At 49.8% G+C, this 57671-nt stretch carries 32 protein-coding genes and 2 pseudogenes (1 of these 34 running past the window's edge); 31 read left to right on the top strand and 3 right to left on the bottom strand.

Going from position 1 to position 57671, the window contains the following annotated elements; translation table 11 throughout:
• From ACVKSX_RS13470 to ACVKSX_RS13425, 10 genes are all read left to right on the top strand, one after another.
• Nucleotides 1-2303, top strand: partial view of a fimbria/pilus outer membrane usher protein gene (locus ACVKSX_RS13470; protein ID WP_163762699.1) — the 3' portion only. It extends 259 nt beyond the left edge of the window; the window shows 2303 of its 2562 coding nt (coding positions 260-2562); its start codon lies off the left edge, out of view; the stop codon is at nt 2301-2303.
• Nucleotides 2304-2536: 233 nt separating this feature from the next.
• Nucleotides 2537-3313, top strand: a complete 777-nt coding sequence (locus tag ACVKSX_RS13465) for a fimbria/pilus periplasmic chaperone (protein ID WP_277950701.1) — start codon at nt 2537-2539, stop codon at nt 3311-3313.
• 56 nt (nt 3314-3369) lie between these two features.
• Nucleotides 3370-3807, top strand: a complete 438-nt coding sequence (locus tag ACVKSX_RS13460) for a hypothetical protein (protein ID WP_163762700.1) — start codon at nt 3370-3372, stop codon at nt 3805-3807.
• Between the two features lie 211 nt (nt 3808-4018).
• A complete protein-coding gene (locus ACVKSX_RS13455) occupies nt 4019-4450 on the top strand; it encodes a fimbrial protein (protein ID WP_163762701.1) in 432 nt (143 codons plus the stop codon).
• Nucleotides 4451-4456: 6 nt separating this feature from the next.
• Entirely contained in the window at nt 4457-4978 is a 522-nt protein-coding gene (locus ACVKSX_RS13450; RefSeq protein WP_163762702.1) for a fimbrial protein, read from the top strand.
• A gap of 10 nt (nt 4979-4988) precedes the next feature.
• On the top strand, nt 4989-5543 hold the full coding sequence (locus ACVKSX_RS13445) for a fimbrial protein (protein ID WP_242459352.1): 555 nt from the start codon (nt 4989-4991) through the stop codon (nt 5541-5543).
• Between the two features lie 193 nt (nt 5544-5736).
• Nucleotides 5737-6525: a fimbrial protein gene (locus ACVKSX_RS13440; protein WP_161973561.1), complete on the top strand. Its 789-nt coding sequence runs from the start codon at nt 5737-5739 to the stop codon at nt 6523-6525.
• Between the two features lie 769 nt (nt 6526-7294).
• The gene (locus ACVKSX_RS13435) at nt 7295-7624 is read left to right on the top strand and encodes a hypothetical protein (protein ID WP_163762703.1); all 330 of its coding nucleotides are present in this window, start codon (nt 7295-7297) and stop codon (nt 7622-7624) included.
• Nucleotides 7625-7675: 51 nt separating this feature from the next.
• Nucleotides 7676-7993 (top strand): hypothetical protein, encoded by a 318-nt coding sequence (locus ACVKSX_RS13430; RefSeq protein WP_354439109.1) that lies wholly within the window; start codon nt 7676-7678, stop codon nt 7991-7993.
• A 385-nt stretch (nt 7994-8378) separates the two neighbouring features.
• Nucleotides 8379-8852: a DUF3757 domain-containing protein gene (locus ACVKSX_RS13425; protein ID WP_163762704.1), complete on the top strand. Its 474-nt coding sequence runs from the start codon at nt 8379-8381 to the stop codon at nt 8850-8852.
• A gap of 1526 nt (nt 8853-10378) precedes the next feature.
• Here the strand turns inward: ACVKSX_RS13425 and ACVKSX_RS13420 are convergent.
• The gene (locus tag ACVKSX_RS13420) at nt 10379-13213 is read right to left on the bottom strand and encodes an RHS repeat-associated core domain-containing protein (RefSeq protein WP_163762705.1); all 2835 of its coding nucleotides are present in this window, start codon (nt 13211-13213) and stop codon (nt 10379-10381) included.
• An 835-nt stretch (nt 13214-14048) separates the two neighbouring features.
• Here ACVKSX_RS13420 and ACVKSX_RS13415 point away from each other — a divergent pair.
• The 20 genes and pseudogenes from ACVKSX_RS13415 to ACVKSX_RS13320 all read left to right on the top strand — a co-directional run bounded on the left by ACVKSX_RS13415 (nt 14049) and on the right by ACVKSX_RS13320 (nt 54919).
• Nucleotides 14049-19160: a SpvB/TcaC N-terminal domain-containing protein gene (locus tag ACVKSX_RS13415; protein WP_354439106.1), complete on the top strand. Its 5112-nt coding sequence runs from the start codon at nt 14049-14051 to the stop codon at nt 19158-19160.
• A gap of 406 nt (nt 19161-19566) precedes the next feature.
• Nucleotides 19567-26883 carry a Tc toxin subunit A-related protein gene (locus ACVKSX_RS13410; protein WP_163762707.1) on the top strand — a complete coding sequence of 2439 codons (7317 nt, stop codon included), beginning with the start codon at nt 19567-19569 and terminating at the stop codon, nt 26881-26883.
• 143 nt (nt 26884-27026) lie between these two features.
• Nucleotides 27027-27520: pseudogene (locus tag ACVKSX_RS13405) on the top strand (IS1 family transposase); the annotation flags it as partial.
• 1108 nt (nt 27521-28628) lie between these two features.
• Complete coding sequence (locus tag ACVKSX_RS13400; protein ID WP_163762710.1) at nt 28629-29078, top strand: phage tail protein; 450 nt, start codon at nt 28629-28631, stop codon at nt 29076-29078.
• An 18-nt stretch (nt 29079-29096) separates the two neighbouring features.
• A complete protein-coding gene (locus tag ACVKSX_RS13395) occupies nt 29097-30152 on the top strand; it encodes a phage tail sheath family protein (RefSeq protein ID WP_163762711.1) in 1056 nt (351 codons plus the stop codon).
• 19 nt (nt 30153-30171) lie between these two features.
• On the top strand, nt 30172-31536 hold the full coding sequence (locus ACVKSX_RS13390) for a phage tail sheath family protein (RefSeq protein WP_163762712.1): 1365 nt from the start codon (nt 30172-30174) through the stop codon (nt 31534-31536).
• A 41-nt stretch (nt 31537-31577) separates the two neighbouring features.
• Nucleotides 31578-32813 carry a phage tail sheath family protein gene (locus ACVKSX_RS13385; protein ID WP_163762713.1) on the top strand — a complete coding sequence of 412 codons (1236 nt, stop codon included), beginning with the start codon at nt 31578-31580 and terminating at the stop codon, nt 32811-32813.
• A 2-nt stretch (nt 32814-32815) separates the two neighbouring features.
• Complete coding sequence (locus ACVKSX_RS13380; protein ID WP_242459353.1) at nt 32816-33268, top strand: phage tail protein; 453 nt, start codon at nt 32816-32818, stop codon at nt 33266-33268.
• Entirely contained in the window at nt 33265-33432 is a 168-nt protein-coding gene (locus ACVKSX_RS13375; protein ID WP_163762714.1) for a DUF5908 family protein, read from the top strand. The genes ACVKSX_RS13380 and ACVKSX_RS13375 overlap by 4 nt, the downstream gene beginning before the upstream one ends.
• Nucleotides 33429-34118, top strand: a complete 690-nt coding sequence (locus ACVKSX_RS13370; RefSeq protein ID WP_163762715.1) for a CIS tube protein — start codon at nt 33429-33431, stop codon at nt 34116-34118. The genes ACVKSX_RS13375 and ACVKSX_RS13370 overlap by 4 nt, the downstream gene beginning before the upstream one ends.
• Nucleotides 34115-35683, top strand: a complete 1569-nt coding sequence (locus ACVKSX_RS13365; protein WP_163762716.1) for a phage baseplate assembly protein V — start codon at nt 34115-34117, stop codon at nt 35681-35683. Before ACVKSX_RS13370 ends, ACVKSX_RS13365 begins: the two co-directional genes overlap by 4 nt.
• 20 nt (nt 35684-35703) lie before the next feature.
• Nucleotides 35704-36126, top strand: coding sequence for a GPW/gp25 family protein (locus tag ACVKSX_RS13360; protein WP_163762717.1), 423 nt, complete (start codon nt 35704-35706; stop codon nt 36124-36126).
• Nucleotides 36123-36542 (top strand): hypothetical protein, encoded by a 420-nt coding sequence (locus ACVKSX_RS13355; RefSeq protein WP_163762718.1) that lies wholly within the window; start codon nt 36123-36125, stop codon nt 36540-36542. The genes ACVKSX_RS13360 and ACVKSX_RS13355 overlap by 4 nt, the downstream gene beginning before the upstream one ends.
• Nucleotides 36543-36617: 75 nt before the next feature.
• The gene (locus ACVKSX_RS13350; RefSeq protein ID WP_163762719.1) at nt 36618-38441 is read left to right on the top strand and encodes a baseplate J/gp47 family protein; all 1824 of its coding nucleotides are present in this window, start codon (nt 36618-36620) and stop codon (nt 38439-38441) included.
• On the top strand, nt 38434-41397 hold the full coding sequence (locus ACVKSX_RS13345) for a hypothetical protein (RefSeq protein WP_163762720.1): 2964 nt from the start codon (nt 38434-38436) through the stop codon (nt 41395-41397). The genes ACVKSX_RS13350 and ACVKSX_RS13345 overlap by 8 nt, the downstream gene beginning before the upstream one ends.
• Nucleotides 41387-42460 carry a hypothetical protein gene (locus tag ACVKSX_RS13340; protein ID WP_163762721.1) on the top strand — a complete coding sequence of 358 codons (1074 nt, stop codon included), beginning with the start codon at nt 41387-41389 and terminating at the stop codon, nt 42458-42460. Before ACVKSX_RS13345 ends, ACVKSX_RS13340 begins: the two co-directional genes overlap by 11 nt.
• 393 nt (nt 42461-42853) lie before the next feature.
• On the top strand, nt 42854-44470 hold the full coding sequence (locus tag ACVKSX_RS13335; protein ID WP_354439100.1) for a contractile injection system tape measure protein: 1617 nt from the start codon (nt 42854-42856) through the stop codon (nt 44468-44470).
• Nucleotides 44471-44504: 34 nt separating this feature from the next.
• Nucleotides 44505-46595 (top strand): ATP-binding protein, encoded by a 2091-nt coding sequence (locus ACVKSX_RS13330; RefSeq protein ID WP_163762723.1) that lies wholly within the window; start codon nt 44505-44507, stop codon nt 46593-46595.
• Nucleotides 46596-46670: 75 nt separating this feature from the next.
• Nucleotides 46671-47552 carry a DUF4255 domain-containing protein gene (locus ACVKSX_RS13325; RefSeq protein WP_163762724.1) on the top strand — a complete coding sequence of 294 codons (882 nt, stop codon included), beginning with the start codon at nt 46671-46673 and terminating at the stop codon, nt 47550-47552.
• Between the two features lie 281 nt (nt 47553-47833).
• Nucleotides 47834-54919, top strand: a complete 7086-nt coding sequence (locus tag ACVKSX_RS13320) for a hypothetical protein (RefSeq protein ID WP_307378420.1) — start codon at nt 47834-47836, stop codon at nt 54917-54919.
• 56 nt (nt 54920-54975) lie between these two features.
• On the opposite strand, the gene ACVKSX_RS13315 is transcribed toward ACVKSX_RS13320, so the two are convergent.
• Nucleotides 54976-56180, bottom strand: a protein-coding gene (locus tag ACVKSX_RS13315) for an IS3 family transposase (RefSeq protein ID WP_163762730.1) whose coding sequence is annotated in 2 segments (ribosomal slippage) — nt 54976-55862 and nt 55862-56180 — 1206 coding nt in all. Because the reading frame shifts where the segments join, the coding sequence is not laid out codon by codon here.
• Nucleotides 56181-56337: 157 nt separating this feature from the next.
• Between ACVKSX_RS13315 and ACVKSX_RS13310 the strand changes: the two are divergent.
• Nucleotides 56338-56570: pseudogene (locus ACVKSX_RS13310) on the top strand (transposase); the annotation flags it as partial.
• Nucleotides 56571-56702: 132 nt separating this feature from the next.
• On the opposite strand, the gene ACVKSX_RS13305 reads toward ACVKSX_RS13310, so the two are convergent.
• Nucleotides 56703-57671: RHS repeat-associated core domain-containing protein (locus tag ACVKSX_RS13305; protein WP_457170932.1), on the bottom strand; the 969-nt coding region annotated here is incomplete at its 5' end.

Raw genomic sequence — 57671 nt, 5'->3', positions numbered from 1 at the left:
TCCGGTTTATAGTACCTGACGGTGCTCCTGATAAAAGCCTGCCCTGTTTATCACGCGAAACGGTTAAACAGTTTGGGCTTAAAAAGAATGCGCTCGGGCGACTCAGGTGGTGGAAAGACCGCAAGTGTCTTGATGTTCAATCGCTGCCGGGAACAGCGGTTCGGGGTGATCTTGGTAAAGGGGTACTCCATGTCAATTTGCCCCACAGGTACCTTGAATATACCTCCGAATACTGGGATCCACCTTCACGTTGGGAAGAAGGGCTTGCTGGTGGGCTTTTGGACTATAACCTCAATGCCCAGTCTGTGCGTACATCTGGAGGTCAATCAGCGCAATCGTGGAGTGGCAATGGTACTGCGGGTACCAACCTAGGCGCCTGGCGATTCAGGGCTGACTGGCAGGCACAGTATAATATTTCCCCGCTTTACTCATCGGGTAATGAAAATCACTGGAACTGGAGTCGTTACTATATGTACCGCGCTCTGGGGCATTTGCGCGCCAGATTAACACTGGGTGAAGATTATCTTGGTTCTGGTCTTTTTGACAGCTTCCGCTTCACTGGTGCAAGCCTTATAACCGACGATAATATGCTTCCTCCTGACTTACGCGCTTATGCCCCGGAAGTTTCAGGAGTTGCTAAAACTAATGCCAGGGTAACAGTGAGTCAGCAGGGCCGGGTGATTTATGAAACTACCGTAGCATCGGGGCCATTTCGTATTCAGGAACTGAACAGTGCCTTTAACGGTAAGTTAGATGTAAAAGTAACGGAACAGGACGGCAGTGTTCAGTCATTTCAGGTTGAAACATTCAGCTCGCCGTATCTAACCCGTCCGGGTTTATTGCGTTACAAACTGTATTCAGGAAAAGTCATGAATCTGATTCGTTCAGAGGGTGGGCCTGCTTTCATGTCAGGAGAGTTTTCAAAAGGTATAAATAATAACTGGTCATTGTTTGGAGGCAGTATTCTGGCAGGAAATTATAATGCCGGAGCGGTGGGCATAGGGCGCAATCTTTATGACTTTGGTGCATTGTCATTTGACGTAACGCATTCTCAGGCACGACTGCCTGATAAAGAAAATCGCAACGGAAGCTCTTACAGACTGGGATATTCGCGGCGATTCCAGGAACTGCACAGTCAGCTAACTTTTACCGGTTACCGTTTTTCCGAACGGGAATTTATGAATATGTCGCAGTATCTGAATGCCCGTTATGGCGATGATCATCCCGGGAGCAGTAAGGGGTTGTATGCGGTCACATTTAACAAATTTTTTCCCTCTCTGGGGGTGAGCAGCTATGTCAATTGCAGCTATCAAACATACTGGAATCAGGCTGACAGTAATTCGTTAACGTTGTCACTTGCACGTACTTTTAACTTATGGCGATTAAGAAATGTAAATCTGAATCTGTCTGCGTATCGTACACACTACGCCCGCGGGAGTGATGATGGTCTGTCGCTTAGTATAAGTGTGCCTGTAAATCACAATGACAGAATGCATTATGAGAATCAATCCCTGCGTGGTCGCGTTACACACACTGCTGGCTATTCCGGTCAGTTTGATGACCTCAGTTTTAGTCTGAAAAGTGGTTTCAGGAGTGATGGCAATGCTCTGGGCAGCACTTATCTTTCTTATTCCGGAAATGTGGCTGATATGACGCTCAATGCCAGTGCAGAAAGCAACGAATATCAGGCGGTAGGGCTTTCGCTGAGGGGAGGAGCGACCTTAACTCCTCAGGGAGCTGCTTTGCATCGTGTTAACATTAACGGAGGGAGCCGGATGCTGGTCGATGCTGATGGCGTGAGCAATATACCCGTTAAAGGAAATGGTGGTCTAACCTACACCAACAGATTTGGTAATGCCGTGATAAGTGACATCAACAGTTATTATCGCAGCACCGTTGAGGTAGACATTAACAAGCTGCCTGACAACGTTGAGACAACGCGATCTGTTGTGCAGGGAACTTTTACAGAGGGAGCGATCGGATATCGTGAGTTTAGTGTCGTTTCCGGTTATAAAGCAATGACGACTATCACCATGGCAGAGGGTGACACACCTCCCTTCGGGGCTATTGTAATGAACGAAAATAAGATGCAATCCGGAATTATCAGTGACAGTGGCAGCGCCTGGTTAACAGGTATCAGCCCCGGTTCAGAACTGAGTGTGCAGTGGGGCGGAAAGACGCAGTGTATAATAAAACTTCCGGCATCTTTTCCGGATGATCTAATAAACCATCGTCTGTCCCTGATATGTCATAAATCAGTGAAAAATGTACGCGCTGGCGGTGCCAATGCATCGCCAGTGTGAACGTATAAAACAAAATTTACTTATGAATATAGACCCAGGGATATGGTTTTATGCCTGTGCCTGTGCCTGTGCCTGTGCCATTGGGGAAAGTATTCTGACCGAATAAACCTGAGGGGTTATCATTTATGATATGCGGAAAGTATGAGTTAAATGCCGGATGACCGGATTGAGAATCTGTTTCAGGTTGACTTGATTGGTGCCTTTTATTCATGGTTAAGGAGATTTCACGTATGATGAATTACAAAACTTGCATGATGATAAGCCGTTATACTAAGTACGCTGGTAAAGCATTATTACTGGGAATAATAACTGCTCAACAGGTCAGCGCCGCCATAGCTCTTGACCGTACCAGAGTGATTTTTAATGATACCGATCCCTCTGTAGCTCTCAGTATCAGCAATCAGAACAAAGACCTTCCTTATCTTGCTCAGGCGTGGATTGAAGATGCTAACGGAAAAAAAATCGAGTCGCCTTTAATGGTATTACCCCCTCTGCAGCGTATTGATGCAGGGGAGAAAAGTCAGGTGAAAATACAGCCTACATCAGGTCTGAACATGCTGGCACAGGACAGGGAAACATTATTCTACTTTAACCTGCGAGAAATCCCGCCTAAACCAGGAAAACCCAACACGTTACAGATAGCACTGCAAACACGCATAAAGCTGTTTTACCGGCCTGCATTGATTTCAAACATGCACGAGAAACAAGATGACCTTCCGCACTTAAAGTTGACTCTTATGCGGCAGGGGGGCAGATATGTTGTTAGTAATCCTACGCCCTTTTACGTAACTATTGCAGGAGCAAGAGCCGATGAGCTGAGTAAAGATTCATTGAAAGGATTTACGCCTGTGATGATTCCCCCCAAAAGCAGCACTATGCTTGCCGTCAGCGCAGGCGATTTAGGAATGAATCCTGTTTTGACATACATAAACGATTATGGCGGGCGCCCGACACTTACGTTCGGATGTGATAAAAATTTGTGCACTGTGAAAAGCAGTAAAGCAGGTTAATTCTGATATCCGACCGTTCGTGGTTAAAGCAAGGATAAAAGGATGAGGATTTTATTGTGCGATATATAAAAAAACCTGAAATCATTCATGCAATGCTACGGAGCAACTTTCCGGGCAAGTGCCTGAAGAATTATTTTTTTTCAGCGATAACTGCATTTTTTTTGGTATTGATGCAAACAACAAGTGTAAATTCTGAGGTTTACATTGAAAATATATATTCAAATATGCAGTATTACTGTCATATGCAGTCAGGATTATTAATCAGGGCAGGCAATGTCAGTGACTGTAAAAATGAGAAGCGAGATGCTGATATGCGCATGGATTCTGGCGGAAAATTGCCCTGCCGCATGGGTTTAATTTCAGCTTTACGCTTGCATTCGCTCAGTAGTAAAACATTACGATGTATGTACAGAAAATGTCATTTGCAATGCATGATGAATGAAGCACCTGAAATAGTTCGTTCTGAAAATGGGAAAATGAGTCAGGCTTACTGAAGGAGGAAAAAGTGTGAAGATACTCCGGCGTGCGCGAATCCACAAAACAGTATGCCTGCCCGGTAAACTCCTGGCTGAGAATTCGTGGATGAAGAAATCCTGCTCATTTAACATTTTCTGGTACTTCAGGGCAGGTTTATCCATATTTCAAAAGTGGAGGTTGCTGACAGCAGTCGCTAGCCTACTGTTGTCCGGTCCTGCGTTCACGATAATGGATCCCACTACTATAGCCATTTCCGTTTCCGGTACTGTGGTAGCAGACGGGCGCTGCTCATTCAACAGCGATAAACTTGTTTCGGTTAATTTTGGAGATGTGTTTATCAGCGAAATTGCTGCTGGTATCTACCGACAGCCACTTAATTACAGCTTGTCCTGCAGTGGTGACGATGGTGGAAAAAGCATCCAGATTCAGCTGGCCGGTACTGGTGCAAACTTTGACAGCACTGTGCTGAGCACAGATGCCATCGGATTGGGTATTAAGCTGTTACGCAATAACACCCATATGGAACTTGGACGATGGTATGACGTTGATCCTGCGCTGCCGCCAAAAATTGAGAGTCTTTTGATAGTGGAAAAGGATGCCACATTTGCCAACGGTCAGGACTTTAGTGCAACTGCCACACTGAAAGTGGCCTTTAACTGAGGTTTTATGTCAGTGAAAAATATCCCCATTTACTCAAAAAGAACCACTGTAGTAATACTGGCATTATCGACTTTTGCGGTACAACCTGGTGTACATGCCGAACAAAAAGGAGATGAGCGGCTGGTAGAATTCCACGGTACGCTGCGCAAAAAACCTTGCCACGTAGCTGGTGGTCAGGACATAAATGTGCAGTTTGGCAACATCGGTATTAACAGGGTAGATGGTCAACGTTATGTCAAACCAGTTCCTTATACGCTGACCTGCGACGAAGTAAATAAAGCCTGGTCTTTAGGACTTTCGATAAAAGGTATACCGGCAGGATTCGAAAGCACAGCGCTGAAAACCAGTGTTGCGGGTCTGGGGATTCGCATTTTACAAAATGGTAAACCTCTGCAAATCAATGCAGTAATTCCTGTCAACTATCAGAACCCGCCTGTTTTACAGGCTGTGCCGGTCAGGGAAGAGGGGACTGTACTGTCTGAACAGGATTTCAGTCTCACGGCCACGCTGGTAGCAGCCTATCAGTAAGGAAAAGGCAATGGCATGGATTACTGAACTTAGTCATTTCCGTCTAAGGCTGACATTGTTGCTCCTGCTTACGATTGCCGGGCTCAGCAGCAATGCTTATACAAAAGAGAACAATCTGCATTTTAGTGGTGCGCTGGTAGCAGAGCCGTGTGTGCTGGATCCTGAAACAACAGACATCAGACTGGATCTTGGAATCAGCGCTGATAAATATCTTTACCAGAATGTCCGCACCTTCGGGGAGATTTTTACAATCAATCTCCTGAACTGTGATGTACGAATTGGCAATACAGTAACCATGATGTTCAAAGGCACTGAAAATCCCTCTCTTCCGGGGTTACTGGCCTTAAGCACCGGCCCTGCGTCGGGCATAGCCATTGGACTTGAGCTTGAAGGTGGCCAGCCATTACTTTTCAATCAACCATTGGCAGGAAGGGTTCTGAGCAGTGGGATGACGCAGTTGCAGTTAAGGGGATTTGTACAGGGTGAGCCTGATGCCCTGCGAATGCGTAACATCAGGCAAGGGAGTTTTATGGCAGTTACTACTTTTGAGCTGTCTTATCCCTGAACCAGACAGTGCAGATTCCGGGAGATGCTCATAGCCATCGGATTTAATTATGGAGAATGTAATGAGAAGAGTAATTAAGCCATTGTATCTTGTGATAATAGTAAGCACATATTGTTTACTTTCTTTCAGGGCGCTGGCAGGCCTGGAAGCCACATGCGATGGTCCGGGTGGATATTGTTCCCCGGGAAGCCGGGTGACGATACGTTCCACAGGCGGAGACAATACAGTTTTACCTGCCATGCCCTGGCCCGGTGCCAGCGAAAAAGGTTTCTGGCTTCAGTATTGCGCTATTGTAAGCGGCTATCCGCAGTGTGATGGTTTTCGGGGAATCAATCTTCGTCCCAAAGTAGAGCCCACTCCTGCAGCATACAGTGGTAATGCCAGATGGTCTGATTATATAGGTTTATATCATGGCACATGGGTTATACCCGAAAAGTCACTCAGACCCGGATATAATTACTGCATAGTTGCTTTTCTGACGGCAGGACCTTCAGATCCTCGGTCTGTCTTTTTAAATTATGGGGAAAATACCTATCGCCAGCGTTACAGCTGTGTTGGCTATGCTCCTCCTCCTCCTCCTCCTGAATTGTGCTCTGTAAATGGTGGAAATCAGATAAATATTGATTTCGGTTCTGTTGAGAGGAGTGAGATTAAGATGGTCCAAGGGGGAGGTAACGATGAAAATAAAATAATCACGGTGACCTGCCAGGGGAAAAATGAACACCAGATTAATTTGAGACTTAACATGACCCCCGTCAGTTGGTCTGACTCCCTGATTGGCACAGACAACAATGCACTGGGAATAAGCGTTTTCGCAGACGGTATTCAATTGAAAAACAACCATGACTTTTTATTGCCCGTAAATGGCAGTAGCAGTGTAATCCTGAAATTCTCACTTTTACGGGACCCCAATAAGTCAGTCAGAGACATTGCAACCGGGCCTTTTCATGCCTCTGCATCTTTAATTGTAAGCGAACCCTGACAACAGGTGGATGATAAATTAAGCTAATGGTGCGTGCATTTATTGATAACATATCGGGTCTATATAATGTTTAAATGATGAAAAAAATGAGCAGGTAGTGACAAAGCCTGTAGAGAGAATAGTCTGCACGATGATAGATGATATGGTGCTGAAAGCACAAGTACGTTGAACTTCCTGCAGTTGTCTGCAATAAACATAACAAGTGTCTGCATTTGACCAAAACGGCTGGTTAGTCAGGTTCGCTTTTGTTCCACATCTCTCAAGTTAAGAATGATAATTTTCTGGAGATGCTCAAGTAATTTGCAAATGGTGATTAAGTAAAATGAGAAAGAGCATTCAAGTCAGATGCCATTTCGCATTTATCCAAAAGAAGAATAATTTACTTAGGTGGCAGGATAGATTCACAGGGGAGATTTTATTCACGTCTGGCACATTTGGATGTCGTATGGATACCACCACGTGGCCGATGAGTATCTTGCTGCAGACTGGCTTCAATTGTTCGCTGGACTTCCGGAAAGACCTGATGTTATAGCTTGTACTGGTGCTTAAACTGACATTGTTGAAAGTGTCACCCTGACGATAGCAACCGGGCAGTTTGAGGGGCCAGATCCTTTTTGCGAACTGACTTACTTCAGTACACTGATGGCACGACTGGCTCTTGCCGGGGAGTTGCGCTTGCCGCCGGGCATGCTCAGGGCAGAGGACAGGATAATAATCGGACAGTTGTTGGATGAAACATTGTACATACCCGCGATTATTGCAGCAGTTCGTGAACGCTTACTGCAGGGCGAAAAGGAGGCAGCAGCTTGCGCTTACCGAAGTCATTATTCTTTGTGGTTTACACGGTGAACCGGTTGATGTGGATTGTTTCCAGTCCGACCACCATGAGCAAATCCACCGGGACCTTAATGTTGCTATCCCTGGCGGTTGGTTGATTGCACTCACTGCGTTTATTGGCTCGGGAAAGACTTTACTCATTCAACGGCTAAGCAAGCACCTGAAAAATGAGGGCAAGGTCATTGTTGCCCGCTCACTAAGTCTGGGCAAGATAAAATTAACGGCATTACTTTCTGAAGCGGCGTTGTTTTGCGATCCTTAAACATAAGAAATTATCAAAATCCCCGGCGACTCCGAGAAACGCGCCAGTGAATTGCAGACAATGTTTCGCAAGGCGAAAAAGCCGGTACTCCTGTTTATCGATGATGCTCACAATCTGCATGTGAAAACACTGAACTCGCTTAAACCCCTATCTGAGCTGGCCACAGATGGGGAAAGAAAGGTCCTAATTATTCTGATTGGCCATCCGAAACTCAAAAGTGATGTGCGCCGTCCCAGCATGGAAGAAGTCGGTGTTCGAAACAGTGTGCAAGTCTGGTGCATTACGAGATCGGTAGCGGGCTCATATCGACTGAATTCTGTGAGGAATCATCAGCTAAAAAATGAAATATATAATTTTATTACTGATTAGTCGGTAACAGTATCAGCTATCCGGTCAAAGACACTGCTTCAAATAGGTCTTTATCTGGTTCGTGTTTACGAAGTGACTTCGAACTGGAAGTAAAACACATTGATACAACCACTGTTAAGACGGTCCTGTCAGAACGTATTGATCACTTTGAGCCACAACTGACAAGGCATGGCTGCAATATCTGCGCACTTTGCACACAGTTTAATGCCAGTCCTCGGGAAATCCGTCAGTTGATGCGCGGCACATTGAATCCTCAACGTTCGACGGAACTGGTTAAGGAGATTCTTGACGCGGGGCTGCTATCATTAATTAACATACCCATACGGAACCAGGTTTTTCATTCGGCCACTGATGCGGATAATAAAATCATCACATAAGGAAGAAAATGAATAATACCCAAAAGGCTAGTCTGCTGGCAGCTTTATTAACCGCATCATCCTGTGTAATGGCTCTTAACGTTCAGACAATGAGTTGTCCAGCGCCGGAACGTATAGAATATATTGATGGCGTGTATGCAGCGCCGGAAAATCTTAAGGGATGGGAGGGACGCTGGATTTCTCAGCAGCATGAAAAATATGCAGTTACAGGGTTTTCTGCTGTGGAATATATTTCTTTTGATAAAAGCAAGACAGGAGGAACATTAACTAACTGTACATACATGCTAAGCGGAGCTAACGGTTTAATCGACCTTGAGTATCATAAAAAAGGTGATGAGCATAAACTAAAGACGCTCATTGTTTCCATTGAGGAACTGCTTAACTGGAGTAAAGAAAGTGGCGTAATTGGTATCCAGGGATATGAATGTAAAAAATCAGCGGTTGAATGCCAATTTATTCCCCTGAGGATTGACGACAACTGATATGAAAACTACCTGATTCATATTTACTGATGTATGTACAAAATTGTAGTATTTACTGTACATACACTCATCTGCTTTCAGTTAATTAACTCGTAGCATGCACAGCATGATTCTGGGTCAGCGTGCGAACCACACACCGCAGCTTAACCATTATTCATTTGCTCAGATAACCTGTGCGTGAGTGTAAATAAAGTGGCTTAGAACCAGCTAATGTTACCAGGTTTTGACGTAATGTCATTCTGGCGGTGTTACGTAAACTTCAGAGTTGCTACTCGTGAAATAACAGGTTTTCATATGAGATACTATAGCGCGCTCATACCGCATGAACATAACTGCGGGTTATCTTCCAACGAATCGGTAAGTCGACAATGAAAAACACCAAAACTGTGGCCATTTTTTTGGCCACTTCATACATTATGGCTGAGACATAATAAACACTATTACCTACCCTAAGCAAGCGAGTTATTCAAAAAGCCTAATCAATACTTATGACTATTGCAGCTGTATCAGGCCTCTCATTATATTAAGCGAGCGTCAGCTAAAGTAAGCCCGGTGATATTATTTCGAGGTCATAAAATAATAATGATAGTATGTTATTTTCATCATAAAACAATTTCATATTTCTTTTCAGGGATTAATGGACGACATACGAAAAAACTTATCAATTTCCTGGGTGGTTATGTTTGGCATCTGGCTTTTTAAAACTCTTCAAGGCATTCCACCCACTTTGGAAGAAACTTTCAATACGGTTTACCGAAGTGACACCTCCTGTGAATTTTTGGCCCCTAACAGGTTCCGAACTGTATGTTTTATTTAAAAAATAGTGTGTTCTGTGAACAAGTGCTATTTGCTCTTATACCCTTTATGTGGCTTATAAAGCGCCGGAACATCTTCAGAAACTCTGACAATCTTTAAGATTATTTTCTTCGCAGCATTAAAGCGTAGTGTGTTGACAAAATCACATCGCTACCCTGATTCGAAATCATGCACCATAAATTTAACTTTTTCGGTGATATTTCGTACAATGTTGTCACTGAGTCCAGTTTTACTCCCTATATTTACAAACCAGATCATCCTCAGCGCACTGTCAGGTGTTATCTGTAATTGGTTCACGTAATACATAGCCTGCAAAATCTGATGTAAAGAAAAGGTCGAAAACATCCATATCTCAATGCCTGCGGCTACTTTGATCGAAAACAGATTTTTCTCTGCGAAGAATTAAACGCCTACAAAGTTCTGCTCCTGCGTGTGAAAGTACACGGTCTTGAGAAGTGGCAGCAATGCAGGAGTTTATAATAAAATATAAATTTAGATCAGGTTATAAAATTGATTTTTAAAATGGCTTGCCATTCAGTGACCAGGAAAGAGGAGCCTTTCATTACTTAGAGCATGTTTTTACAATCCCATCCCTTAATAGGTGGAGGCCTGACAATATCATCAGGCACATCACAGGCAGTTAGTGAATAATTGATATACCTTTTTTAAGGTAGTCTATCAAAAGATTTTGTATACCTTTTGTTCATATCTCATACATGTCTTGCAAGCTTCAGACTCTGGCCATTCGATGTCCATAATCTGCCGGAAAAAATCAGTCGTTGTCGATGTTGTTCATCACTTGCCCTCATTACTTCACGTTCTAAAGGGGCAAGTGAAAAGGAGTGAGGCAGCCAGTCGTGATCTTTTTCATCATAAGATTCTAATGGCAATCCTTTTGGATATTTCTCCAGAAATTCATCGGCAAAATATATGTCTGATTCGTAATGATTTTGTGGCGTTGTTCTTTCAGAAATGAATGTTTCACTAAGGTCTACATTTTTTTCCTTGAGGAATTTTAATGTATGCAGTTTTCTGCTGATATCCGGCTGATAATGACCGCTTTTATTTTCAATATATGCTATCCTGCCATTAGCTATTGTTATCATTCCGGCATCCAATACTCCTTGTCCAGCAAATACACTGGAATGATGCACCACATCAAGCTCAGGAACAAAGCCTATAATTTTCTTTACTCCCTCAATGCGGCCAAGCACATATCCAATCGCATTACTTTTCCAGTTATCTATATGCGAAACTATCCCATTACTGGATGCTGAAATATAGCTACTAAAATTCTCTCCTTCGAGTTTGATTAATCCGTTTTGGATATCAAATGCGTTATCTGCTCTTTGCTCCTGAGTCCACTGTTGGACACCTTTCCAGTTGCGAGAAAACGGTGTTTGACGTTCTTCATCGGTAAAACGCTCAAACAAGTAACTCTTGTGTACCCGCGGAAATACTGAAGGATTGTCAGGAAATACAATCCCTTTAAGTCTTGACCAGTTCTGTTTTGCTTTCTGACTTGTTAAATCATTACTGTCGCTTTGGGCTCCATTTGTATGAGATTTTGCATTAATGCCTTCGCAACCACGGCCATCTGTATCAATAACATTGACAGGGTTATTCCAGCAAAACCTGTAAAGATTGATCCCGTCATTCAGCCCCCCTGGGTCAGCTGAAAGCCAGCGACACGTTTCCGGCTGATAGTAACGCCAGCCGTAGTAAATCAGTCCAGTGGCATCTCGTTCTTTTCCCGAATAGCGACGCGTGCGATCGCAGACCTCTATCAGCTCTTCATCAGCTCCGGCACTTCCCCCGTATGGATAGTATTCTTCCCGTGACGTGATCCTTCCCTCCCAGTCCGTCTGAATCCCACTGCTTCCCAGATAGTCTGGGAATATCCAGTGCAGATATACTTCACCGGTCTCTCTGTTTTCTGTCAGCCTTACTCTATCTGTCTCGGTTATCACTATATCTAGCGTAATTGCAGCCTTCAGTCTACGTTGACGGGTTTCAATTCCTCCTGCGTAGGTGGTTTTAAAAATCTGCGTTCCTCCGGATATTTTCGTTCTGCTGATTTTGCGCGTACGCGTTCCTTTATTGCTGTAACAGTAGGTTTCTGTGTCGCTGGGCTCGCACTCCCGGGTTACTGGGTTAACCTGTTTAAGCTGACCATCAGCATACCATTCAAGGCTGCGGCCGTCTGCGAGGTGCGTCTGTAAACCACCCGCCAGAAAGCCTGCATCTGGATTACTACCTTGCTCCTGTGAGTGCGCACGATTTGAAGAGGCAGATACCTCAATCTCTCGTGTCCAAGGCCTGTTGCCTGTATGAATAATTCGGGTCAGGTTATCGCCGTCATCGTAGATGTAATTTTCCTGGTATGGAGACCATACAGTGTTGCTGCAGGCACTGTTCACATTAAGCACAGTCTGCGGACCTCTGCCTGAATCTGGAAGACGTTCACGTCCCGAGGCCTGAACTAACCTGTAAAGCGTATCGTATGTGAAGGTGCGCTCACCATCAGTGTACAGGTTGCGATGCCACTGACTTGCAGTCTCTGCCTCATTAAGCGTGACGATATTGCCTGCTGGATCGTATTCATAATGCAGATCACTAAGGATGGCATCAGCACGTCTGATGACGTGCCGAATCACATGCCGGGTCCGCTGATTGTATTGGAAATCTTCAGTAACACCGTTGCCGGAAGTTTGTGAAAGTATCAGTCCGTCAGCACTGCGTAAAACATCGAACAAAGTGACTACATCGTTATCTGCACCCAGGGCCTTTTGGCACATACGCGTTTCACTGATATATCCATCTACATTATACGCTGTAATAAGAGCGTTACCGGCCGCATTTATCTGTGTCAGAAGTGCCCCTGTAGCATCGTACGTGCTGTGCAAAGCAAGAGGCTCCTCCATATCCGGCTGTTCGCCGGTATTCCAGTCAGGCAGTTCTGTTTCTGAGGCCAGTAAATATTGCTTTGTTATCAGCCTTTTTCCCGTAAGTGACAGACACAGGATATCGTTATAGCCTGCATTGTCGTAATGGCGGCCAAGGCCGCCTGCGATATTTTTGTTTTTATAGGAAATGTCCGCAGGCAACCATGCAAACATCTCCCGTATGCGAATTTTACCCCCTGCCGGCTGCTCGCTGATAGTCTGAATACGACCGGCTGCAGATGAATCCTCATGGCCGTATATATTCACCGTGCCCTGCGCATTTCTGATCCAAAGGGGCTGACCGCTTGCTGTCGTTAAACTCAGAGTGGTATCACCATCGGCAGTTTGCAGCTTAACGGTCTGACCATCCGTGCCAGAAACTATTGTGGCATTTGGTGTGTCGCCGTTCAGGGGACGGGCACCGTACAGAGTTACGGAACGGGTAAGCTGGGCACCCAGAGTGCGTGATAAAAGATGACGTGGAGGTTTATCTTCTTCACCCGGAGTTCGCAGAAGGCTTAGTGAGCAGACCGGTCCGGCAGTACCTGTCACAGTAATTTCTGGCGTACCCGCATGCAGGGCTACATGTTTGACAGGCATAAATCTGTTCCTCAATTGATTTCTATGTAAAGGGCTAGTTATGAAGTGCATGAATAACTCTTATCTGGGAAAATTTTTTCAACTATTCATTGCAAAATTATTAATCGTTTTATGCAGAGTTTAGTCATTAATCAATAAAAGACTAAAAATGCATACTCTCAGGCGCTGTTATGTAGTGAAAACCGTACGTCGTAAATCAAACGTGGGTATAACTTAAAACTTCGAAAGGAGTGTTAGTTAGTATATCTAAAATGCCTGTCTGACTAAGCCCTGACAAGAGTAAATGTTTCTTATATTGTCATTAGTTGGCGGCGATAGTGTCGGGAGTGAAGACATGATGCCAGGTAAAGCTTCCCGCGTTAATCGGCTAAAGAATGAGATTTTTGGGGCTGAACTACGCTGCTGCTTGAGTGAGTTCTGAGTAAATTTAAATAAAAACAGGCCGTATGCTAACTTTCAGTCGTTGGGTTGCCTTGCGGTTTGAGATGATGTTAATAACTATTATCGCTTGTGACTTTGTTTATTTTTACGTCTGATTATTGGAATTTTTCTTAGTGATGTTCTAAATGTTTATATCTAGCGTCTCGATTGCAGAAATTGATTTGTAAATCTCATAAATCCTGGAGCGAAGTGACTAGCGCTCAAACGCACATGAGGTTTCTTAAAAAGGTGCTGCACAAAGCAATGAGGCATACATGTCTTTCGTAATGATATTTCTTAATACAGAGCATGATTTTTTGATTCTGGATAACTCTGTATGCTTGCGGCACATAGCCCTTCATCTTTTAATCTCTGCCAAATCGCCCGTTGAGGTGCGATGTTCTGAGGGTCATTTATGTCTGAAATGTCTTTAACTGCGCCTGTAAACTCGTCGGGCAGCGTTTTTAACCCACCCTCACTACCCAAAGGTGGAGGCACGCTCACCGGCAGCAGCGGCGCTCTTTCTGCCGGCGGCCCGGACGGCGTGGCGGGCTGGAGTATTCCGCTGCCGGTTTCCGCGGGAAGGGGGTTTGCGCCGGGCCCGGCGCTCAGCTACAGCAGCGCAGCAGGAAACAGCGAATTCGGTCTCGGCTGGCAGTTGACGGTGCCGGCCATAGGACGCAATACCCGCTTTGGTGTGCCGGATTACCAAGACGTAGAATCAGTAAACGGACCGGATGGGGCCGAACTTATCCGTGCCGGCGTGCCCGAAATGCGTACTGCACTGCCTTTTTCTAAGCAGAGCGGCAGCTTCAGGGTGACCCGATACCTGTCGCGCTACAGCGGTACAGCAAGCCGCACTGAGTACTGGGAAGAGCTGAGCGACGGCCTGACGGTGCGATCATTCTGGATTGCATTTTCTCCCGACGGGGGCCTGGCGTTATACGGCTGGTCAGATAATGCCAGGCTCGCAGACCCCGGCGATGCCTGCCGCATTGCAGAATGGAAGCTTGAAGAGCAGGTTAACGCACGTGGTGAACATATTCTCTGGCGGTGGCGCTCTGAGAACGACGATAACTGCAGCGAGGCTGAAAAGTCACAGCATCTCCATGTAGCGGGATGCTACCTGAGCCACATACACTGGGCAAACACAACGCCCGGACTGTGTTTTTTCGTACCCGAAAATCCGGCAGCCCTTGCAGAGAATAACTGGCTGTGCAGCCTGATTATTGACTACGGCGAACGCAACATCCCTTCTGATCTCCCGCCCCCTTATGCTGTGGACACAACAGGCGGTGACGTCCGTACCGCGTGGCCGGTGCGTCCCGATCCCTTATCCCGATGGCATTACGGCTTTGAGGTGAGAACACGCCGCCTGGGCCGTGAGTTTTTACTTTTTCATCGTATCGGTCTTATGGACGGAAGCGGTGACGAGAAGCCGGTGCTTGTCAGTCGTCTGCAGCTGACGCACAAAACTTCCCCCGTTGTGAGCTGGTTGACGTCGGCACAGATTTTTGCTTATGAGCCCGATGAGGACGACGCGCCTGTGACCCTGCCGCCCGTGGAATTCGGGCTCTCACAGCCTTATCCCCTGCCGGACAGTCACGCGTGGGAGTACCGGGCAGATTTGGAGGGTTTTTCCTGGCAATACTGGCAGATGGCAGACCTGAAAGGGGAAGGGCTGCCGGGTCTCCTTTATCAGGATACCAGTGGATGGTGGTACCGCGCACCGCAGCGCGATATATCCGATGGAGCCGGGCCTGATGCTGTGACATGGGGGGCTGCGCAAAAGCTTGAGCGAATACCCTCCCTGTCGGGCTGGCAGTTGATGGATCTCGATAACGACGGTCGGGTTGAGCAGGTGGTACCCCTGCCTGGCGTCACGGGCAGTTTTACGCTGGACCCGGACGGCAGCTGGAATGGCTTTGTGCCTTTCAATGCACTGCCGGCGGAATTTATGCACCCACAGGCGCAGCTGGCCGATCTGACGGGGAACGGCCTGAGTGACCTTGTCATGGTGGGGCCGCGGGCTGTACGCGTGTGGCCCTCAGACGGTAAACGGGGCTGGAAGCAGGGCGTGAACCAGATGTACACCGGAACCTGGCCGCTCCCGGCCGGAGATGATGCGCACCGGCTCGTGCTTTTTGCCGACCTGCCCGGCAGCGGTCAGCAGCACCTTACGGAAATAACGGCAGGCAGCGTCCGTTACTGGCCTTCGCTGGGTTATGGCAGATTTGGCGAAGCCATAACCGTTGCGGGCTTCGACATTTCTGAAGAATCTTTTTCACCAGATCGCATTTTTTTGGCCGATACCGATGGTTCAGGTACGCCGGACATTTTGTATCTGGCGCACGAGGGGCTGCGGTTGTTCATCAACGAAAGCGGTAACTCTTTCAGAGAGGCGGGCACCATCCCTCTGCCGGATGGGATACGCGGCGACGGACTTTGCACTGTGCAGGTGGCCGACGTGCAGGGACTTGGCGTGGCCAGCGTCCTGCTGACCGTTCCCCACGCGCAGCCGGGTCTCTCTCCGCGCACCTGGCTGCTTGACCTGAACGTATCCAAGCCATGGCTGCTTGAGGAAATATGCGAAAACACCGGTTCCAGGACGCTGCTTTCTTACCGCAGCTCGGCGCAGGCCTGGCTTGACGAAAAAAAAGCACGTCAGGAAGCGGGCGAAACACCCGTCAGCTATCTGCCATTCGCTGTCCACACCGTAAGCCAGGTCACGCAGGTGAATGATATCACCGGCCTGATTTTGGGCAGCGAAACGCGCTATCTCGGCGGCGTCTGGGATGGTAAGGAAAAAGAGTTCGCAGGATTCAGGCAGGTTATACAGCGTGACACGCATGCATTCACCCGCGGCACGTCAGAACAGATGGCACCGCCTGCAGAGGTGCGAAGCTGGTTTATGACAGGCCTGCGGGAGCATGATGAACATCTCCGTGGCACCTTTAATGGAATAATGGAATACCCGCAGCGCCCTGAGCGTTTTATGCGTCAGGCTCAGGATGAAAACCGACAGGAAGCGTTTGTGCCCGACGCCGAAACGGAGGCCTGGCTCAGGAGAAGCCTGCGCGGTGCGCTGCAGCGCGCTGAAGTGTACGGCCTCGACGCTACGCTAAAAAGCACAACACCTTACACCGTAAGCACTTCGCGCTGGCAGGTCTGTGCTTGCACTACATACTTCAGCGAAAAGCCCGCTTCGCTGGTAACGCAGGTGGAAAGTATGACTTACAGCTGCGAGCGCTACCATCAGGACCCGGTTGTTTCCCAGACCATCGTTCTGCGGCAGGACAGGTACGGTGCCGTACTTGAAAGCGCGACAGTATCCTACCCGCGGCTGCTTTCCCCGCAGGCTCTGCTTGAAGAGGAAGATGACAGAAATATTTATCCGGCCTCACTGCCGGAGGGACTCATCAGGGAAAGTACGGATACGCAGCAGTATGACTGCTGGATAAAGCTGATGCGTGCCTGCGTTCATAACCTCGATTCAGAAACTAACTTTGCGACTGGCCTGCCTGACACAGCTCGCTCGGACGTTATCTGGTATGGCAGCACCCATCCTGAAGGAAATCCTAAAGGACTGCAAAACCACACTCTCCCGCGAGAGGGGTTCAGCATTGAATTTCTGCTGAACACCACAAGCGGTGAGAGAGAAATTGATCGCCTGCTGTCCTGTAAGGGCTCCGTAGTTCTGGACAGTTTTATGCGGACACACTGGCGAAGCGCTGAAGACGGCCAGTCGCTTGCGGACGTGCCTGACAGGCAGGCGCTGCTGGCTTTCACCGAGACAGCCATGCACGATGAGCAGTCGCTGAATGTCCTGCGGCCTATTTTTGAAGAAACCCTGCGAGACCTGGCCACTAACGCCCTCAGCGATACCTGCACACAGGACCATGACTCCGTGCTGTGTCGCATGCGCAGGCGTCTGCCGGAGTTGCCCCCGGTTATTCTGGCCGGGGAGGCTGTGAAATATCTTCAGCAGAAACCGGATGACAGCGACGCTATAACGGTCATCCGGGCTGCGCTGAAAAAAGCCGTGTCGGTTAACGGTCTGAGCCAGCGGCTTCTTGATATGAACGATGAATTGCTGCCAGAACCGCTTCGCCTGCAGCTTAAAAAGGAGAGCCGCATACCCGATGCCTGGCTGCCCCTGGTGGCTGGCTGGTTTATGCATGACGCGGTCACCGAGAATGCACCGCCTGCGCTGGCCGTGAGTGCTGTGGAAAAAGAGGCGTTCACCAGCGCGCTGGCCGCGTCGGTGCCGGACGCGCTCTTCTGGCGGATGGCGCTGGCAGATGCTGAAGGCACGACATTTACGGATGCGCACCAGCTGCTTTCGCAAAAGACGCAGGCAGAATCCCTTGAATCCCTCCTCAGGCGTGGCGGATATCATCCCGTCACCGTTCCACACGCTCCTGCTGTGAATGAAGCCTGGAGCGGTCGGCATAGTCATTTTACCTATCACGATGCCAACGGGTACTGGCTGCCTGAAACGTATCGCGAAAGCGAGCTCGTCAGGGCAACCGCAATACGCTACACCGAACACTATCTGGCTGTTCGTGAGGCGACAGATGATATCAGCCATTTTACCAGCGTCGAACGTTTTGACTGGCGCTTCATTACCCCGGTTAGGATAAAGGACATTAACGATAACATCACAGATGCCAGGCTGGACGCACTGGGGCGGGTCTCATGGGCCCGTTTTTACGGGACCGAAACGCCACCTGGTGCTGAAAAGGCGGAACAGGCAGGTTATTCGCCTTTCAGAGATATCCTTTTCACGCCACCTGTGACCGCATATGACGCGGTGGCACTGAATGAAACAAAAGGCGTGCCAGTTCACGAGGCGTTCACGCTAGTGACTGACAGCTGGATGCGGCAGCTCCCTGATGCGCAGGGAAAACCTTCGGGCATCCGCTGCGGCGAGCTGGTGTGGCGACGCCGGGCTGAGCAGCTCAGCCGAGACGGCATAACGCTGAATGAGTCTGATGACTTGCGAACGCCGCCTCACATCATACGTATTCAGACCGATCGCTATGACGATGATCCGGAGCAGCAGGTCAGGGTTCAGGTCATGCTGTACGGCGGTGGCCAGCTTCTGCAGACGGCCGTGCTCAGCCCGCCCGGAGACGCCCTGGTACGCACTGCGGCAGGAGGACTTAAGGCCAGTGATCGCGGTGCTGCCGTCAGCGAGCATGCGACGGTACGCTGGGCCGTGACCGGCAAAACAGAGTATGACAATAAGGGTCAGCCGGTACGCGTCTGGCTGCCATTTTACCTCAACGACTGGAGATGGGTCAGCGACGATAGCGCCCGTGACGGAATATATGCGGACACGCACGTTCGTGATGCGACGGGGCGCGAGTACAGAATCATCCGCGCTGCCGGCGAAGACGTGAACGGCGTCTGGGCAAATTATGAATGTCGCACGCACTGTTATCCCTGGTTCACGGTCTCCGAAGACGAAAACGACACATGGCTTGAGGTAACAGAAGCGGCGCGCCGTAAGACGCTGCACTGAAAGATGCAAGGCACTGTGAATTGTCCGGCCCGCAACCGTTTTGACGTATTACACGGAGTCAGAGGGTGTTACTCGCTGAACCGGTATTTACGTGCAGACGGAAGCTGGCTGGTGGCGTGCTCAGGCATTCGCTCGCCTTCTTTCCGACATGGTTTTAGGCCTGGTATATCCCAGGTTTATACCGTAATAGTCGGGGCCTTCATAAGTGAGGTGAGCGCAATCAGCGCCATAGCTCTACCCTTTACAAAAGGGGCTTCCGGTGTTTATCCGATATCGGATTGTGTCAGCGTTCGCAATCTATAAACGACATGTCTGGCGGTTTCAGGCATACGGATTTAGTTAAATTTCATCTACAACAACAAGCATGCTCGCTCGAGCTGCGCCCAGAACCCTAAGGAACCCCTCAATGAAATCTGAGTACACAACACTTTTCAGTACCGCTTCAGACACCCTCGGTGTTAAAAGCAGGGCGGCCCTGGCGCTATTCAGCCCGTCCGAAATCCAGCGCAGCATTAAGAATACCGGTCAGGAATGTGACTGGCCGAACGCGCAGGCGCTACATACGCAGGCAAAAAAAGAATATGATGACCTGCGCATTATGGAAAAAAAACTGCTCATCCGAGCCTCTCCGCTGCTTCCGGCGGCTGTGCGGTTTGGTCTGAAGCATCCAGACGTGTCGCTGCAGGATTATGAGGAGTGGTTTGGCAGGGAGGCAGCATATGTCGGACCCGGCGACGTCTCCTCGATGTTTTCACCGGCGGCGTACTTGACGGAACTGTACCGTAACGCCTGCAAGCTCTACCCTCCATCCTCTGACTGGCATATCGATACCCGCCGCCCCGACCTTTCAGGCCTTATTCTTAGCCAGGAAAATATGGACTGGGAGGTCACGTCACTTAGCCTGTCGAATGAAATTCTGATGGAAAGGATGCGCAACGAACTGGATGAAAAGGGCGAAGTCAGCGATGATGAAATTATGCAGGCGCTGGCAACGCACCTGACCAGCAGCACTACGCCTTTTCACCTTCATCACGCTCGCCTACGGCAGGTGTGTCTGCAGAAAGACCCCTCTTATGGTCAATTGCTGGCAGCACCGCGGGTTACCGGCCTCCTCAGTGGCCCGACTATGGCGGGGATTCATTACGATATACCTCCGGCGCTCTACCATCTTTTAACGGATGAAATTACGGAGGAAAACGCCGAAGGAAAATTTAAGAAATACTTTGGGGAGAGAGTTGACCCGCTGTCGATTCTGGACCCGGAGACCCTGCGCCGCTGGTATGGGCTGACAGATGATGAGCTAAAGCAGATCAATAGTGATGTTCTCAATTTTGATACATATTCACTGGATACCCTAAACACAGTTATTGAAGGGAATATCTACCGTATCAAGCTGACCGAATTTAATAATAACGACACGCTTAGAGTTTATCCACTTTCTGATAAAACCCTTAAGATTGAGGGTGTTACAAAATTCTCCGGAAAGCAAGGGTACGCGCTTTGTCCGGGGTATACCGGAACAAACCCAACGATACGGTGGAAAAATGATCAGAAACCGTACAGCCATAATGAACCATTCAGTATCACGATAGATATGAAGGATGCTCAACCTGCAGATAAAGCAACGTTTAAGCTCTCTGGTGAGGACTCGCTGCGGGTTGGTAAATGGTGGCCAGGTGTTGATCAAGGCGGATTAGATGGCGAATTCCACCGGGTAAAATGGAATATTACCCCGCTGGGCTCCGCGTATGTTTATGCCCTGAGGCTTAACAAAGCCGTTCGCCTGTATAAAGCTACCGGTCTCCCCCCCCGCGTGCTGGAAGACGTTGTTAATAGCATTAGTCCCACCCAGATAACTAATGAGACGCTCACCCTGCTGTTCCGTACCACCCTGCTTATGAAGCACTATAGTGTGTCCCATGAGGAGGCGCTGGTGATGTCCAAAGGGAAGATCTCTCAGGTCACACATGGCGTTGAAAGTAGCCAATGGGACCGCATTTTCAATACTCCGCCGCTGACGGAAGAAGGGTTTTATCCGGATGATAATAAGACAATAATCCTTTTACCTGACGACCCCGACCACGCAGATATCAAGGCGACTCTAAAGCGTGCCTTTTGCACGGATGATGACGGTATGTGGACCCTCTGGCAAATTTACGACTCCTCCGTTTCAGCATCTAAGCTCGAGCTTAACCTGGAAGATATTTCCGGCATGTACGCCATCAGCCTCTGGGCTCGTGCATTATCATTGTCCCCTCAGGAGCTGCTGCAGCTGTTAAAAATGCTCGACTTGCCTTCAGAGCTTGGTGGCAGGCCAGTTCAGCAGTGGAATGCGCTATTTGTTCGCGCCAGTGCCACAGTTGAATGGCTCCGTGCCCGCGGCTGGACGGTAGGGGACATGATGCTGATGACGCGCGATGTCGCTCACATCTTACCCGGTAGTGAGATTGCCAGCCTGCTGACCTCCCTGCGCACGGCAGCTTTTGCGGCGTCGCTGCCAGAAAACCCAGACTTCGGTAACTACGCCCTTGCTCTCATTCCGACGCTGGCCGCGTCTCTTAACCTGCCCGGAGAGGACCTCACCCGCGCCCTGCTGGCGTGGGCCGACGGTGCAAAGCCGGGGGGGAATACGCTTGCGGAATTCTGGACACTCCTGGTAAAAGAGGAACCTGACCAGGTTGATACCTCAGCCCTAACCGCATTTGCCTATGGCCTGGCACAGATGGCGCTAATTGTGCACGCCACCGGCGTGACGGCGGAGGTGCTGGCACTGTTTGTGGCGAACCCGGCCCGGCTGTTGGCAAAGGCGGGCGCAACGCTGGCGCGCAGCGCAGAGGTTGTCATGGCACTGGGCCAGTTCAGCGAGTGGCTCAGGACGCTTCCGGATCGGGGCGGTGCGGGCTCGGCAGTTGTCAAAAGTCTTGCGGCGGACGGGGTGACACTGGCCGTGCTGGCACAGGCGACGGGACTTTCTTCAACCATCGTGGAGCAGGCGGCCGCAGAAGCCAAACCCCGCAATGGAAGGCTGGACGACACGAAGCTTGCCAGCTGGCCCGAAATCAGCCTTGTACTGGAGTGGATAAAGCTGTCGCAGGCGTTTGGTGTGACGCCATCAGATATCGGACAACTGATGAAGCTTGACTACCTGTCCAGCTCGTCGACGACATGGGGCGACTGGAAAAGGGTGGCTGATACGCTCACCGCAGCGCTGCCTGCGGTACAGCGGCGGTCCGCCGAAGACATCGTGGCTGTTGGGCTCAGCGGGGCGCTCAGTGGCTGGCTGCTGGCGCAAAGCTCACTTACCCGCCTGGGCGTCAGCAGTCGTGAGGAGCTGTTTAACTTTCTCCTGTCAGATAACCTTAACGGCCCGGAGGTGAAAACCTCAAGGATCGCGGAGGCGATTACCTCGCTGCAGATATTTATCCACCGCGTGCTGAGCCTCTCGCCGTCGGACCCCGACAGCCAATGGGTTGTTCGGGATGCGTTAGATGGTCTGTTTTTCCGCGACTGGCTACAGTGGAACGCTCGTTTTAGCACTTGGGTGGGCGGTCAGAAACTGATGTATTACCCGGAAAACTACATTGACCCGACGATGCGCCTGGGGCAGACCAGCATGATGGACGACATGCTGCAGGTGCTGGGGCAAGCACAAATCAATACCGATACCGTGGGTGACGCCTTTATGGGATACCTGACCGGGTTTGAGGAGGTGGCAAACCTGGAGACCATCAGTGGTTATCATGACAGTTCAAATCCTGATGAGGGCAAAACCTGGCTCGTGGGACGTAACCAGATGACGCCGCCGGAATACTGGTGGCGCTCGCTGGATGAAGGGAAGCGCTCCGCTGAAGGAGACCTTCCGGCTAATGCCTGGACTGGCTGGAGTAAAATTACTGCAGCACCGCAGCCATCCGGCAATCTTATACGTCCGGTGGTATACAAGGAACGTCTCTATCTAGGGTGGGTGGAGCGAAAAAAAGATGCAACGGCCAGGAATGATGAAGGACAGGAGACCGCATGGCGGTACAGCTGGGAGCTGAAAATGTCCTGGCTGCGCTATGACGGGGGCTGGAGCCAGCCAGCAACGTATATCTACCCGAACACGACTGAGTTGGAAACCTTGCTCAATGATAACGCGATTAAAGATCTGTCGCTTTATCTGTCGGTCTGGCCCGAAAGACAGCAGATGGTGGCGGGAATTTATAAAAAAGGGGACACGTCTGGTGTTCCAGAGTCTTCCTTCAAGGGACACGTTGTTATTAACGAAGACATGACTTTTGAGCCGAATGATTTTTCTCGGGGCGGATGGGAAGATTTCAGGCTGGTACTGGATACTGATGGCTTAAGCAAAATATTACCTCCTTACATCCCCGTACCCGACGTCGCTGACCCTCTGCGACTGACTGTTGATGAAAAACTCACCGCACCTTCTGGCGTGCCTGAAGGTTTTGAACGCTTTGATTATAGCGACCTGAAGGTGTCTGTCATTGAACAAGACACTGATGATAATTCCTATAGATTAAAGATGGGTCTGACTCAAGTAGTAGCTCTTGATCCTTCTTCAGTAGCAGATCGAGCGTTGCTGATGCTGCGGGACCTTTACCCTGTACTGAAAGATACAAAAAATGTATGTAAGGCCATCCACTCAACATTGGCGTCAAGTGGTCTGAATGGCATCTGGGCCATGGACATGCATGAATACGTGCAATTTTATATAATTTTTCCTAAAAAAAGAACATCTGATCCGTGGACACATATCGGAAGTAGAGAATTCCCTTTGAGTGAGGGTACAGTGGACGGAGTGACATACCAGTATGGTTCATACAAAAGTTACGTTAAATTCAGTGAGATAAGTCATATTAATCTGACCTTCCTGATGTTTACTAAGCAAACGTCCATTAGTTTGAATATTCAACAACTTTTCGGTTCAACATCCTTTCAGACATCGAACATCATCCCTGCAGAGTATAATGGTGGCCCTACTACATTCCCCAAGGATGAAGTAAAAAGTAATATTACAAAAGGAGGGACAGATAATACTTATGATGGATACACAGCCAGCAGGGATTTGAATTTAGAGAATGGAACCGTTGAGTATCACTGGCGAGAAGCCTCTTACCCAAAAAGTGCTAAATTTGAAATTAACGGTGGAGAGGTAATTCACACGGTAGAATTGACCTGCGGTAACGGTAAAAAACGGACCTGGAAGCTCAGAGTGTATAAGGCTGCACAGACACAAGCTCTCACGGTCGACGTCATTGGCGAGAAGGTGACAGAAGGCCAGCGCGCGCAGTATCTGCAGCACGGCGAAACGCGCACACGCCTGAATACACTGTTTGCCCGCCAGCTGACTGAAAAAGCCGCCAGCGGCATTGACACCATTCTTAATTTTAGTACTCAGTCGTCGCTGTCTGAGCCGCCAATTTATGAGCAGGATAACTGGGGCGAGATGGATTTTTCAGGTGCAAATGCCATCTACTTCTGGGAACTCTTCTATTACACCCCCATGATGGTCATGCAGCGCTTTTTCCAGGAGGAGAGTTTTGACCTCGCCGAAAAATGGCTGAAATACATTTTCAGTCCGTCAGGCTATATCGTCCATGGCAAGCCAGATGACAGAATGTGGAACGTACGCCCTCTCAACGAAGACACCAGCTGGAACGATGAGCCGCTCAAGTCCTACGATCCGGATGCGGTAGCCCAGAACGACCCGATGCACTATAAGCTCAACGCGTTCATGCGCCTGCTAGAGATCACTATAGGCAAAGGCGATGCGGCATACCGCAAGATGGAGCGTGATACCCTGGCTGAGGCAAAGGTATGGTATGGACGGGCCCTCACCCTGCTCGGGGAGGCGCCGTGGATCGACGCAGGCCCGGACTGGAAAGGGCCAAATCTGGGGAGTGTGGCCGCTGACGTGGCGCTGACTGAGCATATTGATGCGCTCAGTCAGATAGCGAAGGGCATCCGCCACAGTGATAATAGCGTGCAGGCCGCCGGCATCATGATGTTCCTGCCAGAGGTCAACGAGGTGATGCTGGGCTATTGGGAAACCCTGCGCATTCGTCTGTACAACTTGCGTCATAATCTGACTATAGATGGGCAGCCGCTGAAGTTGCCTCTGTTTGCCACTTCGGCCGATCCCAAAGACTTGCTGGCCGCTGCTGTGGCGGCGCAAGGAGGGGGGGACAATACGCTTCCAGCTATCACCGGCATTCCCGCGCTGCGCTTTACACCCTTACTTGAGAGCGCGCGCAGCATGGCCTCGCAGCTTATCCAGTTTGGCAGCACCATGCAGCAGATACTGTTGAGCCAGGATGCGGAAGCGCTGTATGAACTGCTGAACACTCAAGGAGCGTCACTCGCCGCTAGCAGCGTCAACCTGCAGGAGCAGTCGTTACGGGAACTGGCGGCTGAACGCGGCACGCTGGAGAAGTCGATCGACACTGTAAAAATCCGACGCGACCACTATAAGGGGCTGTATCAGGAAAATGTGAATGCCCGTGAAATTCATTCGATGAATTTGCTGACTGCATCAGAGACGATGGGGGCGGCTATCAAACCACTCTACGTGGCGGGTGCGGCGGCGGGCATTGCCCCGAATATCTTTGGTCTGGCCAACGGCGGGATGAAATATGATGGACCACTGAACGCAATGGGTATTGGCCTGGAAATTGCTGCGAGCGGCCTGCACATTGCCGGCTCACGCATCCAGCAGGAAGAAATGTATCGCCGCCGTCACGAAGAGTGGCATATCCAGTATCGTTCGGCAGAAAAGGAGATTCAGGGGCTGGAAGCGCAGCTCACGGCTCTGAGCGTACGTGAGAACTCTGCCATGATGCAGATAGCCCATATGAAAACCCAGTCTCAACATGCGACAGCACTACTTGAGCAGTTCCAGAGCAAGTTTACCAGTAAGGCCATGTACAGCTGGCTGCGCGGACGTCTTGCAACCATTTACTATCAGTATTATGACTTAACAGCCTCATTATGCATGATGGCGCAAAAAGCGCTGCAGTGGGAAAAAAATGACGGAGGCAGTTACCTGAAAACCGGGACCTGGAACGGGGCATGGGCAGGGCTGATGGCCGGCGAAGGGCTGATGCTGAGTCTGGCACAGATGGAAATGGCCTGGATGAAACATCAGAAGCGCGAGCTGGAGGTCACCCGGACCGTGTCACTGGCAACATTTTTTAAAGACAAACTCGGCGACGATATGTCTCTGCAGAAAGCTATTTATATACTGGTGAATAATGGCTCATTAAATGATGACCAAAATGACCCGCTGAATACTCTGACAGTTAGCAGTAATGACGGTGGCATGAAAACACTGGGTGTCCATTTCAACCTGAACGATTTGAACGTGGCGCCGGATTACACCGGAGGTAGCAATATGCTGCGGGTACGCAGTATTTCTGTCACGCTGCCGGCTCTGCTGGGTCCTTATCAGAACGTCAAGGCACGCCTGCGGACTAATGCCGGCGGACTGCCGGCTGGCTGCAGTGAATGCGCAATTTCACACACAATGCACGATAACGGGCTGTTTGCAAATGATGGAAGCGGTGATCCGCGCTGGGGGGCCCGCTGGCTGCCATTCGAGGGACTTGATTTAACGGATGAAAGTGGTATGACGCTGAGCTTTGCAGATGCCACCGGAGACCAGAAAGCGCTGCTGGAGAGTCTCAGCGACGTCATTCTGCACATCCAGTTCACCGTTCGATGATGGAGGTGGCGCGCATTTGCGCGCCACATTGCTTTACCACCTTATCCGACGCTGTAAGCTGGCGAACCCGGACACCGACCCTCTACGAAGCTCTGGCGCGCCAGTCAGGAAAAGTCACGATTTTTATCTGCTGACTTGCTGAAATTAATATGGCGAGGAACTGCTCCGGATGCTGCGATACGGCAAGCGTATTGAAGATAAGCCTCAATACCGTTCTCCGTCATCTAAAACTTTCCTTACACCAATTAGCGCAAGACATTAAACTCTGCGCAGAAGTTGTTACCAGCTGAGAAGCAGTGGTCATATGTAGGCTATAAAGGCACTCCACGCTGGTTGTTTTATGCTTATGACTACATTCGAAAGCATGTCCTCGCTCATGTATCCGGCACCCTAATACGCTTACACTTTAGTATCTGCAGGTTTTACTCATTAGTTTTAACATCGATGTCTGCATGACTGACGCCTGCCGGTTTACCGGACTTTACTACCCTCAGCCAGCCACGTTATCAGCAAAAAATCCACCCAGTGGATAGAGGGGCATAACCATAATCTGCAAAGCCACCCTTAGCGCCCGGCACGCAGGACTATCTGCTTCTCAAAGTCAGAAGAAATGCCCGGTAAGGTCATCCGTTTGTAAAGGACAATCAACCGATACCACTCAATCTGCTTCACGATCAGCGTTTTTAATCATTTCATTCAAAATTTAGTGTTGATTATATGCATTTCTGAAATTTGCTCCTATAGTTTATTTAGGTGGTTAAAAACCGTGAGCCAGAAAGTACTTCTTTAGCCCTGTTGCTGACAAGCTGATTGATAGCCTTCAGGCCTACTATAAATACGTCTTGCTTTATCAGTTACAGCTAAAATGAGAGGTTTCATCTTCATGTCACAGCTTAATTTTTATTAACTGTTAAGTTGTTTGAGTGCTCGGACATGCTCTTTTCTGATGGTATTGTGTATGACATGATTAACTTGATAAACGTAATAATGATGTTTACGCAAAAAGTGATGACGTCAAGTAAATAAGTTGAGGCAAATGCGCATGGTATTATTTTGTGTATTGTTTTCTTCATTGCCGCTTTTTCCTAGTCAACCTGATATTACTATCATTTATCCATAAAATGGCAGGATAAAGCAGAGCGTCAGTCAGGTAATATGAAGTTTAATTTAACATGTTACAGCGTCAGCAGCGCAAGCTTGCTGAACCAGATGAAAATTACCCGGAGAAACTGAATGAGGCTGAACGAGAAGACAGGGCTCTGTGCACCCAGCTCCCCATGGCCATCGCAAAATTCTCATCTCCGCAAAACCACCTGTTCAGACCGGGCATCTTCCTTGACCCGCAGTCTGGGCCATCATGGCACCTTCGATCACTCTGTAGTTACTGGACTGAGTATTGTTTCTGTTCGGGAAGGCATCATCAGGGGCCAGCAAAATCGATGTATCTTCAGCGCTCTCATGCCGGTGATTATAGCGTCGCAGCCCAGAAACTGGGCACTGGATCCTCGCCAGCGGTAAAGCGCTGCCCGGCCTGGTGCGCAGAAGAGGGGATGAGAGCGCACTTTTATCTGAAGAAAATAATACAGTCAGACATATTCATATGCATGAAAAAAAAACTGGTGTAAATCAGGGGCGGTAGCATGTTTTTTTCAGGGAAATACCAAATTAATTTAGTCTTTTTCATGCGGATAATTTAAAAAAATTATCTGCACCCACTGTGTATTGTAATAAGAAGGATTAAACTCATGCCTGTTACCGCAGACGACATTGCAAAGCAATATCCCATTCCTACCTATCGCTTTATTGTGACCCTGGGCGACGATCAGGTGCCCTTTACCAGTGCTTCCGGTCTGGACATTAATTTTGACACCATTGAATACCGGGACGGGACCGGCAATTTTTACAAAATGCCAGGTCAGCGTCAGGTGTCTAATATCACGCTGAGTAAAGGAGTATTTCCAGGAAAAAACGTATTGTATGAGTGGGTGAACTCGATTCAACTTAATCAGGTTGAAAAGAAAGACATCATGATCAGTCTGACTAATGAAGCCGGCACAGAAGTGCTGGTCAGCTGGAATGTGAGTAACGCCTTCCCGACCTCCCTGACTTCCCCGACATTTGATGCGACCAGTAACGAAATCGCGGTACAGCAAATCACGCTCATGGCTGATCGTGTGACCATTCAGACTGCCTAATCAAGAGGACATGTTGCCATGACATTGACAACCACCTACCCCGGCGTTTATCTCAGCGAAGATGCCATATCGAGCTTTTCGGTCAACAGTGCTGAAACTGCTGTGCCCCTGTTTGCGCAGGAGAGTTCAGCTCCCAACCCCACTGTTCAGATTTTCCGCAACTGGGCGGAATTTACCTCCGTTTACTCTAAGCAGCAGAGCGAGGCGTTTTATACCAGTCTCAGGGTGTGGTTCATGCACGGTGGCGGTAAATGTTATCTGGTGAGTAAGAACAGTATCGCCGAAGCGGTGGCCCAATACGATGATATTACACTGATTGTTGCAGCAGGGATGGGTGACTCTTTCATTGACGTGTTTAATACAGTAGTGGGTCAGGGCTACCGTATTTTTGGCCTGTTTGACGGCCCGAAAGAGAAAATTACCAGTACGGATAAGCCGGATACAGTCATGAGAAAGTATCCGACCTCCCCGTTTGGCGCGGTGTTTTACCCGTGGTGCAATATGGCATCGGGCGAGAATGTGCCGCCAAGCGCCATCGCCGCGGCCGCTATTGCCCAGACTGACCGTGAGCGTGGCGTGTGGAAAGCGCCGGCCAACCAGACCGTGAATGGCATTACCCCAATGTTCGCCGTCAGTGACGATTTTCAGGGACAGTATAACAACGATAAGGCGCTGAACATGATCCGCACGTTCCCGAGCCTGGGCACCGTGGTGTGGGGTGCCCGCACGCTGGAGGACAACGATAACTGGCGCTATATTCCGGTTCGACGCCTGTTCAACGCCGTTGAGCGGGATATCCAGAAAAACCTGAATAAGCTGGTGTTTGAACCCAACAGCCAGCCGACGTGGCAGCGGGTCAGGGCCGCCATAGACAGTTATCTGCACAACCTGTGGCAGCAGGGTGCGCTGGCAGGTAATACTCCCACTGACGCCTGGTTTGTACAGGTTGGCAAAGGTCTCACCATGACCGAGGACGAGATTAATCAGGGGAAAATGATCATCAAAATCGGCCTGGCTGCAGTTCGTCCGGCGGAATTCATCATCCTGCAGTTCAGCCAGGATATCGTGCAATAATTCACTGAAGGAAAAGAACATGCCTACAGTTACAACTGTACCGGGTGTTTATATTGAAGAAGATGCCTCGCCGGCGATGTCGGTGAGTGCGGGAGCGACTGCAGTGCCGTTATTTGTTGCGCGTTTTTCCCCTTTCAAGCCAGAGCTGGAGGGCGTGATCACCCGCATCGGAAGCTGGCTGGACTACACCACCCTCTTTGACAGCAATATGCCTTCTTCCGTAACTGTCAACGTGACGTCAACGGAGGGCACATCAGCTGCTGCAAAGAAAGGGCTGAAAAAGGCGTCATCCGGCACCAGTGAGGCGACGACTCCGAACAACTACCAGATTGAAGATATTGAGGTCGTGGACCACAGCGCCTCCGTTTCCCTGAAGCTCTATTTCCAGAATGGCGGCGGTCCTTGCTACCTCTATCCGCTGGCAAATAAGGCCGATGAGGCCAAACTGGACGCGCTGCCTGGTCAAATCGACGAAGTGGGTCAGATCACGCTCCTGGCCTGTCCGGATCCTGATGAAGAGTACCGTACCGCTGTGTATGGCGCACTGGCTGGCTCGCTCGGTGAGCACAAAGGGTATTTTCTGCTGGCCGACAGCGCCGAGGGTGACGCCCCCGATACGGTCACTGACTCTGCCCATGTAGCGGTGTATTACCCGAACGTGATGATTTCATATACCCGCATGCTGGATGACGAGCATATCACTATCGTTGGCTACAACGGCGTTACTGATGAAACTGGTGTCACGCTGGCCACACTTCGCAACACAAATTCTGTCTTTGCCGATGAGATTGATAAAGCCCTGGCCGATAAACGAAGTACAACGCTTTCGTTAACGCCTTCCGCATTGATAGCGGGCGTATACAACAAAACAGATGGTGAACGCGGGGTGTGGAAAGCGCCGGCGAACGTGGTGCTTAATGGCGTCAGCGATGTTAGTGTCCGGGTTACCAATGAGCAACAGGCGTTTCTGAATCCAAAAGGTATCAATGTCATTCGTTACTTCAGCGGACGCGGGCTGGTCGTGTGGGGCAGCCGCACGCAGAAAAATGATGATGACTGGCGGTATATCCCGGTGCGCCGTCTGTTCGATGCGGCAGAGCGCGACATCAAGAAGGCCCTGCTGCCGATGGTGTTTGAACCCAACAGCCAGCCAACCTGGAAACGGGTGCAGGCAGCAATTGATAACTATCTTTACCTCATCTGGCAGCAGGGTGCCCTGGCCGGCAATAAGGCGGAGGAGGCGTATTTTGTGCGTGTTGGTAAAAGCATCACCATGACACAGGATGACATTAACCAGGGGAAAATGATCATTCAGGTGGGGATGGCCGCCGTACGCCCTGCCGAATTTATCATCCTTAAGTTTACTCAGGACATGTCTCAGTAAGGGGGAAATCCCTTTTTCCGACTCTTTATAAGGATACATTGATGACAATGGTTCTTCCTGGGGTTTCGTATGATGAAACACTGTTAACGCAAGCGTCAGTCGACGATCCGGTGACAATGCCCCTGTTTATCGGTTATACCCTGGCTGATGTTACGATTCAGAGCACGGCGATGCAGCCCGTCAGCGTGAGTTCACTGACGCAGACGCTCGCCCTCTTTGGTCAACGTGGGACGCTGGCGTACTCCCTGCGCCACTTCTTTGAGAACGGTGGACGGCAGTGCTATGTGCTGTCCCTCGGGCCATCGCAGGGAGAACCGGCCGCCCGTCTGCAAGCGCTGATTGCCGCATTACAGGCACCGCAGATGCTGGAGACGCTGTTAGCGGATGACAAGACCGGCCTGGTCCTGGTACCGGAGATGAGTGAGCTCAATGAGATTGATAGGTTCGGGGTAGCGGAAACGGCGGATGTTGACGTCGATGCACTGTGGTATCAGGGCTGGCAGGCGTTACTTACGATGTGTCATCAGGCTCCGCAGCGCTTTGCCCTGCTGGAGTTACCGGACTCTCCGGCGCATGCCGTGACGCTTACCGGTCAGTCTTTTTCCGCAGACTTGTGCCAGCGCGGGGCGGCCTGGTGGCCACGACTGGAAACCAGCTACGAAGATGAGGCGTTGGCACCCGTGGTGTTGTCACCTCTGCCTGCCGTCGCAGCGGCCATTCAGCGCAGTGCCCACATTAATGGTGTCTGGAAGGCACCGGCCAAAATCTCATTGGCCAAAACCCTTCGACCAACTCAAAGTATCCTAACGTCTCAGGCCTTGCTGAAAAATCGTGGGGTGTCCTGGAACCTGATTCGCAGTTTTGTCGGGAAAGGTGTGCGCCTCTGGGGATGCCGGACCTTGCTCAATGAGGAGAACACGGACTGGAGCTATATCCAGACTCGTTTGCTGGTCAGCAGCGTGGAGAACTACCTGTGCAAACTGGCGCGCGCTTACCTTTTTGAGCCGAATACTGCCCTGACCTGGATGAAATTGAAGGGCCAGGTCTGGACGTGGTTGCGTCAGCAATGGCTGGCCGGAGCCTTTTTCGGCACGGTGGAGGATGAGGCCTTTTCGCTCAGGATTGGGCTGGATGAAACCATGACGGAAGACGATATTCGTCAGGGAAAGATGATCCTTCAGGTAGGTCTGGCGCTGCTGGCTCCCGCGGAGTTCGTTGCTATCAGCCTGACGCTGGAACTGCGCGACAGCACGGCCCGCTCGCAAATCGGAGGATAATCATGATGAATACACCCGCGGTATCCCATCGTTTTATCGTCAATTTTTTATTTAATAACATTCCCAGTCCGTTTGACATCGCTTTCCAGCGTGTCTCCGGATTGTCGCGGACACTGGCAGTCAGCCAGCACAGGGAAGGGGGCGAAAATGCCCGCAACCTCTGGCTGGCAGACCAGGTGGATCACGGTAGCCTGATACTGGAGCGAGGCGTGATGAACGCCTCTCCTCTTACGCTGCAGTTTGACCGTGTTCTGCGCCGGGAAAGCACGCAGTGGGCTAACGTGGTCATCATGTTGCTTAACGAGATTTCATTACCGGTGACCACCTGGACGCTGAGCCATGCACTGCCGGTGCGCTGGGAGATGGGCGACCTGGATGCCCAAAGTAACACGGTGCTCATCAACACACTTGAGCTTCGCTATCAGGATATGCGCATACTGGGGATAAAATTATGACTGTCGAAATTCGTGAGTTGATTGTTCAGGTTGAGGTCACCGAGTCTGACCCTTCTGCCCCATCCTTACCGTATGCGCAAAACCGCGAGTGGGACGACCAGCGGTGGGTGGAGATGATTATACAAGAGGTGCTGGAACAGTTGCTGGAAAGGGGGCGTCAGTGAGCTTACTTGAACGGGGGCTGTCAAAGCTTACCCTTAACGCCTGGAAAGATCGCGAAGGGAAAATCCCTGCGGGCAGCATGAGCGCGATGTATAACCCAGAGACGATTCAGCTGGATTATCAGACGCGTTTTGACACCGAAGACACCATTAATAAGGCGACGCAAAGTAACCGCTATGTGATTTCCGAGCCGGTCGGCCTCAACCTGACCCTATTGTTCGACAGCCAGATGCCCGGAAATACCACTCCAATAGAGACGCAGCTGGCAATGCTGAAATCCCTTTGCACAGTGGATGCGGCCACCGGATCACCTTATTTTTTGCGCATCACCTGGGGAAAAATGCGCTGGGGGAATAAAGGGTGGTTTGCCGGGCGCGCCAGCGATTTATCGGTCATCTACACGCTGTTTGACCGTGACGCCACGTCGCAGCGGGCCACCGTGCGGTTAAGTCTGGTAGCGGATGAAAGCTTTGTTATTCAGCAATCTATTAAGGCGCAAACCGCCCCCGACCGTGCACTGGTGAGCGTACCGGATCTGGCCTCACTGCCGCTGCTGGCGCTCAGCGCCAGCGGGGCACTGGCCAGCAGCGTCGATCCGTTATCGCTGGCCTGGGATAACGATTTAGATAATCTGGATAATTTTCAGTCCGGCGATCTGCTGCGGGCGACGACAGGGGGAGAAGGATGAGCCATATCACCCTGGATATTGCGGGCCAGCCGAGCACATTGGGGATCCGTCGTTTGCGGGTTCAGCAGCTGATCAATGAGATCCCGCTGGCGCAGCTGGAGCTGCGGATTCCTACTGATAACCATGGCGAAGCGGATAACGCGGTACAACGCGAAATCAGTCGTTTTAGCTTGGGCGCCCGCCTGGTGATAGCTAAGGATAACAAGCCGCTTTTCGACGGTTATCTGGTGCAAAAGAAGATGCAGCTGAAGGGGAAAGACTGGTCCGTGCGGCTTGAGGCCCGCCACGCGTTGCAGAAACTGACGTTTTTGCCCCATAGCCGGGTATTCCGTCAACAGGATGACACTACCGTCCTGAAGGGGCTACTGCAGTCTGCGGGAGTGAAACTGACGCAAAAAGCGGCGGCGCAGCTGAGCAGCAAGCACGATCAGCTGATCCAGTTTCGTCTTAGTGACTGGCAGTTTATTCGCAGCCGGCTGATGTCCACCAATTGCTGGCTGGTGCCCGATGCCGCCAGCGACACGGTGGTCATCCGCCCGCTGTCTGACACGACAACGGCCTCCCGACGGCTTGCTCGCGACAGTGGCGACTACACGCTGTATGAAATTAATTTGAATTTTGACAACCGCTTTACGCCGGACAGCCTGTCACTGCAGGGATGGGATATTGGCGCACAGCGACTCACTCCGGTGCAAAAAAGCGCGGCCAGCGCGTTTCGTCCCTGGAAGCCTGAGGGTGAGATCGGTCAGTCTTCAGCCGGGCGGCAAGACTATGCCCTGGCGTTCAGCATGCTGCCTGAAGCGACGCTGCAAACCCTGTCTAGCTCCTGGCTGAACTATCAACAGATGACCGGCGTACAGGGCCACATTATGCTGGCGGGAACCCGGGACTTTGCCGCGGGCGAGAGTATCACCCTGAGCGGCTTTGGGGCGGGGCTGGACGGCACGGCGATACTGAGCGGGGTCAATCAGCTGTTTGATACGCAGCACGGCTGGCGAAGCGAGCTGGTGATTGGGCTACCGGCGTCCATGCTGGAGCTAGTGCCACCGGTGCGGTCGCTGCATATTGGCACGGTAGCGAGTTTTACCGCCGATCCACAGCATCTCGATCGGATCGCCCTGCATCTGCCGGCTCTGAATCTGCCCGACACGCTTATTTTTGCCCGTCTGAGTAAGCCCTGGGCCAGTAAAGCGAGTGGATTTTGCTTTTACCCGCAACCCGGTGATGAAGTGGTTGTAGGATTTATCGACAGCGATCCGCGTTACCCGATCATCCTGGGTGCGATGCACAACCCGATAAATACTGCGCCGTTCCCACCGGATGAAAAGAACACCCTTAAGGGGCTGATTGTAAGTCAGTCTGACCAGACACAGGCCCTGATGATCGACACCGGGGAGAAAACGCTGAAGCTTATTGCCGGCGACAATGCTCTCGCCTTAACCGGCGAGGGTGACATTGCTATGCATGCACCGAATGCCCTGCAACTGCAGGCTGAGGGTAACCTGTCTATTAACGGTAAAAAGCAAGTGGAGATCACCAGCGCGAAAATTAACATGAAAAAATAATCTATTAAAGTGAGGGTGCGATGAGTAACGACATTTTGAAAGCGACCCTGGGGCAATGCTGGGCATTTCCACCGCGGTTTGCTCCCGATACGGGCGTGACCCTTACGGCGGGCGTTGATGCGGTGATGCAGAGTCTGCGCGTGTTGTTTATGACTGAACCGGGAGAACGCATCATGCGTGAGAGCTATGGCGGGGGCATGCATGACTTTATCTTTGAGAATATCACTGGTGAACTGCTGGCCAACATCCAGAACCGCATTGAAGAAAGCATTCTGCGGCATGAGCCCCGGGCACTGTTAAAAGACGTCATCATCCAGCCGGACACACAGGACGCGAGCCGTCTTCGGGTGCAGATCATCGTGTATCTGTCGGGAACGGATCTGGTTGAGACGGTCGACGGGACGCTGAATATCTATGACGGCCAGACGCTGAGGTTACTATGAGCAACCTGGTGGTCATTGACGGTGACGCGCTGAAATTTGAAACCAATTTTGGTGCCAATATCGTAACGCCCACTGCGCCCTGCCTGATTCTCGGCAGTGGGGAGGCTGAAATTACGAACAAAAAAATCTGTGTGCTCGGCGACGAGAGCAAAGTGTCTATCGCAGCCACGTACATCAAGTCCACACACCCTACACCGGGAACGGGAAAAATCGAGATTATCGCGTTGGCCACCGATCAACAGGCTACATTCGTCATGACAAGAACGGCCGTCATTGTGGTCGGTAGCCAATTTACCACACTTTTTACTCCCAGTTCCCCGGCGAAGGATCCGCAAGGAAAACCGGACCCGAATGTGGAGCCTACGAAAGGAACCGGCACATTTATCAACAGTCAGTCGTTTGTCACCGCCGGGTGAGTCATTGCGCTGCCGATAGGGCTAAAACGGACTCTGCATGTCTTCTTTATTATCACCTAATCAATGGACAATATCATGTCTGACCTGGAGCAACTGAAACAGAGAGTGGGCAGCGGATTAACCGACCAGACCTTTCTGCTGGATCCACGGACAGGGAAGGACCTGCTCAATCTGGTAGCAAAATATACCGAAGCGGTGCCATTCGCCGGCCATACCGACGCTGACTGGAACCGCTTCTGGATGGCCGGTCGCACGCCGGAGGCGCTGAATGACATCTTTCAGCATCCCGAGCTGGCAGAGAAAACGCTGCCGGTACAACAGGGTTTTCTGCTGGCCCTGCTGCATCTGCTTGAGACACCCAGAACCCTCCTGAAGACGGTGCCGGCGCGGCACCGCTTACTTTACTACCGGGATTTACTGGGGTTTGCTCCCCGAGCTCCGCAGCCTGATAGCGTGGCAGTGAGCTTTACGCTGCAAAAAAATGCGTCCCCGTATGTGTTACCCGCCGGCAGCCTGCTTGATGGCGGCCAGGACAGCGCCCTTAACAGCATCACCTATCAGACTGACGACAATCTCCTGATCACCGGCCAGCAACTTGAACAGCTGTGCTGGACGGCCCAGGTCGGGAATACGTGGAAACGGTATACAGCCATCGACAGTGCGACGGGCGTTACGCTACCGGCTGAGGGGTTGCGGTTTTTTACCGAAGTGGGGGAAGGGATAATCACTCAGGAGAAGGCTCTCGTGCTTTATCTGGGATTCAGCGGGACGTCAGCGCAGGACACCCTGTCGGTTTACTGGTCTGTGCGTGCCTCATCGGCACTGGATCTGGCATGGTGTTATTACAACGGTAATGACTGGGCTTCGCTGGATGCCGGGATACAGGACGATACGGCGGGCTTGTCCGTCAGCAACCTTTGGCAGGCGCGGCTTCCGGCGGACAGTCAGCCGGGTAGCAAACGGCTAGAAGACGACGAGCCGCTGGAGGCCGGTTATTACTGGATCAAAGGCACGCTTAAAGAAAAGAAAGAGGCAGGGTACGAGAACGCGCCCACCGGGACGATGCCGAAACTGCAGGCTGTACTGGCCAATGCGATGACCGCGACCCTGAGTATGGCGCAGGCAATTGATGACAGCCACTTTGCTCAGCCATTACCGGCCAATACCGTCAGCCATCTGGTGACGCCGGTTGCCGCCATCAGCGACGTTCGCCAGCCCCTGCCTTCTGTCGGCGGGCAGCCACGGGAAACGGAGGCTGCGATGTTACAGCGCGCCGCGACCCGGATTGCCCACCGGCAGCGGGCGATCACCTGGGACAATATGCGTAGCCTGCTGACGGAGCACTACCCGGAAATTTTTGATGTTCGTCTGCCCGATATGGACAAACTGAGTCGTCTGCCCGCGCCTGAGGTGCAATCGCTGATGGTGATCCCTGACGGCCGTTATGGTGACAATGATGACGCATTGCGCCCGGCGTTGAGTGAGGGAAGGCTGACCCGGATGGCACAATGGCTGGCTCATTACACGTCGCTGTGGGCGGCGCCGACGCTGAAAAACCCGAAATATATCGATGTAACGGCCCGCTATCTGGTGACGTTCGTGACGGGTATTCGCCCTGATTATGGTTACCGCCAGCTCGCGGCGCAGTTGCAACACGACTATATGCCCTGGGCGAGCGATCGACGCCAGGCAGTTACGCCAGGCAATCAGGTAGACTACTACCGTCTGCTGGCCACGCTGCAACAATCACCGCTGGTGCAGTCCGTGAACACACTGGTCCTTATTCACGACGTTAATGATGAAAAGGGCATACCTACATCGGTGGAAACACAAAGCACCGTTATCGCCAGGGATGACGAGGTTCTGATTTTGTGTCCGAAAGGAGAGACTGATGTCTAAAGAAAACGCCCTGTTCCCGGCGGTGAAAGACCTGATTGCTTTTGATACGCTATGGCAACAGGCTCACCAGAAAGTCACTGCGCTCAGTGGTGAAGTCTGGACGGATACCGGCGATCACGATCCGGGCGTCACCCTGTTACAGTCCGTAACCTGGAACTGTTCTGACCTCAGCTACCGCGCGTCGCTGTCTCTGAACGATCTGCTGACCCGTCAAGATCAAAGCACGCTGTTCCCGGAAGAGTTCGGTCCTGAACAGGTGCTCACCTGCAATACGGTGACGGCAGAGGATTATCGCCGGGCCTTACTGGACATGCACAGCAGTGATATTGACACGCTGGACACTCCAGAGCAGGATTTTTTATTCAGCGATGTCAGCCTGATTCAGGAACCTGAAAAGAACCGTTTTCGCTGGTGGTACAATGCCGAAAAACGCGAATACAGCTTCACTAAGCCGAAGGTTATCAATGCTGTAGACAGTATAGCGCTGTCTCTGCGGGGAAATTTATGGCTGTCGCTGGTCCCGACCCGTTATACCCAATCGCTGTCGCCCGAAAACCGGGCGGCAATGGAGCAATACCTGGCTACCTTTCTCACAGAGCATCGTAATCTCGGTGAAATGGTGTCGAGCATTATTTATCTGCAACCAGTGACCTTTAGCCCGCGGATGACGATTGAACTGGCCGATAACATCAGCAACATCAATCAGGTGGCGGCGCAGATTTATAAAGTCACCGACGCGTTTTTATGCCCGGCAGTTGCTCGTTATACCACCGAACAACGGCGTGCGTTCGGTGATGCCGATGACGCCATCTTTGAGGGGCCGATGCTGAAACACGGCTGGCAGCAAACGGTGCCCTCGCAGATTTCATCAGGAGGATCCGTCATCAACCTCGGCCCGCTGGTTAACCAGTTACTGACTATTCCCGGCGTGGCCAGCCTGAGGACGCTGTCGGTCGATACCGGCGATGATCACATTAAGGCCGTTGAGGGTGAAAACTGGCGCTGGCATGTGGCTGACGGTTATTATCCTCTGCTGTGGGGGGCGAAGCCGCTGGAGCTGCTGGCCAGGGCAGGCAGCCCGTTAACCCTGGTGTCGAAAGGCGGTATTCGTAACACGCTGGACAGTGAGGCGATGGCGCACTATGTTCCGCAGAAACACCTGATTGTCACCGCGCCTACGGTGTTACCCGCCGGCCGTTTTCGTGAACAGACGTGCTATATTCCCGTCGGGCAGCGCCTGCCCGAATGCTATGCCCTGCAGCAGCCTGATGCCGTGATTGACGACAGGACCCGCGCACTGCATCAGTTTCTGCTTCCTGTCGACCAGCTGCTGGCTGACTGCACGGCAGAGCTGGCACTGTTGCCGACCTTACTGTCATATAAAGACCGAGGCGACCCCATTCGGGGAACCCGCTGGCCCTATACGAATGCGATGGTACAACAGGCTATTCATCAGCCCTACGCGGAAACGCTGGAAGCGATTGCGCAGCAGGACGCGGCTATCTTCACGCAGAGTAAGCAGCCTGTTGAGGCCAATTTTGCCCGCGAACTGGATTTTCTTCAGTATCTGCTGGGGTATTTCGGCACCCAGCGGGCCGCACTGCCGGTGACGCTGGATTTGCCGGATTTTCTGGCGACGCAGCGGGCGTTTCTGGCGCAGCAACCTGCCTTAGGCTATGACCGTATCAATATCCGTATTGACCGAGTCTCTGCTTTGCAAAAGCGCATTGCGGCACGTATCGGCCTCGACAGCAACTGCTTTGCTGAAAATCCGGACCTGAGTAAACTGCCGTTTTACCTGATTGAGCATCGTCAACTGCTGCCCCGTATTCCGGACAGCTCCTTTGACAGTGAACAGACCCCAGCAGAATTTTGCTTCAACGACCCTTACGTTACCCTGACGCAGGCGGACACTGCCGGCAAGGTGGTGCAGGGGCAGCTTATCGATGTGATTGCGATTGAAGGGGAGAGTCGACTGAACGTCAGAAGGCAGCTGGTTATTAATGCCGATGCGAGCAGTTTTACCGTCAGCACGAAAAACAGTCAGCAATTGCAATACGCCCTGCCACGGCTTCAGGCGGCATGGGCGAGTTGCAACCTGCGCTGGCAAAACAGCAATGTCTGGCTGCAGGATATGGATTACCGGCTGAATTATGCCGAGGAAGCAAAGCAACCTAAAGATCTTAATCAGCGTTTACTGGCGAGCAATGCACAAAGCCCGTACCCCGCTATGGTCAGCATCGGTGATGTGATTGTCATTCGCCTTGCCGACCTGGACTTTTCTCAGACAGGGGAAAAGGGCTCGCGCGCGGCCACTTTAGAGGCGGACTGGCAGCTTAAAGCGACCGTGATAGCAGTCGATTCGATTGCGGGCACGTTACTTATCGAAAAACTTATCGAAAAAGAGGAAGGCGAAGAAGAAGAGGACGCCAATAAAGAGGATTTCCCCTCAGTGGAGAACAGTTATCTTTACCAGTGGGCATTTAGTGACTCAAATTATGCGACGACTGACCGGTTCTCCTTTGTGGTCAGCGCAGTGCTCAATCGCCGTCTGATAGAGAGCCCCGGTATTGTGCCTGACCAACTGATAGCCTGGGTACAGGAAACCATTATGGCGGAGTTCCCGGCCCATGTGTCCCTGATCAATCACTGGCTTGATGAGGCCTCCTTTAACAACTTTGGGGCGACCTATGCGCGCTGGCAGAACAGCGGCATGCCCCTGAATGATAATGCTTATGAGCTCATGCAGATGCTGACCCTTGGGCATATCCCTGTTACCCGTCTGGACATCGGCCTGATGCGCATCGCCACCGAGGATCAGCGCAATATGGTTGTCGGTGACGGCAATGACTGGAATGAAGACGCCATCCTGCAAGAAGAGCTGTTCTACGTGCCAAAAACTGAGCCAACCATCCTTAAAGATCATGACGAATCTGGAGAGCAAAATGACGGATAAAACCCCTAAGGAAAAAGCAAAAAACCTCGTGAATACTCAGGCTGCATCAGCAAAAACCACGGACACAGAGCGTAACAGCGAGCCACAGCCTACAAACCTGCCTTCGGCCGATGATCTGAAGGAGCGCTTTAAAGCCGGCAGTATTCCACTGCAGACGGATTTTGCAGATATGATTGATCTGGCAAATATAGGCCGTCTGGCGGTGGGCGGTGCTAAAGATCAATTCGAGCCGGCAGATGGGTTTACCCTCTCACCACAAGGGCTTTTGCAGTTAAAGCCCAACGAGAATAAAGGGATTAGCGTTGATCAGGACGGCGTGGCGGTTAAAGTGGATGATAAAGGTATCGAAGTTGATAAATCTGGCGTTGCGATCAAAGAGGGGAATGGTATCGAAGTTGATCAAGATGGCGTGGCGGTTAAAGCAGGGGATGGTATCAAAATTGATAATAAGGGCGTCTCTCTGCGGTTGGGGAAAGGGCTGAAACATAGTAATGGCGATCTGGAGGTTAACTGTAAATTAAACGGTGGCCTCAGCGCTTCGAAAGAAGGCACATGGGTTATTGCCGGCAAGGGTATTGATGTAAATAATTCAGGTGTAGAGGTGAAAGCCGCAAATGGCATCGAGGTGACCAGTAATGGCGTGAGCGTCAGACTTAGTAACGACCAAAGTGGTTTGAGAACGGATAGGGATAATAGCCTGGCATTAAATAAATTTGCTTGGTTAAGAACAATGTGTGGACTTCATGAAGCCCAGTTTTATGTTTACGAAGCTGGAATTGCAGTATTTTTTTGTAATATTGATCGGGGCTGTGTGGCATATGTATATGGCCGAAATGGGAAATACATGTCATTTGATGAAAAGAAAATTATGTTGGAAAATAATAATCCCCAGAGTTCATGCGCACTATTTTCATCACAGGGGTATGGGGTCACAAGTATAATTACATGGAAAGAAACACATGCCAACTCGGGAATTGTTTTCAAATGTGAGGTAAAGAGTTTTGTCAATGATATTCCAAGTTACCTCATTGAACTTAAATTAATAAGCGCACCAGTAATGTAATGGCCTGCTTTATATTGTAAGGTAAAGCTGTGTCCGGTTCCGGGAATCGAGTCAAACGTCCGGCAGGTTACATTTTCAAGAAGTTGAGCCAAATTCCCGGAATTCAACGAGATGCCATTAATCTAATAATAAGATGCACTCAATCGATGTGAAAAGGCGGCTTACGCTTGACAAATTCGCCGCGCGCGTTCAGTCAGGTCGTTAATAACGCCAGCTTGCTCCTGCTGTAGTTAACTTTTCCTCAGCTATTTGCTCAGTCATATCTCTGGGCAGAAGTATCCAGCGCGGGGGCAGCCCGTATAAAGTCTCGACCGATTAATATGGGGTAACCCAATTGAGAACGGTTTATCTTTATTATGAAGCTATAATGTCTGTGAGGTTTGAAGTTTATTTATGGCTCACATCTTAATTCATAAGGTAAAATGTATAATAAAAATGGACAGGCAACTCTCCGGGAAGAGATTGCTACATTCTTCTTCATTAGGTTCTGATAGTTTTAAATCTGCTCTTCCCCAGGGCTTGAGTAATAACACGGCTAAGATATCACTCCGTTTGAATACGCTGACACTGAATCTCGGTGTTATTCCGGTAGCGCAATTTGACACGCAGTTTATACAGCGACTTTCGCAGGCATTTGCACAATGTCTCTTCCGCGAGCATGCGTTGATCAGAGGGCCACAAGAAACGGATATCCATGTTCCTGATATAGCAGTCCTGGAGAACCGACTTCACGAATCCAGCCCCGGCGAAACACAGGTTTTTCAATGGGCGCAGCTCTGTTTACAGCCCTCCACTCTTAAATCCCTGATACAGGAGAGTTCTGCGAACCAGCTTCAGCGAATACTGAAGCTTTTACTTGAGGGGGCATGCTCTCCCCCGCAAATTCTGCCGGTGTTTTGGTATGACCGGGTGACAGCCAGTCGGTTATCTATAGCGGCCATACTGTTCCTGCTTGAAAGCCAGCAAGGGCATAACTGGCTAATGCATCATCACTCCCCCTCAGCCAGTCAGGTGGCTGACTGGGCAAACGCCATTGCCCGGGGGGAAATTCCTCCTGAACAGGTCTTGCAGTTATTGAGCTGCAACCGGCCTTTCGAAAGCATATCGCTTGGGCAACCGGCCTATCCCTCCCTGATCGTGATGCGCTGGTTGTTGCCGTTATGGCGACAGCCAGCTGTGCGCGAGGCGATTCATCGACAAAAAGGCAGGCAGGGTGTGTATCGCCTTGAGGCTCATCTGAGTCGCAGTCTACAACGCCAGGATGATGTCATGAAGAAAAAAAAAGGGACGCATTCCTTTCCCGTAAAGGTTGTACTACCACAAGATAAAGCGGTTTTATCTCCGGACCGGGGAATGGAGTTCAGCACCCGGCAGGCTTCACCACCTCGGGATGACACCTCGTTACCGGAGAGCGAGGCGGTGCCAATAATTTCCCGACGCACTGTGCCGCCTGTGAAAGGCGGATCCCTTTCGCCGAATGAACCGCGCTTGTCGGGTCAGGTGATCAGCAACGCCGGTTTGCTCCTGCTGTGGCCGTTATTTCCTCAACTGTTTTCTCAATTGGGTCTGTGGAAAGAAGGGCAATTTGTCAGCGATGCGACGCGGTGGCAGGCTGTGTACGGTCTGGATCGACTGGTCTGGGGGGAGACGGATTCGCTGGAGGAACGGTTGACGTTGAATCAGGTGTTATGTGGGGTTTCCTGCTCAACCTCCGTACCGCCGCTGACACCACTGAGTCTGTTGCAACTGCAACAGATTGACGGCTGGCTGACAGCTATCAGCCAACAACTTGCAGGCTGGCAGAAATTGAGTCTGACAGATGTTCGGCATTTGTTCTTACAGCGAACGGGTGAAATAAGCACGGAAGGGGCAGTCCTCCAGATCAATGTGTGGCCGGAACCCTATGATTTCTTACTCAGAGACTGGCCGTGGCCAATGACGCTGGCGTCTTTCCCGTGGGCTGAACAGCCACTGACCATCGTCTGGCCGCTAAACGGCCTCGCGGGATAAACAGCCGCTATTTTCTATTTTATCGGATATCAATATGACGCTTTCTTCAACCTTTCAGTCCGCGTTTATCCCGCAGGGTAATTGCCAGCTGTCACTATTGTTTAGCGAGCTGGAACGTATCGATCTGCTATTACAGCATTATTATTACTGCCATTCAGCGCGTTACGATGGACCTGATGGGTTTCTGCTCAGCGAAGGGGAGGTTGTGGCACGAATGCAACACCCTCTCGGGCGTCCTCACTGGGCCGATATCGCACAGCCGGCATATCGGGAGGTAAACGGGCAGCCATTGCTGGCAGAAGGTTTAACGGACCTGATAGATCGTTTTGAACTCACCGACTTTGAACGGGACACTGTGCTACTGGGACTGCTGCCCCATTTTGACAACCGTTATTATGATTTGTTTTCCTGGATCCAGCAGGGAAGGCAAAGTCAACTGCCCAGCTTTTCACTGGCTATCATGCTATTTTGCTCTACAGACAGTGAAAAGCGGGCACAGCAAGCCAGTTTTCTGCATCAGGCGCCGTTAATGAGCTGTCAGCTGTTAACGATTGAGGAGAGTAAAAAAAATCTGGCATGGAGCCAGACCTGCTTTATGACCGACAGCAGTGTGTACCACTTTTTACTCGGGCATCATTATCTGGCGGCGGCGTTAACACCGTGGGCTGAATGGTCCTCCCCTCCAGCGTTGCCCTTTTATCCTGCCAGCTTGAAACACGCGCTGGCAGATGTGTTACTGACTGACGATATTGAGCCGCGCCCCGTGGTGTTGCTGCGCGGAATGCCGGGTAGCGCCAGAGCCCATGCGGTGTCGTGCATTTTTGCCTCCGAAAACCGGGAGACGCTGCAGGTCGATATCGGTAAGTGCACCGAGAGTGATGATGATGTGCTGTTACTGCATTTAACCTGTCTGATGCGCGAAGCCCGTATGCGCGGTGCGGGGATGGTGATCCGCAACCTGCAGGCCCGGATGGAAAAGAGCGCTTCACTGCCAAAGAGGTTCTCTGAGCAACTGAACCAGCCGGGATTAAGAGTAGTGTGTCTGGTGGAGCCCTATGCCCCGCCTTTATGGCTGAAAAAGACGCCCACATTACAGATAGAGATGCCGGTGTTGACGCATGAGGAAAAAACGCACCTGCTCAGGGATTGCCTGCCTGAACGACGTGCGGCGGATATGGACCTTATCAGTCTAAGCCAGCTCTACACTTTTACCCCGGAAAGCCTGCCGCTTATTGTGCAAGAGGCCGAACTGTATCGGCAGCAACGTGACCCAGCGGATGTTCTGCAACAGTATGATATTCGCCAGGCGCTCAGTTTACGCACACAACAGAATTTTGGCGCGTTAGCGCAAAGAATTACGCCGAAGCGGTCGTTAAATGACCTGTTGGTGTCAGAAAGTCTCTGGCAACAGCTCCAGGAAATCCTTACGGCTATCCGGTATCGGGAAAAAGTTCTGGCCGGCGGTTTTAAAGATAAGGTGGGCTATGGCGTCGGGATTAGCGCGCTGTTTTACGGCGACTCGGGAACCGGGAAAACCATGGCGGCGGAAGTGCTCGCCCATACCCTGGGTGTCGACTTAATCAAGGTTGACCTCTCCACGGTGATCAATAAATACATTGGTGAAACCGAGAAAAATCTCTCCCGTATCTTTGATCTGGCAGAGCAGGATGCCGGTATCCTGCTCTTTGATGAGGCCGATGCCTTATTTGGCAAGCGCAGCGAAACCAAGGATGCCCATGACCGGCATGCCAATATTGAAGTGTCTTACCTGTTACAAAGGCTGGAAAGCTTCCCCGGACTGGTTATTTTGTCAACCAATAACCGCAGCCATCTCGACAGTGCATTTAACCGGCGCTTTACATTTATTACTCGCTTTGCTTACCCGGATGAAACGCTACGACATAAAATGTGGCAGAAGATATGGCCGAAGAATACCAAAATTTCACCTGACGTGGACTTTGAAAAATTAGCGCAGCGGGCAAATATTACCGGCGCCAATATCAGGAATATTGCTCTGCTGGCCTCTTTCTTTGCCGAAGAAAGTGACAATCATGAAGTCAGTTCCGACCATATAGACGCAGCGTTAACCCGTGAGCTGGGCAAAACAGGGCGGTTGGCTATTTAATTCGCCGACTTAATACTCCGTGTCAATAACGCATCATGGACAGTGATGACGTACTATTAATTAAGAGGAACGAGTGTGTCTAACTATCAAACTCTGCTCGACGTGAATAATGCGATGAACAAGATGCTGCGCGCCTATGTGAATGAGGATGTGGCAATCCGCTTTGATTTACCCGATGTAGGTGCCATCCAGTCTGATGCCGCGATAAGCGTGTTTCTCTATGATATCCACGAAGACCTGCAGCTGCGTACTACAGAATCCCGCGGATTCAATGCCGGCTCGGGTCGATTATTACCCGGGTGGGCCAACGTGAAGTGCAACTACCTCATTACCTATTGGGAATCAAACGGCCCCGCCACGGATGCCGGCAACCCAGACAGTCAGCCCGACAACCAGGCCATAAAGGTGATGTCCCAGGTTCTGGCGGCGTTGATTAACAGCCGTCAGTTAGACGATATTCCCGGAGCCTATACCCAGGTCATCCCCCCCAAAGAAAATCTGAACAGTCTGGGTAATTTCTGGCAATCGCTGGGCAATCGTCCGCGCCTGTCGCTCAACTATTGTGTCACTGTACCGATTAGTCTGAGTGATAAAGAAGAGAAAGTTACGCCGGTTAAATCCTTGTCTGCTACCGTTGAGCCAAAAGCGCCCGTTTCGCCACAGGTTGTTTCTGATGTACTTCGGGAGCAATTGATGATGGAGCTGGGTGGTGATTATGATGCCCGTCTTGCGATGAAGCACGTTAATCTTGATGCCTCGCCGGTTGCTACTCAGGGTGGGAGTGCGGCTGAAATCACTGTATCGCTGCGGATTTCCGGTATGACGCAAACAGGATATCTTACTCGGATGAATAACGTTTTTAAAAAATGGGAAGAAGATGAGGTTGCGGTGGTCACGCCTGATGGCTGCGGCGTGTATATCAGCGCGATTGATAAAACAGAACTGACGGAGATCTAAATACATTCTTCAGTGGCAATGTGCATTATATCCAACGTCTGTGACCTGCTTACCACATTGCCCTCTGACGTCTGTATGGCCTCGCTGATATTGTAAACCGGTGTGTCCTCTGTCATCTGTTATGCATCCCGGACAACCTGAAACAGGCACAGCTAATAGCAATGTTATTACCAGCCAGACCCACATCGCTATTCGTGCCGGAAACTGAGTAATTTTATAGTCATCCGTTTACATCATTTTTCACAATGCAGCCGCAAATTTAAAAACCTGAGGGTAGTCTTATGCCTTATGCCAGTGAACTTAATAAATCAGATAAAAAGCCAACAGAAAAAGAAAATTTTGTCACTAGCACAGAAAGTGAAAAAAAACTCCCCGCTGGTGCTCCATCATCCTTATTTACAGAAAGTTTAGATGAAGAAATTGAAGCCGACCTGGACGAAATGAGGGCACACCTGCAAGCCATTATAAGTAACGCGCTGCCTGGGTTTTATGAGTTCCAGCAGGCCGGATATAACCTGTTGCATCCTAAAATGGTCGATATTGAAGCATTGCAGACACGGGTCAATACAATGCAAATACCGATATTGATACAACCACAGCACAAGTTATTGGAACAGGTCGCCAACGCCTTTCTGGACCGGTTCAGGCTGTTAAAAAAAGAGAATGAATGGCATAGCAACACACTCGAGTTTATTAAATTTCGCACGGAGGTGAAAAAAGCGGGTTGGGAGGAGCCACAACAGCGGGATTATTACCAGGCTATTAAGCATGCCAATCGCCTGAGCGGTTATCTTTCAGGGACGCTGGACCTTGTAAGTCTCCTCAGTGGGAAGGCGGAACAGCAGACTTCGCCGGATACCTTCAGGCAGGCAAATTACGATGTACTCCTCAATGAACTTCTTCCGGTAAATTCAGATGCGCATAATAATCAGTATGCCGCTACAACGCGTGGAAATCTGACGGGGAATCGGCCTGATAACATAAAATTCAATGCCATCGTGGATTCAGTCACGCTTGATGAGAGGATAGCTCGTGAGAGACTGAGCGCCGGGATAGAGGGGCTGGCGGCTAGGTTGTTAAGAGGAATTACACTGACCAGTAATTACGCGAAAAAGACACACGAAACAGATATAACCCGCGAAATTAAACGCGAAATTGCCTTTCTCTGCCAGGCCTTGCAGTCAGTTATCCATGTCGTTCAGTACGCAGGGCAACAGGTTCAGCCTGAAGCGCCCCGGTTACTTCAGCAGAAGGGAGCCCGAACCAAAACAGAAATTGCAAAACAAGAGCTGGGAAAAACGTGGAGTACGGTGGGGCAAAAAGTGCAGGGAGCCATAGCCAGCGGGCGAACTCTGTCTGACAAGTTTAACAAAAATAAACACCGCATTGTGCATGCCTTTCCTGGTTCTGCTCCCTCAGATAAGAATGGAGACAGTCATAACATAAACAAGGCTGTTTTTCAGGTCGGCATAAGGCTGCTTGATATAATTCAGCAGGCTACGTCTGACATGCATAAGGCCTTACAAGCTTCCCGCCCATTACAGCAAGCTGTAACGCATTACAGTGGGCTTGATGAGATGTTATCGGCCATGCCGCATAATTCAATTCTGGATGCAAAGTTACGCGCTGAGTCTGGCAGATGGCAAAAAAAAGCAGAAGAGTCAAAAGAACAGCTACAGCAATTACTCGGAACAATTACGACGCTGTCTGATGAGAGAATGAAACAAAGCTACCTGTCTGCGCTAAGAGATGAATTAAAAGCTGCCACTAACCCGCTGGTCTCAAATAATATTATCCGTGATTTTGATACACAGGTAAAAGCCACTGTGGAGGGTTTATCCGGCATCCAAAAGGCATTGGGCCAGACATTGTTACGTCTTTCCTGGCATGGTAAAGCCGGCGGTAAAGAGTTGGATAAACTTACCGTGTCCTGGTTACTTCAGCTGAAGGACATAAAGGACAAACTGAAAACCGGGATCATGCAGGCAACCGGGCAATCGATTAACAATTTTTCCCGTCAGGGAATGTTAGCCAGATGGATGGCAGAATGGAGTGAAGCGGAGAAACAACGCTATCTGGGCACGCTCTCCGCAGAAAGTCGGGTGGTAACAGAAAAGCACTATGACACCGTGTTTTTTGAATTGATCCAGCACTATCTTCCCCTGTTATCTAAAGAATCAGATCCGCAAGGAGAAAGACTTCTTGAGCGGCTGCGCCTTGAAATGGGCAATGCCGCTGAAGGTAACACGCTCTACCCTGCGACAATGGCTGATATTCTTGCAGGGATGAAGAGTGGTGAACAGGCAATAAGAGACTGGTCAGAAAAAAAACTGATTAGAGGAGCTTTTCTGGCCGTTTGTCTGGATGCCGTTACGCTGTTGCCGAATCTGGCCGCACTTCCACTGCGCTTGCCGATTAAATTTGCTGTTACGGGTGCAAAAGTGGCATGGGGAGCCCATAAAGGTCGACAGGGAATACGTGGAGGTGAAGGTGATGTCACGGATGAAATAGCCGAATTCGCCAAACAAAGTTACAAAACCGCTACTATTAAAATAGTCCTTTCACTTCCCCCTGGGCTGGCAACGTCGCTGGGGGTTGCATCGATTGCATGGAGTGTTTATGAGGGCGGACTGGAAGGTGCCGGGAAAAAGATAGCTAAACATATTATCGGGGAGGCACCCTGGCGTGCGCTGGATGCGGGAAGTAAAGAGGTGGCTGAATCTTATGTGACTACATTGATAGATGCTGCGACAACCGAAGAGCAAATCACTTCAGTAAGTCACTCATCGCCGCTGCTGCCACAAACGGATGTTAAGTCGTTCTCTGATGAGCATGATTCGGATTCTGAACGCCCCCGTGTTCGGCGTAGACGTGCAGTGACGAATGCGGCACTCTTTGACTCCCGGTCTCCTGAAGGGGGTCATAACATCCCATCCGACGCAAAATTACAGTCAGAGCATTTTGATTTTGATCAAGGCATTCGTTATGAAAATTTATCTGATGAGATGAAAAAACAAGCATACTTAAATGCCATTAAATTTGTACTGCTTCAGATACAGAATGATACAAGCTTACCCGATGGAATCCGAAATAGGGCCAGCCTTGCCAGAATAGGTGCCAGCTGCCTCGTTCGTGTTGATATCGCAGGGTTTTTGCTTAATAACACGATATTCCTTCCCGATAAACCTGGTGCCAAATCTGGTGTGCTTATTCGCCTGGACTCTGAAGTGTCTTATTACTCTGTTAATAAAGGGACAGACCTCTTAGCAGATGTCAGATGGGCTTTGCCTCATAATGGGGATAGGCGAACAACAAGAAGATATAAGGTGCGCGGCGAAAAGCGTTACAGAACTTTGATAACTCCGAGTGGTGTTGAAGCTTTGGACATGATGAGGCGTGAGGATGGTGAAGATAATTTTGAGCTAAGATTTAATTCTAATAACCCAAGGCCGATGAACATAGTGAGTCTTTCAGCAACGCTCGCCGATACAATTAAGGCTGATTATAGTCGTAGAAAACTAACAATCACCAATAAATCATTAATTGCCAGGGCGATTGCCGGTGCTCATATTCCTGACTCTGAGGTCACTGCAACTTTGAATTTACAGCCAAGGCATGTTGGTCAAGAAATTATTTATAAAAATTTACCTGACGAGAAGAAAAAACAAACCTACTTAAATGCCATTAAATTTTTACTGCTTCAGATACAGAATGATGAAAGCTTAACATTAGGGGTTCGAAATAAAGCCAGGCTCGCCAGAATAGGCACCAAGTTGCTCGTTCCTGTTGATATAGGGGGGTTAAACCTTAATAACACGATATTCCTTCCCGATGACTCTGGCGACAAATCTGGTGTTCTTATTCGTCTGAACTCTGAAGTTCCTTATTACTCTGTTAATAAAGGGACAGACCTCTTAGCAGATGTCAGATGGGATTTGCCTTACAATGGGGATGAGCAAACAACAAGCGTAATTTCCTTTGGCGGCCAAGCGGCTGACAGAATGGAGACAAATCCTAGTGGAGTTGAAATACTCAACAGCATGAGGAGTATTGGACATGAAGATATTTTTAAGCGAAAATTTAATTATAATAATCCAGGAGCAATGGACATAGTGAGTCTTTCAGAAACGCTCGCGGATACGATTGAGGCTGATTATAGTCGTAAAAAAGAAACCATTACCAACACAATACTAATTTCCAGGGCGATTGACGGTGCTCATCTTCCTGACCCTGAGGTCACTGCAACCGAAGTTAGAGAACAGCCCGACTCATCCCTGGGTGAGTTAAGTCCGACAGGGTTTCTGAGGTCATTTTCAAGACCCTTCGCTGCCCTTGCTAAAGATATGCAATTAGTTGTTAGCTTTATCAAGGGGGAAACGCCACAGGAAACAGAACAACATGTTCATCGGGCTGTATATATAGGTAACTGGTTTGATGCTACTGCCGCGACTTTCAACTCATTCACGCCGGAGGGGTGGATGATTAATAGCGCTCAATCGGCAGCGGGAATTGTTGCTGATATATCGGAAAGAAGAGAGATTGATCCAAAGTCGGTTGCTGGCTTAGTTATTGGGTCCATCCCTGGCGATAAAGTTGCAGCTAAAGTCGGAAAGTTCACTCGCATTGGCGGTAATGTTGTTAAGTACGGGCTTTTGCTTGGCAATAAGGTGGTCGACCTGGCTATCGTAGGGAATAGCATTAAAACCGCCGCACAAACGGGTGACCCTCTTGACATCTATCGGGCATGTCTGGCCAGTGGAATGAGTGCTGCACATTCTTATAAACTGACAAAAAATATGTCGTCAGAGCTAAAAATACGTATAAAAATGGATGGCAGTGCTAAACTGAATACAACTCAGTCAGACGTTGTGAATAGTCCGGAGGCTCCTGAAAATGGTGAATCAAAATCTCAAAGGCGTTCACCGCAAGATGAGGGTGCAGAGAATTTTCAGGAGGTTGCAGTATATGCCGGCCCTTCCGGCAGACGCCAGGGGGATTTTGGCCGGCCGACTGAACATCGTATCAGGCTTAATAAATTTACTAGGCCTGTGTTAGGAAATAAAATTACAGGAGTAAAAATACAGTCTTTTAATCCTAGAACCCTGAGATTTAAGGGGGATGATAATTTTGCTCTTGCCCATGTCGACAACAATTTTAAAGAGTTTGATAAAATCATACCCGCTGAAACGCAAGCCGCTTCCATTAATGACATGGAAATAAAGACAGACGAATTGTTAAATTATCTTAATGATTTTAAAGGCGGTGATAAAGATGATATCACCAATAATCTTAGAATTATCAAGTCAGCTTTTGAGGATATAAAGCGAAGTAAAGAACATGTTGACACTAATGTAGAGTCTAGCATTTATATGCTGGTTAAAGAAAATTCAAATCATGAAGATATAAAAAATCATTATGCTCTTGCCGATATGCGTTATTTATTTGATAAAAGAGATGTTTCTATTAACTATCTTGTTGCGCACCCTTACGTTGTTATCAATAAATACCCTGCATTTAGAGATTATTTGATAGATAATAATCACATCCCTGCTTCTGATTTCGAAAGGTATAATATAAAAAACGTAGCTAGGTATCTTGGGCTTAATGCGCTTAGGATTGAAACGAAATATTACGATTCCTTCCCGGGTAACAAGGTGAAAAGTTTTTCGTTTAATGGAGCAAATCCTATTACGCAAAGATTAGGTTCTCAAATTGAGAGTGTCGCTAACCTTCTCTCATTCAAACCAAAAACTAACAACCAAGACCCTGACGATGGAATGGATGCGTTACTTACACGAAGAAGTGTTATTGATCCAATTCAGGAGAAAATACAGCATCTCAAAGGTAATGTAAGGAGGGAGTTCGCGCCTGTTAAGCAGATAGAGGAAATTAACGATAGTCATGCAGACGTGACTTTACAACTTTTATTGGAATCCCAAGACGCGGCAATTGTCTCTGATAATATTAATCGAAGCAAAAATAGCGAAGATATTGATATAAGAGACTTTTCCCATGAAGTTATTACCGCTGTTGACCGGTCATTTGAAAAGGTAAGTTCCGTAAAGTCGCTTTTTGAACATGCTGAGTCTCAAACTTCAATAAAATCTGAGTTGAAATCATTGCTAAATGAAGCAACTGGATTGAATGATGAGGTTGTTGTGGATATTGATGATGTGCAAGTGTCTGACATATCCGACATGGTCTACAATAGATTTAAAGATAATATCAATGCTTTGGATGGTTTTCTTTCAAGACAAAAATCAGATGGCTATAAATCTTTCGTTTTATTCAAATATAATAATTTTGATCCATCCAAGCCTGACGCTTATGCCCTACCTCATGACAGTAAGAAAAGAATTCTCCTGGCTGTGCTTCCCGAATCTCAGCGCCACGGAAGGTTAGTTGACACGGTGACCCACGAGGCATCACATAACGCTTTTTACGCATTAGACCATACCTATATAGGTAACGTGCGGAGTGAAACAGTTTCATTTCCTTCCTCATTTGATTTATCATATCGCGACCCAAATCATTTTTATGAGAATGACAGGGTAAGCAAATTGAGTACAAAGTATGCATTGGGATTACCCGATAGTGCCGAACCTACCCAAGAGCAACAAACCCTTGCAAAAGTTATTTTACAAAACAGCAGGCTTGTTAAATCAGACACACTTCTGAATGCTGCAGAATATAATGCATTTATGATTGACGTTCTAAGCCAGGCAAGAATACAAGACTCACATATCAAAATCGAAAAAGCCCCCTCCAGAAATAGACGCTCAGCTTCCGGGTCAAGCTATGAGCGAGATAATATAATTATGCTGGCTCTATTAAAAGTTGCTCTTCCTATTGTCAATAAAGTTGTTACTCCGAGTGAAAATGAGCAGGAAAGGGCTCTGCCGGAAAAACAATCAGGCAGAGGTGACATCAACGGGCAACCGGAAGTACAAATGGTCAGAGAAGATAACAACGCCCAGCCTGTAATACAATCAGGCACAGGCGATAACAACGGCCAGCCGGTGATAGCGGACATGAGTCTTCCAGTATCTAAGGCAGCACCAGACTTAATACGCTTTGTTGAAGAAGCAAAATCACATCCTTCTCATCAGTATGAAGGGCCTTATAGGCCATCTGCAGGGGAATTTATAAGGACAGCAGGCGAATCAATTTATGTTAAACGAAACGGGAATAAGTATATTTATATAAACAATGAATACTTCCCATTTACTCATGGCAGTGGTAACTATTCTTTAGATACAAATCCAGATTATAGAGGTAGATTAGGGATAATAACCATCGGGAATAGACGTTTTAAAATTTATCGTGAAAAATGGTGGTGGAGTACGAAATCATTTTTAAATGACTGAGGAGATACGGTGTAGTGGCTGAATTTGACCCTGTATACCCAGACGTCTTTTCTCTCTTACGGTTGTGATAACTTTCTGCGTATATATTCCCGTGGCGAGCGATATCCCAGCGCGCTGTGCGGGTGATGTTCGTTGTAATGACTGATCGTCACCGCCAGGTTCATCACCGCTGCCTGGCTGTCCGGTTTTGGCATTACACTGATGTAATCCCGTTTTATCGTCTTCACGAAGCTTTCTGCTAAGCCATTGCTTTCCGGGCTGCGAACTGCGGTCGTGCAGGGCTCAAGTCCCGGCATCCGTGCAAACGCCCGCGATTCATGCGCTCTGTAGGCTGAACCGTTTTCTGTCAGCCATTCCACCGGTTCTGACGGCAGATGCCGGCCGAAGCGTTTTTCTACCGCACCCAACATGACGTCCTGCACCTTTTCTTTATCACAGCCACCGGTGCTCGCTGCCCAGTCGATGATCTCCCGATCGCAGCAGTCCTGTGCGAAGGTTACCCGCAGCTTTTCACCATTGTCGCAGCGGAACTCGAAGCCATCTGAACACCAGCGCCGGGTGCTCTCAGTGACCGATACGCGCCCTTTATGTGCACGCTTACGCTGTGGATCATCAGGTTTGCGCTCCAGCAGAAGGTGATGAGTGCGCATAATCCGGTACATGCGTTTTGCGTTAACAATAGGAAGCGCGTCACGCTCTGACTGTCGCCGCAACAGCGCCCACACCGGGCGATAACCATATGCGTGCAGTTCGGCGACCATAGTATATATCCGGGATAACACCGCAGTATCGTTAAAACTGGCATGCATCCTGCGATCCTGCCAGTCAGGCGAACGGCGGACCCTGAGACTCAGTTGCGCACGCGACACTCCAATACTGCGGCTGACGTCGCTTATTCGTCGTCCTCTGGCAACAAGGGCGCATGCGCAATCCATTTTTTTGTCCGGCCGAACTCCACGGCCTCTTTGAGTATTTCAGCTTCCACCGTTTTTTTGCCCAGAAGGCGCTGAAGTTCGCGGATTTGCTTATTGGGAGCAGCAAGTTCGGAAGCGGGAACGACTTCTCCGCCTGAAGTGACGGCGGTCAGTGAACCGTCTTCATACCGCCTGCGCCACTTGACGATCTGATTAGCATTGATACCGTGCAGTCGCGCGACATGAGACACGGCCATGCCCGGTTCCATAGTCTGCTGAGTAATGGCAATTTTTTCCTGCAGAGTACGACGCCAACACCCCTCCGGTCCTGATAATACTTCAACCATATTATTCTGAATGGTGTTAAACATAGTTCCAAGACTACCTCTTATTTTAAGAGAGGCGAAGTGTCTGGTGATCCAAGGAGCCACTCTAGTGGAATAGTAAATTTGGCCACCTGATTAGAGGCGATATCATCACCTCATAGTCAAAACCTTTGACATCATGACCGGACATAACAGACGCAATTTTAGCTTCTTGTTTCGCCTTGAAGCTGCACAGCCTGTACCCGATCAGCACTATACCGTTGGCGCTGCTGCCATTGCGATCAATGTCGGCAAATCCATGATGGACAAATGGGGTCGACATCTAAAAAAAGAGCGAGCGGGAAATCCCCCATAGCTTCACCCATGACATGCGAGCAGTTTGAGATACGTGAGTTAAAGAAAATTTTAGCTGACCACCACAAAGAGCAGTTTTGCCGGTTAAGTGATATACAGAGTGTAAAGTGCAGTTCTGGTCATGCAAATTCTTAAGCTGCCCAGTACCACCAACACTCACGCCTCAGGAGTGCTATTTTCTTACTATGATCAGCTGTATACACGCTGCCTGCTTCTATCAAAAACGGCACGGCAATGTATGGCATGAACATCGGTTATTTCTGGCCGGTATATTTTTATCGCCTCAATTATCGTATCGGTGAATTTTTTCGGCATCCGATTTTCAATCGCCATATTTGATATCGGCTCAATGCAGATAATATCGTACTCTGCTGTAGGTAGCAGATGCTCACCTTCAGAAGCGTTACTCAGGCTGTATTTATGAGTTACTTCGCCAGAGCGTATCGTTTCGACAGGTACCGGGACATCTTCAGCATAAAACTCTTCGGTGGATAGTGCGTTGAGGATATCAAAGCCAACGCCGGACATTGTGCTTTGAGTATGCTCAGAATAGTAATGCAGGTTCACACCCTGAGGAATCACAACCTTTTCCCGGTAAACTTTACGATACAGCGACATGCCTCCATGTGCAAAAAGTACGGCCTCAGTAGCACCCTGAAGCAGGCTTTTAATTATTACACCGTTGTGATTAAAAATGGTTCCTGATCGCGACTGCGTAAATACTGAGGCTGCTTCTGCATGAGCAATATCAGCCAGTGCGACTGGCCAGTTTTCGTTTGCTACCCTACGTAACAGTTCGTTGGCCCTTGCCAGTGAATGTTTCCCTGCTATCTCAGCTAGTGGAACCTCACCGTAAAATTCGCGCAGATTATCCACTCCAGCGAGAATGCTTACGGAAATCTCTCTCGCCTCATTTTCCGTGCTGGGAGGATAAGTTTCTTGAAACGGTTTGACCACCTGAGATACTGACTCTGAGGAACGAAATGAAGCAACCCTTTTTAGCATCCGCCCATCGATATCAATTGAAGAAGTTGGGTTGTTACCGACATAACTGAAGGTATTTAGCCCGTCCACGGTACCTGCCGGGTCGGAGCTCAGCCACCGGCCCGCCCACGGCTGGTAGTACCGGTACCCGTAGTAGTACAGCCCCGTCGCGTC

This window comes from Pantoea sp. PvP021 (assembly GCF_054056055.1).
This window is presented reverse-complemented; position numbering and strand designations above follow the sequence as displayed.

Bases quoted from the DNA above. Each gene is read 5' to 3' on its own strand.
- ACVKSX_RS13330 (WP_163762723.1), top strand. From the start codon at position 44,505: ATGACGCTTTCTTCAACCTTTCAGTCCGCGTTTATCCCGCAGGGTAAT.
- ACVKSX_RS13350 (WP_163762719.1), top strand. From the start codon at position 36,618: ATGTCTGACCTGGAGCAACTGAAACAGAGAGTGGGCAGCGGATTAACC.
- ACVKSX_RS13345 (WP_163762720.1), top strand. From the start codon at position 38,434: ATGTCTAAAGAAAACGCCCTGTTCCCGGCGGTGAAAGACCTGATTGCT.
- ACVKSX_RS13365 (WP_163762716.1), top strand. From the start codon at position 34,115: ATGAGCCATATCACCCTGGATATTGCGGGCCAGCCGAGCACATTGGGG.
- ACVKSX_RS13410 (WP_163762707.1), top strand. From the start codon at position 19,567: ATGAAATCTGAGTACACAACACTTTTCAGTACCGCTTCAGACACCCTC.
- ACVKSX_RS13335 (WP_354439100.1), top strand. From the start codon at position 42,854: ATGGCTCACATCTTAATTCATAAGGTAAAATGTATAATAAAAATGGAC.
- ACVKSX_RS13390 (WP_163762712.1), top strand. From the start codon at position 30,172: ATGCCTACAGTTACAACTGTACCGGGTGTTTATATTGAAGAAGATGCC.
- ACVKSX_RS13445 (WP_242459352.1), top strand. From the start codon at position 4,989: ATGGCATGGATTACTGAACTTAGTCATTTCCGTCTAAGGCTGACATTG.
- ACVKSX_RS13395 (WP_163762711.1), top strand. From the start codon at position 29,097: ATGACATTGACAACCACCTACCCCGGCGTTTATCTCAGCGAAGATGCC.
- ACVKSX_RS13455 (WP_163762701.1), top strand. From the start codon at position 4,019: ATGGATCCCACTACTATAGCCATTTCCGTTTCCGGTACTGTGGTAGCA.
- ACVKSX_RS13415 (WP_354439106.1), top strand. From the start codon at position 14,049: ATGTCTGAAATGTCTTTAACTGCGCCTGTAAACTCGTCGGGCAGCGTT.
- ACVKSX_RS13385 (WP_163762713.1), top strand. From the start codon at position 31,578: ATGACAATGGTTCTTCCTGGGGTTTCGTATGATGAAACACTGTTAACG.
- ACVKSX_RS13320 (WP_307378420.1), top strand. From the start codon at position 47,834: ATGCCTTATGCCAGTGAACTTAATAAATCAGATAAAAAGCCAACAGAA.
- ACVKSX_RS13420 (WP_163762705.1), bottom strand. From the start codon at position 13,213: ATGCCTGTCAAACATGTAGCCCTGCATGCGGGTACGCCAGAAATTACT.
- ACVKSX_RS13380 (WP_242459353.1), top strand. From the start codon at position 32,816: ATGATGAATACACCCGCGGTATCCCATCGTTTTATCGTCAATTTTTTA.
- ACVKSX_RS13375 (WP_163762714.1), top strand. From the start codon at position 33,265: ATGACTGTCGAAATTCGTGAGTTGATTGTTCAGGTTGAGGTCACCGAG.
- ACVKSX_RS13425 (WP_163762704.1), top strand. From the start codon at position 8,379: ATGAATAATACCCAAAAGGCTAGTCTGCTGGCAGCTTTATTAACCGCA.
- ACVKSX_RS13465 (WP_277950701.1), top strand. From the start codon at position 2,537: ATGAATTACAAAACTTGCATGATGATAAGCCGTTATACTAAGTACGCT.
- ACVKSX_RS13360 (WP_163762717.1), top strand. From the start codon at position 35,704: ATGAGTAACGACATTTTGAAAGCGACCCTGGGGCAATGCTGGGCATTT.
- ACVKSX_RS13400 (WP_163762710.1), top strand. From the start codon at position 28,629: ATGCCTGTTACCGCAGACGACATTGCAAAGCAATATCCCATTCCTACC.
- ACVKSX_RS13340 (WP_163762721.1), top strand. From the start codon at position 41,387: ATGACGGATAAAACCCCTAAGGAAAAAGCAAAAAACCTCGTGAATACT.
- ACVKSX_RS13355 (WP_163762718.1), top strand. From the start codon at position 36,123: ATGAGCAACCTGGTGGTCATTGACGGTGACGCGCTGAAATTTGAAACC.
- ACVKSX_RS13450 (WP_163762702.1), top strand. From the start codon at position 4,457: ATGTCAGTGAAAAATATCCCCATTTACTCAAAAAGAACCACTGTAGTA.